Raw genomic sequence first — 56,342 nt, 5'->3', positions numbered from 1 at the left:
ATCGCCGAGCGTGAGATCGGCCGAGGCGACCTGCGTCACCGCGGCGCCGGTCGCGGCGGCGTCGGACTTCTCGTCATAGTCGGTGACCCGGTTCGCCACCGTGGTCGTCCGTGTCTTGCGCAGGCTGGCCGCCTGCGCCTTGCCTCGGCCCTCGGCGACCGACTCGGCCAGCGTGGCGAAGAGCACTGTCAGCCACAGCCAGATGGCGATCGCCCACGTGAAGGCGAGGGTCGTCACCGTCCCTCCGGACTTCTGCTGGCCGAGGAACGGCTCGGCGATCGCCAGGATCGTGGTCAAGGCCGCGCCGATCTCGACGATGAACATCACCGGGTTGTGCCACATGTCGCGCGGGTCGAGCTTGCGGAACGCGCCCGGAAGGCCGGCGATGAGCTGCCGGGCGTTGAACGCGCCTTTCGGTGCTCTGTCGCCGTGATCCTGGGGGTGCTGTCCGCGCGGATCCGCGGTGTTGGTGAGTGTCGACATGATCAGTGCAGCCCTTCCGCCAGGGGACCCAGCGCGAGAACGGGGAAATAGGTGAGTGCGGCGACGATGATGACGACGCCGACGACGAAGGCGACGAACAGCGGCCGGTGCGTGGGCAGCGTGCCCGCGGTGGCCGGAACCTTGTCCTGCGCCGCGAGCGACCCGGCCAGCGCCAGGACGAACACGATCGGCACGAACCGGCCGAGGAACATCGTGGCTCCCAGCGCGGCGTTCAGCCACGGCGTGTTCGCACTGAGGCCTGCGAACGCCGAACCGTTGTTGTTGGCCGCCGAGGTGAAGGCGTACAGCACCTCGGAGAAGCCGTGCTGGCCCGGGTTGAAGATCGAGACCTTCTCGATGTTGTCCTTGATGGCGGGGATCGCGAAGCTCAGGCCGGTGCCGAGCAGCACCAGGGTCGGGGTCATCAGGATGTAGAGGCTGGCGAGCTTGATCTCCCGCGAGCCGATCTTCTTGCCCAGGTACTCTGGCGTGCGGCCGACCATCAGCCCGGCGAGGAACACGGAGATGATCGCGACGACGAGGATGCCGTAGAGGCCGGCGCCGATACCACCGGGAGCGACCTCACCGGTCATCATGTTCAGCATCGTCATCATCCCGCCGAGCGGCGTGAAGCTGTCGTGCATCGAGTTCACCGCACCGGTCGAGGTCAGCGTGCTCGTCGTGCTGAACAACGTGGTTCCGAGGATGCCGAACCGCTGCTCCTTGCCTTCGAGCGCCCCGCCGGCGGCTTGGGTGGCCGTGCCGGCGCCCTGCAGCTCGAAGAGGGTCAGTGCGATCAGCGAGACGATGAAGATCGCTCCCATCGCGCCGAGGATCGCGTAGCCCTGGCGGTTGTCGCCGACCATCTTCCCGAACGTCCGGGGGAGGGAGAACGGGATCAGCAGCATCAGGAAGATCTCGATGAGGTTCGTCCACGCCGTCGGGTTCTCGAACGGGTGAGCGGAGTTCACGTTGAAGAATCCACCGCCGTTGTTGCCCAGGAGCTTGATCGCCTCCTGCGACGCGACCGGCCCTCCCGGAATCGTCGCGGCGCCTCCGGTGAGCGTGCTCACACTGGTGAACCCGTTGAAGTTCTGCACCGCACCGCCGACGACGAGGACGACGGCGAAGACGATCGAGAGCGGAAGCAGGATCCGCAGTGTCGCCCGGGTCATGTCGACCCAGAAGTTGCCGATGGTGCCGGAGCGGTGGGCGGCGAAGCCGCGCACCAGCGTGATGGCGACCGCGATGCCGACAGCGGCGGACAGGAAGTTCTGCACGGCGAGACCGGCGATCTGGACCGTGTAGCCCATGGTCACCTCTGGCGAGTACGACTGCCAGTTGGTGTTCGTCACGAACGAGATCGCCGTGTTGAACGACAGCCCCTCCGGAACAGCGGGGAGGCCGAGCGAGTACGGCAGCACCGCCTGGGCCCGCTGAAGCGCGTACACCAGCAGCACGCCGAGCACGGAGAACGCCAGGACGCTGCGCAGGTAGACCGGCCAGCTCTGGTCGACCCGCGAGTCGACGCCGATGATCCGGTAGAAGCCGCGCTCCACCCGGAGATCCTTCCGCGACGTGAAGGTCGCGGCCATGTAGTCGCCCAGCGGGCGGTACGACAGCCCGAGCATCAGGACGAGCGTGGCGAGCAGCGCCACGAAAAGCCAGAACGTCATTTAGAACTTCTCCGGCTTCAGCAGGGCGTACACCAGGTACGCGATCGAGGCGACGGCCAGTGCCGCCGCGAGCAGGTTGAAGAAGATCACAGCTTCTCCACCCCTCTGCCGACCAGGGCGACGATCGCGCCCAGCGCGATGATCCCCACAACGCAAATCAGGTCCAACACGGGAAGGTCTCCATCCGGGTTTCCGCGTCCCGACCATCGGCGAGACACGGGGATCCGGCGCTCTGCCGGAACCACTGACCTATATAAGTGGAAGCCGACCGCCCGGAACGTCGTCCTAACGGCATCCATACGCCGGCGACCGAAGTCCTAACGCTTTCCCCCCGGAACCGGGTGGTCCGGCCCGGAGCCCAGTGGGCCTGCGGGCTGTGAGCGGACCGCGCAAGGCGGATATTCGCGAACCGTTAGTTTCGGCCTGATGCCCGTCGGGGTTCCGTTAGGAGCGCACCGACGCCCACCCGGGCGGCGTAGAACCGTCGCTTGTGAACCTCCTTCATTCAGCAGGTGTCGCATGACCCTGACGCATCTCATCCCTTCGCTGCGCGCCTCCGTGCCGAACCCGCTCGGCCGCGATCTGTGGCCCGAGTTCACCACCACCTCGGTCTCCGACGTCACGGTCGCCGGAGTGTCGCTGACCCGGCTGGCCGAATGGTGCGGCACACCGTGTGTCCACACGGCCGCCGCTGTGATCCCCGGCACCGGCGGGATGCCCTCGGCCACCGAGGTCGCCTCCGTCATCGTCACGCGGGTGACCAGGGTGGCGACGGCGGCCGACGGCGCGACCGACGTCTGGATCGACGCGCGCCTCACCGACTCGGCGGTCGCGATCGCTGAGCTGCGGATGATCGGGCGCGTCTCCACCGCCTGCGACGCGCAGACGCGCATCCACTCGGCGGGCGAGTCGGCTGCACCTCTGGCCGTGGACGAACTGGTGTCCGATCTGCGCGTCGGCGACCTCCTGGCCGTGCCGTGCCGCGGCGCCGCCCTCTTGCGGCACGTCGACCCGGACCGCCGCCACCTCCACGACGACGACACCGCGTCGGACGCCTGGACACCGGCCGGGTGCGGGCGATGAGCCGGGCGAACCGCCGGGCGCACGTCCACCCCGCGAGGAAGGCGTTAGCTTTCCGGGCGCTGCCGTATGGACATCGCAAGGATCGTGGGGTGCGGCCATGACTGCGGCGCATCCTGGACACGTGAATGAAATCGCGCGACGTCTGTTCGAGGGACGCACCCCCTGGGGCACCCTCGATGTGTCTCCCGCGAGCCGGGGCATCTGGCAGCGGGTCCGGCTGACGGTGTACCCGCCCGGCATCACCCACGGCCAGCGCCGATTGCTCCACCTGACGCACGCCTGGCCGGTCGGCGGAGGAATCCTCTGCCTGTTCGCGCTCGTCCTCCTCAGCGGCGAGGGCCCGGTGCTGAGCCTGGCGACCGTCCTCACCGCCTACGTGGCCGGCTTCCTCGTCACCGCTCGGCTCACCCGCGAGCTGCGGGAACGCTGCCGCGTCGTGACGGTCGCCTCCGAGTACGTCGGCGGCGAAGTCCGGGAGTTCGGCAACGTCCACCTCCTCCGGGTCGCGGTATCCCGCCTCCAGGATCTGGACGCGCGGCGCAGGTCGGGGCTCGTCGACCCGGTGACGTATGAAGCGGAGTGGGCCGAGGTCTACGACGCGTTGCCGAACGAGGGTGCGCCCGCGCTGCAGCGGCACTGACGGCTCTGAGCCCGCCGCCGCCCTGATCGGGACGAGCGGGCCGCGCCCTACAGCTCCCTGCCGGACGACGGCGTCGTCCGGGTGTTGTCCTGCTGCGCCCGTCCGGGGACGCGGGCAGCGGACGCGGTCGCGGCGACCGGTGCGCGTGCGGCGAGGTAGTGCTGGGCATCGAGGGCGGCTGCGCATCCGGTCCCGGCGGCCGTGACCGCCTGCCGGTAGCGCCGGTCGACGAGGTCGCCGCACGCGAACACTCCGGGCAGGTTGGTCGCCGTGGTCGGGTGGGCGACCTTCACATAGCCGTCACGGTCGAGGTCGAGCTGACCGGCGACGAGCGCGCTGCGGGGGTCGTGGCCGATCGCGACAAACAGGCCGGTGGCGTCGAGGGAGCCGGGCTCGCCCGTGACGGTGTCCCGGAGGGTGAGCCCGTTCAGCCTGTCGTCGCCGTGGGCTTCGGCGATCTGTGTGTTCCACCGAACGGTGATCTTCGGGTCGGCGAGGGCGCGGTCCTGCATGATCTGGGAGGCGCGGAGTTCGTCGCGGCGGTGGATGAGGGTGACCGAGTTCGCGAACCGGGTGAGGAACATCGCCTCCTCCAATGCCGAGTCGCCGCCCCCGGCGACGGCGATGTCCTGGTCGCGGAAGAAGGCCCCGTCGCAGGTCGCGCACCAGGAGATGCCGTATCCGGAGAGCCGGTCCTCGCCGTCGACGCCGAGCTTGCGGTGCGCGGATCCCATCGCGAGGACGACGGCACGAGCCCGGTAGCTCTCGCCGCCGGTGGTGGTGACGGTCTTGACGTCGCCGGCGAGGTCGACGGCGGTGGCGTCGTGGTAGACGAGGCGGGCACCGAAGCGTTCGGCTTGCCGGTGCAGGTTCTCCATCAGCTCGGGGCCTTGGATGCCGTCGACGAAGCCGGGGAAGTTCTCGACCTCTGTGGTGGTGACCAGGGCGCCGCCGATCTCGACGGAGCTCGTGAGCACGATCGGGTCGAGGCCGGCGCGGGCCAGGTAGATGGCGGCGGTGTATCCGGCGGGGCCGGAGCCGATGACGACGACGTTCTCGACGCTCATTCCGGCGCCACCTCCAGGCTCTTCAGCAGGTCGCGCACGTGCTGCTCGACCTCGTCGCGGATGCCCCGGACGATCTCGACCGGCTGCCCCTGCGGGTCCTGCAGTTCCCAGTCCTGATAACGCTTGCCGGCGTAGATCGGGCAGGCGTCGCCGCACCCCATCGTGACGACGACGTCTGCGGCCCTGACGACGTCGTCGGTCAGCGGCTTGGGGAACTCGCGGCTCAGGTCGAGGCCGATCTCGGTCATCGCCTCGACCACGGCCGGGTTCAGTTCGTGGGCGGGCATCGACCCGGCGGAGCGGACGTGGACGCGGCCCCCGGAGAGCGCCTCGGTGAGCACGGCGGCCATCTGGGAGCGACCGGAGTTCTGCTCGCACACGAACAGCACCTCCGGCCAGATCACCGGCAGCGCCCCCTCGGCTTGGGCGAGCGCGGTCAGCCGTTCGGTGGCGAAATACATGGTGCGGGTCGCCAGATGTGCTTTCACCGACGCGGTGCGCAGGAGCGCGGCGTAGGACTCCAGCACATACCGTTCGACGGTCTCCCGGTTGAAGACGCCGTCGTACCTCGCCGCCAGTTCATCGGCCAGGCGACGCAGGTGGGACTCCGGGTACGCCAGTTCCGGCTGGGATCGCCGCCCCGTCGCGTCGATGGTCATGAGGGTCACACCCCCGCGGGCAGCAACTCGGCGAGCAGGCTCTGGACCCGCTGCTTGATGTCGTCGCGGATCGGGCGGACCTCGTCGACCGGGCGGCCGGCCGGGTCGGTGAGCTCCCAGTCCTCGTAGCGCTTGCCCGGGAAGATCGGGCAGGTGTCGCCGCAGCCCATCGTGATCACCACGTCGGACTCCTTGACGGCCTCGGTGGTCAGGATCTTCGGCTGCTCGCCCGCGATGTCGATGCCCTCCTCAGCCATGACCTGCACCGCGACCGGGTTGATCTGGTCCTTCGGCTCCGAGCCGGCGGAGAGGACCTCGACGCGGCCTCCGGAGAGCTCGCGCATGAACCCGGCGGCCATCTGGGAGCGGCCGGCGTTGTGGACGCAGACGAACAGGACGGTGGGCGTGGTGTCGGACATGGCAGGACTCGCTCTCTCTGTTACGAAAAAGCATAGATGTATGTCTATGGGTTTTGCTAGCCGGCGTTCGCGGTGTTCACGAGCCGTTCAGCGTCGATCCGGTTCAGGAGGTCGCGGACACGGTCTTCGATGTCGTCGCGGATCTCCCGCACCGTGGCCAGCGGCTGCCCGACAGGGTCGGGGACGTCCCAGTCGAGGTACTCGCGGCCGGGGTAGATCGGGCACGCGTCGCCGCAGCCCATCGTGATCACGTAGTCCGCCGCGCGCACGGCCTCGTCGGTGAGCGGCTTGGGGAACTCGCCGCCGAGCGGGGTGCCGACCTCGTCGAGCACGGTGACGATCGTGGAGCGGACGGCGTCGGCGGGTTCGGAACCGGCGGTCCGCACGACGACCCGGTCGCCCGCGAGCTGGCGCAGGATGGCCGACGCGAGCTGGGACCGGCCGGCATTCTGGACGCACACGAACAGCACCTCCGGCACCGCGGCCCGCTCACCGGTGGCGCGGAGCAGGGCGTCGAGGCGGGAGACGGCGAACGCGCCGGTCAGCGAGGCCCGGTTCTTGCGGCCCTGGAGGCGGTCGTAGCTGTCGCGCACGTACTGTTCGATGCTCTCCCGGGCCAGGGCTCCGCGGTAGCGGGTGGCGAGGTCTTCCACGATCCGGTCGAGGGCGGTCGCGTCGTCGGCGGGCCGGTCGTCGCGGACGAGCTCGGCGACGCGGTCGAGCTGGTCGGTGGTGATCGAGTACCAGGCGGTGCGGCCCTCCTGAGCGCGCTCCACCAACCCCTCGTCGCGCAGCAGCTTGAGGTGATGCGAGACCGTCGGCTGCCGCAGGCCCAGCGTCTCGGCGAGGCGGGTGACCGAGCCGCGGCCGTCGGGGGCGTCGAGCAGGAGCCGGAGGATGCGGGCGCGAGTGGGATCGCTGATGCGCTTCAAGCTCCGCAGTGCGTCTGGTTTCGACGGGGCATCCATAGACGGGAGTCTATGCGGGCGGGCATCGATTCGGCCGACCGGACTTCGGAGGGCTCGGCGCTCGGCCCTTCACCGCGACGCGAGGCCGTCGATCGCGAGCGAGGCGAAGCGGTGGGCGGCCGCCGGCAGGAGGTCGGGTCGTCCGGCGTGGAGTCCGCGGCCGGCGGAGAGTATCAGCAGCAGATCCGAGATGACGAAGTCGCGCCGGAGCGCGCCGGCCTCCTGCGCCCGGCGCATGACGCTCTGGAGCATGCCCAGCAACTCCTGGCGGTGGCGCACCACGGTCGACGAGGGCTCGCCGGTGATGAGGGCGTCGACGAACCCGCGATTCCGCGCGTTCAAGCCGATCAGGCGCTGGATCGCTGAACAGAGTCCGCCCCAGGGATCAGCGTCTGCGACCGCTTCCTCGACGATCCGCCTGCAAGCCGTCAGCTCGGCGGAGAATGCCGCGTCGATCAGAGTCTGCCGCGTGGGGAATCGGCGGTAGAGAGTCGCCGGGCCGACGCCCGCACGTCGGGCGATCTCGCGCATCCCGACGACGAGACCCCGCTGGGCGAACAGTTCGCGTGCGGCTTCGATGATGCGGTCCCGGTTCTCCTCGGCGTCCACGCGCAGGCGAGTCATCTCCGCGGTCATCTGTCTCACTTCCCCTAAACGGACGGGTGCGTCCACTACCGTGCGGAGCGTAACACTCGCGCGAAGACACGGAGGACCAGTGAGGGCAGTAGTCATCGACCGATACGGCGATCCGAGCGGGATGCTCGTCGTCGAGCGAGGAGAACCCGACCTCGAGGCCACTCAGGTGCTGGTTCGAACGGAAGCCATCGGCGTGGGCGGCGTCGACGCGGTCATCCGCCGCGGCACCATCGGTTCCGGCTTCCCCCGCGGGATGGTTCCCGGGAGCGAGGTGGCCGGCACAGTCGTCGCTGTCGGCGCCGACGTGGACGCCGCCCTGGTCGGTCGGCGGGTGTGGGCGTTCACCGGCACGTCCGGCGGTTACGCCGAGTACGCGGCAGCGTATGAGGACGACGTCACGCCGATTCCCGACGGACTATCGGCCGTGGACGCCGTGACGGTCGGCAGCGCCGCCACCGTCGCCCACTTCGCGCTCGCGCACGCACACCTCTCGGCCGGTGACGCACTGCTCGTCCGAGGCGGCGCCGGAAGCATCGGGATCGCCGCGATCGAGCTCGCCGCCAGCGCAGGAGCCACCACCATCGCCGCGACCGCGTCGAGCGCAGAACGGGCGCACCGCCTCCGCGGGTTCGGCGCCACGCACACCCTGGACCGCTCCGGCAGAGGCGACGACACAGCGACTGCGGGATTCGACGTGATCGTCGACATCGTCGGCGGCCCCGACATGCCGTCCTTCATCGATCTGCTCCGACCCAACGGACGCTACCTCCTCGTCGGCGCCGTCGCCGGATACCCACCGCCCGACTTCGGCCAGGTCCTGCTCCGGTCGTTCCAGAAGTCCCGCTCCGTCGCGACCTTCAGTCTGGACAGCATCCCGAAGCCCGAGCGGAACCGGACACGTGAAGAGCTCTTCGGCAGGGCAGCGCGCGGCGAGATCAGCGCGGTCGTGCACAACGTCCTTCGGCTCAGCGAAGCCGCTGAGGCACACCGCTCGATGGATGCGGGCAGCGTGCTCGGGCGGTACGTGCTCGTACCCGACTGAGGCGCAGGAGCTACGACGACGGCGGCGCGCTGAGGAGATCGGCGTGGTGGATGGCCGCCACGTTCGGATGTGCTCGCAGCCGGTACCGGAGCACGTTGTCCCCATACGTCTCGAGGATCGGGTTGTTCGTCGGGTCAGCGGACAGCCCGCGCGCCTCCGCCTTCAATTCAGGCGGCAACTCCAGCCGTGGCACGGTGGACTCCAGCGCGGGGTTGAAGAAGAAGGGGATGGAGATGCGGTCCGTTCCAAGCGCGGGAGACTCGACCCGGTGCAGTGTCGCCTTCAAGTAACCGTCGGTGGCCAGCTCGAGCATCTCGCCGATGTTGACGACGAACGCCCCGGGGATCGACGGTGCGTCGATCCAGGCGCCCTCGTGCTCCACCTGCAGGCCGCCCTTGCCCGGCTCGACGAGGAGCAGCGTCAGAACACCGCCGTCCCGGTGCGCGCCCACTCCCTGCTCGGGGATCTCGGAGCTCCTGCCCGGGTAGCGGACGATCTTGATCAGCGAGAAAGGGTGCTCCGCGAAAGCGTCGTCGAAGACGTCCGCCGGGGCGCCCAATGCCACAGCCCACGTGCGCAGGAGGCGCAGGGAGAGGACGCTGAGCCGCTCGCGCCACTCGGTGATCGCGGTCTCGAGTTGCGGGAGAGCGGCCGGCCACAGGTTCGGGCCCTCCAGTCTGTGGAACGCCGATCCGCCCTCCACCGCCTCGCGCTCCTCACCGATATCGATCTGCTCACGCCAGTCGACCGACCCGTTGGTCAGCTCCTCGCCCGTGCGCGTGTACCCACGGAACTGGGGGCTATGCACGTTCTCGATCGCGAGCTTCTCCGCCTCGGGCAGGTCGAAGAACCGGCGTGAGACCTCCAGCACCTCGTCGATCAGCTCCTGGGGGATGCCGTGGCCGACCAGGTAGAAGAACCCCACATCGTGCGTGACCTGCCGCAGCTTGTCGCGGAAGGCAGCCGCGGACTCCTCGCCGAGGTCGAGTTCCGAGATGTCGAGGATGGGAAGCGCGTCGAGAGGCATGCCTCCATCGTCGCAGGCGATGGGGACGATTCTCGCGGTGTTACCGATTCCGAACCGGTAGTGGACGGTGAGCCACGCCCACGGTGTGACTCAAGCCGAGCTCGACGGGATGAGCGCGGTGAGCTGACCGCGCACCTCCTCCCGGATGGCCTCGTCGTCGCGGCCGGCCGGGCTGGTGGACATCGCGAGGAAGAGGATCGCGGAGACGATGTGCGCCAGGCCCGCGGCCCGCTCGGCGGGTGCGGAGGTCGTGCGCGCGATCGTCTCGGCCATGGCCTCCTCCGTCTCGGCCACGATCTGGAGCGCGTTCGCATGATGGGGCTCCGTCGGGTCACCGAACACCATCTCGCGGAGGTAGGTGCGCCCGTTCTCGACCTGCATGCGGTTGCAGTGGATGACCGGCTCGGCGATGGCGAGGAGGGCCTCGACCGGGTCGTCCACCGTCTCGGCCGCGTCTCGACCCTTCTGGAGCGCGTCGACGTAGAGCGCGTTCTGCACCATCAGGAGCAGTTCGCCCTTGGTGCGCGCGTAGAAGAAGAGCGTGCCCGCCCCGATGTCCGCGGCGTCCGCCACCTCCTGCGTCGTCACGTCGTCGACGCCGCGCTCCGCGAACAGGGTGCTCGCTGCGGCGATGATGCGTTCGAGCTTCTCCTGCTTGTTGCGCTCCCGCCGACCGGGGGCGGCGGGGATGGCGGTCATCTGATCACCATAGCCCGCGACGACCGTGCCGTTCACTCCCGCAGGAACGCAGCGGCGAGCGGCGCGAACTCCTCGTGGTATTGGAAGACGCCACCGTGCCCGGAGTCGGGGTAGATGACGAGCTGGGAGCCGGCGATGCGGCGATGGAGGTCCTCGGACAGCGTCGACGGGACCATGCGGTCGTTGTCTCCTCCTGGAGGCGCGCGAGGAACGACTTCGCCGCGCGCTTGCCCGTTTCGTTGCGGTTGAAGAAGAGGAACTCCTTGACGTCGGCCCGGCGGAAGGCGCTGCGGATCAGCTCCAGGTAGGTCGTCGGGACCACCTTGTCCATGTCCGTGCCGCCGCGGGGTCCGGTTCCGGTGAGGACGAGCCGGCGGACGAGTTCCGGGTGCTTCAGCACGAGGTCTTGCGCGATCATGCCGCCCATGGAGAAGGAGAACACGTCGATGAGCTCGAGCCCGAGGGCTCGGACGAAGGTGTAGGCGTCATCCGCGGCCTCTTCGATGGTTCGCGGCACGCTCCCGGTGGACGCGCCGACACCGGGTCGGTCGAAGGTGATGACCCACGGTGACGGACCGGGTCGGGGCTTCGGCGTACGAGGTGTTCATGATGACTCCGTTCTGTGTCGCCAGGGTGTTGGAGGCGCCCGCGGTCAGGGGCGGGCGGCGTCGGAGGGGATGGCGGCGACGACCTTGCCGCGCACTCCGGTCTTGCCGAGGCCGGCGAGCGCCTCCGGGATCGCGTCGAACGAGACCACGCGGCCCACGATCGGGCGGATCGCACCGGACTCGACGAGGCCTGAGATCTCGCGCAGTTGATCCCCGTTCGCGGACATCCAGAGGAAGGAGTAGTCCACGCCCGCCGTGCGGGCCGCGTGGCGCACACTGCGGCTGATCGCCGCGATCCCGGCCCGAAGCACCGGGTTGAGCCCGAGCTGACGGGCGAAGGCCGGGTCGGGCGGCCCCGCAAGGCCGACCGCCCGGCCGCCGGGGCGCAGGACGCGCAGCGACTTCATCAGGTTCTCGCCGCCGACGCTGTCGAGGACGACGTCGTAACCGGTGAGCTGCTGCTCGAAGTCTTCGGAACGGTAGTCGATGACGACGTCGGCGCCGAGCGACGCCACGAACTCGGCGTTGGCAGCGCTCGCGGTGGTGGCGACTCTGGCCCCGAGGTGCTTGGCGAGCTGGATGGCGATGGAGCCCACCCCTCCGGCTCCGGCGTGGATGAGCACCTTCTGCCCCGGCCGCACCTCCGTCCGCACGACGAGCGCCTGCCACGCGGTCAGCGCCACCAGGGGCAGCGACGCGGCTTCGACCATCGTGAGCGCGGCGGGGACGTGGGCCAGATCGCTCTCGTCAGCAGCGACCCGTTCGGCGAAGGTCCCGATGCGGCCGTCCCGCACCCGCCCGTACACGGGATCCCCCGGCGCGAACGACCGCACCTCCGATCCGACCTCCGCGACGACGCCGGCCACGTCGTGCCCCAGGGTCGCCGGCAGTGCGAGCGGCACGAGCTGGGTGAAGTCGCCCGCTCGCAGCTTCTCGTCGAGCTGATTCAGGCCCGCTGCATGCACGTCGATGAGCACATCGTGCGGACCGACGACCGGCTCGGGACGCTCGCCGACGGTGAGCGGCTTCTTGTAGGACGTGAGGACCAGGGCTTTCATGGAATCCTTCTTTTCGAGTCCACTCTATTTTGAGTGCACTCAATAGAAGGGGCAAGCCCGTGGGTTTATTCCGCCACTCCAGCTAGCTCAGCAACTCCTGGACCGCGCGCCCAGCGAATTCCGGGATGCAGAGCCCGGTGAGCAGCATCGGCTCGCGAACGGCGCTCGGCATCCACTCGGTGCCGAAGATGATCGCGGCCGCGGCGCCGGCCAGGGCGGGCAGGCTGGCCCCGTTGCGTGGCTGGGCGAGGGCACCGAGCAGAAGGTCATCGGGTGTCGAGGCGACGGAGACGTGGGCGAGGAGGAATCCCAGGGTTTCCGGCGCGGCGATCGGGTAGCTGTAGATCCAGTCGCCGACTTCTACACTCAGTCGCCGTGCTCGCTCCAGCGCCCCCTGGGTCCCTCCCGCCACAGCCAGTGACGCCTCAGCGACCCGGCGGCTCCAGGTTCCTTCGGGGAGAGTCTCGGCAGCCAGCAATGCGGCGTCGAGGGGTGCCGCTCCGTCACGAAGCGCTGAGAACAGGCGGGCTGTAGCTCGAGCACACCACAGACCGTCCAGTGAGTGAGTGATCTCCGCGTCGGCGACGGCCGCCTCGATCGCAGCGTCGGCGTCATCGGCGTACTCTCCCACCGCGGCGAGCGACCGGATCATTGCGATGTCGTCGAAGTAGTGAGCGTTGTCGTGACCCGACTGTGGCGGTTCTGCACCGTTGCGCAGATTGGTGAGCGCCAGTCGCGTGCCGATGCGCGAGCGGATGGGCGGATCGAGGTGGGCAAGCGTCTTCCATGCCTCGATCCGCATCCTCGGATCACCGGAGAGGCGGACCCGGCGGTGCTGCACGGCGGAGAACGTGAACCACTCCAGGCCGTCACCGGGGCCCGGATGCAGGGCGGCTGGCGGTGTCGCGTGAGCGAACGGTCGGGGCACGACGGTCGTCCGTGTCTCGTCAGCAAGCCGGGACAGGATGCGCAGCCTGTTGACTCGCTTGGGCGGCAACGCATAAATGCGGAAGTCTGCGTTCAATGCGGAGGCAGATTCGCCGGCTGCGATCCCCTGGCCGAGCAGAACGGTCACGGAGGGAGTGCTGGTGGTCAGGTCTGTGGGTGTCATCGGTCGGTGCTTTCGATCAGGCGGACGAGATCTTCTGCCGCGTCGAGGGGATGGATGCCGGCGACCGAGCGAATGCACGATCCTTCAACGGGCCGCAGACCAGCGAGCCAGTCGGCCGGGAACGATTCTGCGCCCGAGATCGCCCCGGCGACGCAACCCGCGATAGCGGCAGTCGTGTCGGCATCGCGGCCCATGTTGACGGCGAAGAGCATCGACTCGGCGAAACGGCCCTTGCCCTGTAGTACTGCAGCCATCGCCAGTGCCACGGCCTCCGGAGCGAGGTCGGCCCAGAAGTAGTCCACGACGGCGAGTCGGTCGTGAAGGGCGACGGCGAGCTCATCGGGATCGAGGCCGAGAGAGACGAGCGCGCGGGCGTCTCGCAAGTTGCGGGCCGTCCACGAGTCTTCTGGTATGGCGTCCAGGCCTGAAGCGAAGCATTCGTCGGCATCGGCGCCGGTCATCGCCGTCGTCACAGCGACGGCCACGACGATGCCTGCGAGGATCCCCTCACCCGCGTGGCTGACCATTCCGTCCTCCGTCGCCAGGTGACGCGCAAGCGCGACATCCCCGTTCGCCACGATACCCAGGGGTGCGACGCGCATGGCGAGCCCGTCGCTCCAGGCATGCACGTGGTCACCGCTCAGGGGCGGCTGGATGCCGCGGCGAAGGTTGTCGATGGCGGCCATCTCGCTGAAGCCGCCGCCCTTGAAGTCGTCTGCCTGGGGGAGGACGTCGTCGATCCAGGTCTGGGCGAAGTCCGCACGCGTCGCACCGAGGCCGACCCGGTGGACCGTTTTAGCCGTGAGCAGGGCATACTCGGTGTCGTCGCTTCCTGCGGGCTCGGCTTCGAGGTAGCCCTCGACCCGGCCGTAGCGTTCTTGGATCTGGGTGGCAGACAGCCCTTCCACCGGTCGGCCGACGGCATCGCCGATGGCGAGTCCGGCGATGGAGCCACGCGCCCGATCGCGGATCGTGGGCGGAGGTGTGTCAGACATGGCTGGCTGCTTTCTCAGTTCTGTTCGGTCGGTGGAGAGAGGCACCCGGATCACGAGCGAACGCCGTGCGGTACGAGAGCGGAGGTGCGAGCGGCGAGCGCGTCGATGGCGACGCCATTCATTCCGGGCAGACTCGTCGCGATGCGATTACGCAGCGGCGCTGTCCATCGATCCGCGATGCCCGCCCGGCCACGGAGAGCACCGATCACGGAGCCGACGGTTGCGCCGGCTGAGTCGGTGTCCCATCCGGGAAGCACGGCGGCGGGTGCCGCGATGTCGAAGTCTCCGCCGCTCTTGGCGAGCGCGTAAGCGATCACGGCGGCGTTGTTCACCGTGTGCACCCAGTGCAGGCCGCCGAAGTCACGGTGGAGTTGGTCCAGCTCTTCCTCCAGCGGCAGTCCGGCTCGGCCGATGGCGACGCCGCGGACTACCGCCCGCGCGAGGTCGCTGTCGGCGGGGACGACAGACAACGAAGCGTCGAGCACCTCGTCGACGGTCTGAGAGACGAGCGCAGCCGAGGTCAGTGCAGCCGACCAGAGCTCGCCCCACACACCGTTGCCGGTGTGGCTCAGGCGCGCGTCGACCCAGGCCATGCGGGCGGCTTCGCGCACGTCACCCGGGTTGACCCAGCCGAAGACGTCGCCGCGGATCAGTGCCCCGATCCATTCGCGGAACGGGTTCCTGATCTGCGCGCACGCAACGGGATCGTTGCCGTCGAGGAGGTTGCGGTACGCGATACGCTCGGCCGTGAAGACGCGGCCCGCCGGCAGGTTCGTCAGCCAGAGCTGGGCGACGTCGTCCGTGGTGAAGTCGCGGCCTCTCGTCTCCAGAAGCTCCAGGTTGAGGATCGGATAGTTGAGATCGTCGTCCTCCGGCATTCCGTCGATGTTCTCCACGAGCGAGGTCGGCCCTGACGCTTTGTTCCACGGCCAGACTCGGGCCACTTCCGGGTCGAGGCCGTTCGCGGTGAAGTAGTCGGTGAGTGGCCAACGCCCGGTCGAGCGAAGGAGGGCCTCGATCCCTTCCCTCGGGATCTTCTCGACGGGCTTTCCCAGGAGGCACGCGGCCGAACGGCCTAACCAGGCCCCATGGATCCGATCGTCCAGATCCGCGCCCGGGGGCGCCAGCTGGACGGGAGCGGGCAGCAGTTCCAGCACGCCCTCCCAGCTCTGGGGGCTGACCCGCGCGCCAGGGAGCGCGTCGAGGCGGTCGAGCAACACACGGGCGAGGACACGCAGCTGCTCCGGCGCCCGCTCGGGCGAAGCGCCGCCGCGTGGCGGCGTGGTCGCTCCCCCTGCAGCGCTCCACTCGTCCGCTATCGCTTCGACATCGCGACCCTCTGCACGCGACTGCACGAGTTCGTGGGGAACCAGATCCTCGGGCTGCGCCCAGGTGAGCCTCATCGGAGTGCCCCGGTCGCGACCCCGAGTCCCTCGATGACGGCGATATCCGCACGCGCCCGCTCGATGTCCGACTGCTGGATCTCCTCCGCGACGTCGGCCAGGCGGTCCGCGTACTCACCGAAGTCCACCCGGCTGGCCTCGGCGATGACGTCGAGCCAGTCGATTGCGACAGCCTCCCAACCGCCGAGTCCTCCGGCCAGTGAGCCGACCATGCTTGCGATCGAGTCGGAGTCTCGACCATAGTTCACCGCCGCGAGGATCGACCTTCGGAAGTCCCCGTCGTACGCGATCAGCAATCCGAGCGCGATGGGAAGCTCCTCGATGGACTTCGTACGTGACGGAAGCCGCGCGTCCATGTTCGGTTCGCGATAGGCCTCACCCACCGTGTCGTACGGCCTGACGGCATCCCGGAGCGCCGCGATGATCTCGTCATCGGTGGCGGACTCGGGCAACGCCATCGCTGCAGCTGTGACCGCCTCGATGGCCGCCTTGGACCCGTCGTGGGCGTACCGCAATGATGCTTCGATCACGGATGCCACGGTGGCACCCGGTGCGACGGCGGCCGCTACGGCCGCCGCGAAGATCCCGGCTGCCTCCCGACCGTAGCTCGCCTGGTGAGCCCCGGCGATGTCGATCGCCTCCGCGTACGCACGCCGCGGGTTGCCGGCGTTGACGATGCCGACCGGTGCCATGTACATCGCGGCCCCACAGTTGATCGCATTTCCGACGCCGGCTTCTCGTGGATCGATGTGGCCGTATTGGAGGCGCGTCACCAACCACTTCTCCGCCAGGAAGACCCGGTGAAGGAGAATCGTCTCGCGCTCCAGTTCTGGAATCCAGCGGACTTCGGTCTGCAGCAGCGGAACCAGTGTCTCGGCGATCGCGAATGCGTCCAGGTGGTCTCGATGCTTGGCGTAGACCTGGATGAGCGCTTGGACCATCAGGGTGTCGTCCGTGATGTGTCCATCGCCCTTGTGATACGGGCTGACCAGACGCGCCGTCTGCCAATCGGCGTGGTACGGCGGGACGACACCGTTGATCGGGCCCCCGTACCGCTCCTTGATCGCCTCGGCGCTGAAGCCCTCCGCTGCGCCACCGAGGGCGTCGCCGATGGCCGAGCCGGCCAATACCGCTGCTGTGCGTTCCCGCAGCCAGTTCATCTCACTCGCTTTCGTTGTTCCGTCGCCGTCCGCCACTACTGGTTGAGCTGAGTCCAGCCGTCGACGAGCTGCTTGCTGAGCTGGTCGGACGTGATCTGCCCGGCCAGGAACTGCTGGTAGCCCGGGGTGGCGATGGTGGTCTTCCAGTTGCTGTACTTCGTCAGGTTGTTGAAGGCCGGGGTCACGAGGTTCTTTCCGGAGGCGAGAACCTGCGCCCAGCCGTTCTTGCCCGCCGTCAGCTTCGAGAGCGCAGCGAGACCGGACGTGGTGGGCGGCACCTGGCCGTCGGCGAGGTTGATCTTGGCGAGGTTCTCGCCCTTCAGGTAGAAGTTGACGAAGTCGGCGGCGGCCTGGACGTTCTTCGACTTCGCGTTCACCGAGAGGGTGATCGGCGCGGCGAGCTGGGACGCGCTCTTGCTGCCTTCGAGGGCGGGGAGGACCGCCCAGTCGAAGCCGGCCGGGGCCTCGGACTCGATGTTCGCGATCTGGTACGAACCGGCAACGGTCATCGCCGCCTTTCCGCCGTAGAACGTGGCGAGCACATCCGAGCTCGACTGCGTCACCCCTGTCGGGTCGACATATCCGCTCTTGATCATCGACTGAACGCGCTCGGGCACCTGAAGCTCAGCGTTGCCGAACACGGCCTTGGAATCGCTGCCTCCGCCGGTGAAGTATTTGGCACCGAACCCGGTGCCGAGGTAGGCGAACACCGAGGTCGGACTCTTCAGACCCCAGGTCAGGCCGCGCACACCATCCTTGGTGGTCTGCTTGGCGATGTTCTCGAACGTGTCCCAGGTCATCGTGTTGCCCGTCGGGATGGATACACCGCTCTGCTCGAGGAGCTTCTTGTTGGCGAACACGACGTAGGTCTGCACCTCGGTCGGTGCGGCGATCAGCTTGCCGCCTGCGGTCAGCGACTTCTTCGCCGCAGGGTCGATGTCGCTGAGGGTTCCGGAGGGGAGCAGTTTGCTCAAGTCGGCCAGGTAGCCGGCGAAAGGCAGGATGTCGCTGGGAGCATCGTTCTGGATGATGTCGGGGGCGACACCGCCGGAGAACTGGGTGGTGAGTTTGTCCTGAAGGTTGTCGGCCGGCGCCTGGACGAGATTGACGTGCACGTCCGGATTGGCCTTGTTCCAGTCGGCGACGATGGCCTTGGTCGCGGCGATAGCTGCCGGCTGGTTGTTGAAGTACTGATAGGTGAGCGTCGTCTTGCCGCCGGCGGTTGCCGGGCTCGAGGGGCTCGAGCAGGCGCTCAGGGTGATCAGGGTCGCGGCCGCGGCAACGGCGGCGATGGTGTGGCGAAGCTTCATTACTTCGCTCCTTTCAGTTCGGTTCGGTTCGGTTCGTGAAGTGGGGTGTGGGGACATTCGAGAGTGGGCGGGTGGATTGGGGGCCTTCGTCAGCCTTTGACGGCGCCCGCTAGCAGTCCTCCTGTCAGGCGTCGCTGGAGGATGGCGAACACGACCACGCTGGGGATGCTCGCGATGAGCGCTCCAGCCGCGAGCGGTCCGATTCGGGACAGGCCCTCTCCGTTGGAGAAAGTGCTCAGCGCGACGGAGAGCGTGAAGTTCTCCGGCGACTGAAGCAGGACGAGGGCGAAGAAGAACTCGTTGTAGGCGGCCACGAAGGTGAAGATCGCTGTTGCGACAAGCCCGGGCCGGAGCAGAGGGAACACGATGCGGGCGAGCACCTGCAGCTTTGTTGCGCCGTCCGTCGCGCCGGCCTCTTCGACATCGACGGGGATCGCCGCCACAAAGCCTTGGAGCATCCAGAGCGAGAACGGCAGCGTGTAGACGACGTAGACGAGGACCAGCCCGGCGAGCGAATCGATGAGCCCGATCGTGCGCAGAATGAAGAACAGCGGCAGCAGGAACAGCGCCACCGGCACGATCTGGCTGACCAGGATCCAGCCGGACCCCATCGCGCGGATCTTTCCCCGATAGCGGGCGAGAACGTAAGCGCCGGGCACCGAGATCACGACGACGATCACCGTGGTCGCCACCGAGACGATGATGCTGTTGAGTGCGGCGCGGACCAGTCCCTGGGCTTCGAAGGCGTCTGTGAAATTCTCGAGGGTGGGCTGCGACGGGACGAGGTTCACAGCGAGGGAGTTGAGTTCGCTCGACGACTTGAACGCGGTTGAGATCAGCCAGAGGAAGGGGAACCCGAGGAAGAGCAGGAATCCCGCGAGCGCGATGTACTGGAGGGTGCGGATGACGATCCGTCGTGTTCTCACGCGGCGGCCCCCTTTCGGAATTGACGCAGGAGGAAGAGGGAGAGCACCAGCAGCAGGAAGATGACGATCACATCGGTCATCGCCGCCGCCATCCCCGTGTTGCCGTTTCGGAACGCCTCGATGTAGACGAACAGCATCGGCAGGAGCGTCTTGCCGCCGGGGCCGCCCTCGGTCATCACATAGACGATGCCGAAGGAGTTGAAGTTCCAGATGAAGCTCAGCGACACGATCGAGATGATGATGGGTCGGAGCGCCGGCAGAGTCACGTGGATGAAGCGCGACCAAGCCCCGGCACCGTCGACGCGTGCAGCTTCCGTGAGCTCCACAGGTACTTGTTGCAGGCCGGCCAGGTAGCTGATCGTGTTCTGCGGCATCCCGGCCCATACGCCCACGAGGATCACGGCCGGCAGGGCGAGGGAGAAGTTCCCGAGCCAGTTGATATTCGGGCCACCGAGGTTTCGGATCAACCAGTCCAACGGCCCGTTGGTGGGCGAGTAGATCATCTGCCACATGATCGCGACGACGACGGGTGGCATCGCCCACGGGATGATGGCCAGGAACCGTGCGATCCCCCGGAACTTGAGGTCTGTGTTCAGCAGCAGTGCGAGGGCGAGCCCTCCCACGAACTGCAGGGCGGTCACCGAAATGGACCAGACGGCTCCGATGCCGAACGCGTTCCAGAATGCACCGTTTCGGAGCAGACGGACGAAGTTGTCGGCGCCCACGAAGTCCGGCGCTTCGGTGCTGATCAGTTGGGAATTGGTGAACGCGAGTGACACGCCGATGAGGAGCGGGATGACGCTCAAGATGATCACGGGAACGAGCGCAGGGAACGCCAGAGCGACAGCTTCGTTTCGCTGTCGCCGAGCGAGCGCAGACCGGTTGCGGGGACGCGATTTCGGGGTCGGGGTCGGCGTCGGCGTCTGTGCCGGCTCAGTCGGCGGCAGCAGGCGGGTGGCGGTCACGATCGTGTCTCCTTCTTCCCAGCCGGGTGGGTGGACTCGCGAACGATCAGTTCGGGCACGACCTCGATCGAACGCGGCTCGCAGGCCGGATTCTCGAACCGATCCATGAGGAGTCGAGCTGCCAGCCGGCCGCGTTCGGCCGACTGCAGGGACACGCTGGTCAGGGGCGGGTTGTAGACGGACGCGATCTCCGTGTCATCGATGCCCGTGATGGCGACGTCCTCGGGAACGCGAAGCCCCCTCCCGATCGCAGCGCTGATGGTTCCCACGCCGATCAGGTCATTGCCCGCGACGACCGCGTCGATCTGCATTCCAGCGGCAGCCAGGTGGTCGAAGAGCTCGACCGCGGCCGCTCGTCCGGCCGAGACCGTGAAGTCGTCCGCCGCGACCTGCCACTCCGGATGAACCTGGGCGCCGAGCCTGGCCATCGCCTCGTCGAACCCTCGACGCCGGGCGGCCCCGGGGTTCGTGTCGAGCGGACCGTTGATGAAGGCGATGCGACTGCGTCCGATGGCGACCAAGTGTTCCACCGCGTACCCGACAGCCGTCGACGAGTCGATGCGGACGCTGTCGACATCGACTTTGCGATGCAGTGACCCGATGACGACCACCGGCACCACCGACTCCACGATCGCGCGCCGAAGATTCGGAGTCACACGAATCGGCGAGATGATCAGGCCATCACCGACGCCCATGTTGAGGCTGCGGACAAGTTCGGTGGTGTGTTCCGGGTCGCGGCCCGTGGCGACGACGCTCAGCCGAGGCCCGTCACTACCGAACTCATGCTCGATCGAGCGCAGCATCTGCACGTAGTTGGGGTTGCCGATATCGTCGACCGCGAAGACGACCTGGCGCGTGCCTCCGAGACGCAAGGATCGCGCCGTCGCGTCGGGCAAGTAACCGAGGCTCTTCGCCGCTCTCTTGACCTTGCGAACCATCTCGAGGCTCGCCGAATTGCCGGTGAGCGCTCGAGACGCTGAAGCGAGTGAAACGCCCGCCACCTCGGCGACCTGATGAAGCGTCGGTCTGGTTGGAGCGCTGCGTGTCACGGGTCCTTCTCCTCGTCGAAAAGTGATGAGAACGCATCCAATTTTGGAAACGTTTCCAAAAACGGCGGTTCGTGGGCAGAGAGAAGTTAGGTGCTCGTGACTGAGAAGTCAAGCGCGAGTTCGCCGACCCTGGACTGCGCCGACCGTGCATTCATCCAGGGGCCGGGATGAGGAAGGGGGATCTCCCAAACGGTGGGCAGCCGATGAGTTTGGCCAAAAACCATTGACCGGGTAGTCTGGGCGGCAGTCCTGCATCCCAGTGATTTACTGGGATTCCGGGCCGCGCGAGTGTAGTTCAATGGTAGAACTTCAGCTTCCCAAGCTGATAGCGCGGGTTCGATTCCCGTCACTCGCTCCGTTTGCCGCTTCTTGGGCCAATATCGTTTCTCGCGCAACGTGAGACATTTCTCTCCGACGTGAGACCACCTGCTGGTTGTCGTCGACTCGGCGTCCGCACTGCTGGCGCTCGCCAAGTGACGCTAGGAGGCGTCCTGACGCCCGGTTTCCAGGGGCGCGCGGTCCGCCGGGAGAAAGTCTTGTGCCGGAATGACTTTGCGTTGGCCTGCACCGCCAAGTGTGATCCACACGCGGTCGTCTACGTTGCCGAAAATGCCAACGGTGGTTTGGAGGCCGCCGTCGATCGCACTCAGTTCGTCTCTGATCTTTTCAGCCGACTCCGCCGTTCGTGGGAACAGGAATACAGCAGACCCCATCTCCGCGTCGACGCAGATCCACCGGTAGTCACCGTCTGGACTCTGTGCGAAGCCGTCGTCGTCCGCGGTCGAGCGTGCAAGCTGCGGTACCTCGGTGAGCAGTCGACGAACCACGTGGTCGATCTCGAATGGCCCGAAGATGACCCATGAAGTCATGGTGCTGTTCATCCGCTCGGTGAGCATTGCAGAGAGCGAACGCTGATCCAGCGCAATACGGGGGACGGGGCGAAACTGTTCAGGCGGCGTAGCGCTCCCCTCAAACGTGACCTTCTCGCTTGTGGCGCTAGCAGCCGGCGTTGATGCGATTCCGACGGCGGGCGGCCTCATCACGGCCTGTACCGCCCGCACTAGCCGCTCGATCTGACGTAACTTACCGGGGCCGAACAGATCAACTCTTTGAATCGTGGTGTCAAGCCTGCGCCCACCGCCCAGATCGAATGCTGGAATCGCGCAGTTGTCGAACCGGACGGTGAATAGCCAGGAGCTGTTCGGCCGCCGCTGCCGGTATTCCTCGACCGCTACTGTGAGCTCTTCGTACTGGTAAGAGTGGGCGCGCGATTCGGCCACGGAAGAGAAACAGGCTATAAAGGCAAGGCTGTCCGACTTGATTGCGGATCTGATCTTCGCCTCCCAATCGTCGCCCGGCCAAAGGTCTTCAGTATCACGCCAAACCCGAATCCCTGCGCTCTCGAGCGCGTCTTGAAGTTCGTTCACCTCTTCGGTGTTTTCGTGCATGTAGGACAGGAACGCGTGACGCTCGGGAATCGACAGAGGCATGGCGCGAGTATGCCATGACGGATCGGCCCGCTACAGACCTTTCGCATGCATGATTCGACGTCGTGTTGCACAAGATGTTCCGGCAGCTGTCACCGGGTGGACGAGGCGTTCGGCTTGGTCCGGGCATCGGTCACAGCCGCAAGGATCGACTTCGCAACATCCTGCGGACACTCGTGCTCCCAGAATCGGAGAACCGTCCACCCGAGTTCGGTCATCAACTGGTTAGTCTCAGTGTCGCGAGCACGATTCCTCACGACTTTGTCGTCCCAGAAGCTCTGGTTGATGGCCGGTCGCTGATAGTGCTCTGGACAGCCATGTCAATAGCAGCCATCAATGAAATACGGCGATCTTCAAACCGGCGAAGGCGATGTCAATCGTTCGACGGGGCACCCACCATATGTCTTGGAGAATCAATCGCGGATCGATGCGCCCAGGTGGTCGAGCGTCCAACTCGTCGATCGGCGCTAGACTCGCTTCCCGAATTCCCCCACTTCGCGAGGAAGATCAAGGTCGCAGTGAATCGCTGTTCTAGCTCCGTCGCCGTCACGCTTTCGTGTTCAGCAAATGCGATTCGCCTCAGGGGAACCCATCATGGCGCTCGAATACCACCCGTGGCGGAACGGGCCGCTAGAACCGGATGAAGTCTTTCCCAGCGACACCCTCTTCTGGTGGAAGTGTCTGAGAGCCGGACATGAGCTGAGGTAGACCGTCCAACATCGTCGCCAGTCCGCTGGATGCACAGACTGCGGCAGAGTAGACCGAATTCTCATTTACCGAAACTGACGCGACCGCAGCGGCTTGCAAGGGTGTTCGACCGGGGCCGACCACCCCTTCTTTATTGAGCAACTGGATCCCCGACGTGATCGAGACGAAGTATCGCGACGGTGAGGAGAGTCGGGTCTCAAGAAGGTTGAGAGAAACCGATGGTCGCGAGCACCGGCGCTCTCCGACCGAGAATTTGATCTCATGTTGCGTGAGAAACGCCAGCCAGTTGGGGCATCGAGCGGGTCGCGCGACCTTCTACACCTCCACGCCAGACTCCCTCGACTTCCACCTGAGCCAGAAGATGGAGTCCATCCGAGCGTCCCCCGGCTTGGTGTTTCGGTTCTGCGCTCTCGCATTGCGGGCGGATACCTTTGCCGCCGCGATCGCGACCAACACGTTCATGTGTCGCCCTTCAGATCGCGGTGTAGCCGCCGTCGATCACGATCTGCTGCCCCGTGAGATAGCTCGACGCGTTCGATGCCAAGAACGTGACCAGGCCGGTCAGGTCCTGCGGCGTCGCCATGCGCCCCTGAGGAATGCGGGAGACCCAGTCCGCTTCGAGTTCCGGCTCGCGGTCGAGGATCTGCTGCGTCAGGTCGGTCAGAACATAGCCGGGGGCGATCGAGTTGACCCTGATGTCCGACGCTGCCCACTCGACGGCGAGGGACGTTGCGAGATGCGCCACCGCAGCCTTCGACGAGTTGTATGACGCCGCCCATTGCGGGACGTTGACGATTTCACCCGACATCGACGAGATCAGGATCGCGCTGCCGGGGAGATCGGAAGCGAGGAGACCGCGTCCGAACGCCTGCGCCGAGAAGAACGTGCCTGTCAGGTTGACATCGATCACCTTCCGCCAGGCCGCCGCGGGGACGTCGATCGAATCGCCATTGATCTCGATCCCGGCCGCGGTGAGCAGCACCTGCGGGACGCTCAACCGCTCGGCGACCGTGTCGAAGGCCGCGTTCGTCGCGTCCTGGTCGGTGACGTCCAAGCGCTGTCCGTAGGTGCGGACGCCGTAGTCGTCAGAGATCTTCCGTGCCGACTCCTCGACCGTGTCGAGAAGGTCCAGGAGCGCGATGTCGGCACCTTCCGCGGCGAGCGACCGGGCGACGGCGTAGCCGATCCCGCGTGCTCCACCTGTGATGACGGCGGTCTTGCCGGAGAGGTTCGTGTCCATGTGTGATTCCTTCGTTGGTTATCGGTGGTGGTCAGTGTTCTGCGGTCATGCGGGCGTCGTCCCAGCCGGTACGGGCCGCCGCGATGAAGTACCCGGCCGCGACGAGCGGGTCTTGAGCAGTGAGGACACCGCTCGTCGAGCCGGTACCGTCGGCGCCGGCCGCCATGATCCCGCGGGCGATGAGCGGTGAAGAGACGCCTCCGGCGTGCATCGCGAGCACGCGCGCGTCGACGCGGTGCATCTCCTCTGTGAGCGGCCGCACCCAGTCACGCTCGACTCCGCCGATCGTTCCGATGAGATCCGGCGGCTCGATCAGCACGGCGGACGGCGCCAGAGCGGTGAAGGCCAAAGCAGCGCTCGCCGTTCCCGCGCACACGATCGTGTCCAGGCCGACCTCGTGCGCGCGATCGACCGTCGCGGCCACCGTCGCGGAGTCCAATGGGTCGGCGTCGTGATTGAGCATCACACCGGCCGCGCCCGCGTCGAGCAGCCCCTCGGCGGTGACCCGGCCGAATGACGCCCCGAGCCGGTCCGTGTCCATGCTCTGACCGAAGACGAGAACACCGGTGTCGAGTTCGGCGATGGGTGCGACCATCACGTTCGGGACGGTGAGCACGACCGTGACGTCGAACTCCCGGCCGGCCGCGCCGGCTGCCCGGGCCAGGTCTTCCAGGTCTGGGCGACGCAGGAGGTTCTTCGGCCCGATCTCGAAGAAGGGCGCGGTCAACAGGGCGCTCATCGCTCCACGAGCTTCCGCAGCCGGTCGGCGGTGGCCGGGAGACTCACCGCCGGGTCGCCTTCAGTGGAGCACTCGAGGTTCAGGTAGCCGCTGTAGCCGACATCGTGCAGCGCGTCGAACACCGCGGGCCAGTCGAGATGACCATGACCGGGGAGCAGCCGATTGCTGTCGCCCAGGTGCACGTGGACGATGCGGTCCCCCGCTGCCCGCAGCGATCGGGCAGGATCTGCCTCCTCGATCGACATGTGGAAGAGGTCGGGCAGCAGACCTGCATTCGGGTGGGCGACTTCCTCGATGATCCGCAGGTTGTCCTCCACCCGGTTCAGGTAGCGGCTCTCGTACCGGTTGATCGGTTCGAGGAGGACACGCGCTTCGCTACCTTCCACAAGACCGAGCACCTCGCGGTAGAAGGCAACGAAGGCGTCGTGCTGGGCGGGGCTCAGCTGCTGGAAGGGGTCGAAGAGAGGCAATGGATCCTGCGCGCCGTACTCGAACTCGATCTCCGTCACGGCCCCGAGCTCGGCGCAGACCTCGGCGGTCTCGCGGTACATGTCCCGGCACCGAGCCCGGAGCTCCGGGTCGGCGGACATGGCGTTGCCGTACACGTCGTCCACCAGGACGAACTCGACAGGGCGGATACCTGTCCGGGCCTCGAGCGCGAACAGCTCGTCGCGCGCGGCGGCGCCCCACGTCTCGAGCGGCTGGAAGACCGCGATGGCGTCATAGCCCCAGTCCCTGAGCAGGTCGGCCTTGGCCGTCAATGTCTCACCAGGGACCATCGGGGATGAGCAGCACAACTTCATCGTTCGTTCTCCACTTTCTCGTCGTTCGTGATCAGCGCTCGAACAGCCGGCGCAGGTAGTCGCCGAAGCGCGCGTAGCGTTCGTCGCGCTGCGCGTTTCGGGACGGCACATACCGGAGGGGCGGTGGCGCCTCGATTCCAGCGTCCCGGAAGTCACTCACCGCCCCTTCGGCGGCGAGGGCGAGGACCGCCGCACCACGGCAGGTGGCCTCCAGTTCGCCCGGCACCACGACGTCCACACCGCAGACGTCCGCCTTCAGCTGGTTCCAGAACGGGGACGCGGCGCCTCCCCCGGTGGAGACGATCTCCTGCGGTGCGTCACCGTCGAAGTACTCGACATTGCGTCGGAGCAGGTGCGCGATCCCCTCTTCGACGGCGTACGCCAGATCGACGCGGTCGTGACCGAGATCGAGCTCCAGGAAAGCGCCCTTGGCGTGCGGGAAGTAGTCGGGAGGGTTGACGCCGGTCAGGTACGGCAGGAACATCGGCGGGTTCCGGTAGTCCCGCGATGCGAGCAGGCTCTCCAGCTCGGAGTAGGGCATCCCGCCGAGGCCCTGGACGCGGAACCAGTCGAGCGCCGCTCCTCCGCCGTCGACGCCGTTGAAGAGCACCGTGTCGCCCGGCCCGAGGCCCGCGTGGAAGGACACCTTGCGCTCGGGGTCGAAACGCCAGTCGCTCGCGAGGGCGGAGAGCGACAGCACCGTGCCCGCCGACTCGCTGACGCTGCCGTGAACATACGACCCGGTTCCGACCATCGCGCAGAAGTGGTCCAGGCCGCCGATGTTGACCCGGTACCGCACGGCCGGCGGAAGACGCTCGGCGACCTCCTCCAGGACGGCACCCAGGTCGGTCCCGGCGGCGACGACCGGTGGGAGGCTGCCGGCGGGCACCGCGCAGAAGTCGACCATCGCATCCCAGTACGAGCCGTTCCGGACATCCCAGAGGTAGGAGAAGCCGCGGGTGGAGACGTCACCGGCGAACGCACCGGTCAGCCGGTAGGCGACGTAGTCCTTGACCATGAGGACGGACCGGGTGGCAGCCAGGGTCTCCGGCTCGTGCCGGCGCAGCCAGCGGAGTTTCGCCGCCGGCCAGGTCGCGGTGGGGAACGGCTCTCCCGTCACGGCGAAGGCCGCGTCGGCGCCGAAGCGCTCGTCCAGTTCGGAGGCCTCCGCGACCGCCCTGTCGTCCAGCCACGACAGCCCGGGGCGGATCGGTTCGCCGTCGCGATCCAGGAGCACCAGGGACTCGGCCTGTCCGGTCAGGGCGATCACCGCGTCGTCGCGGCCGGCGGCATCGGCCGCCACCGCACATCGGCCGATGAGCTCGATCACCGTGTCGAAGAGCTGCACCGGGTCGAACTCCACGCGCACGCCTTCCCGCGTGTACACGGCGGGCGCGGAGGCTGTGGCCAGCCGCCGGAGTCCTCCGTCATACAGCACGACCTTGAGGTTGGTCGTGCCGATATCGACCGCGTAGACGAGCATCGTCAGACCGCGACGAGCTGGAAGTGGACCGTGCGCGTGCGGGCCCGCACCGAGTCGAGGTCGCCGAAGTACACCCGGCCGAACTCGCCGAGCACGAGGCGGCCGGCGACGATCGGGATGGTCTCCGAGCGCCCGAGGATGGACGAGATGATGTGGCCGTCCGTGTTCAGTCCCCACTCCGGAAGCTCGTCGCGCAGCTCGCCCGCGTTGCGGATGTGGATGGGGCCGGGGTGCAGGTACTGGCCCTCGTGACGCGTCGGCGGTGCGATCTTCGCGAAGACGTTGAGCGTGTCCTGGAGCAGAAGCTGAGTGCCGTAATAGGTCGTGTCCTCGGACTCCTCCTGGAGGATCACACAGCAGCTCGTGTGGGGCGAGTAGACCACGACGATGCCGTCGCCCACACCCTCGGCCGCGACGAAGTCCTCCAGCTGCGCGGTGACGTCGAAGAACTCCTGCCGAGCGGGGGTCTCCACCGTGATCGATCGACTCTGACTGCGCATGCTTCTACCTGCTCCCGTTCGTGCGGCGACTAGAGCCTCAGTCTGCGATCGCACGCCATCCCGGCGGAAACTGCTAGTTACAATGACCACATAACGGGGGCTTATCAATCGAAAGGGTGACGTGAGGTCCTTCCCGGACGTGAATCTGAGATCGCTTCGCTACTTCGAGGCCCTCGGAACCGAGTTGAACTACCGGCGCGCCGCGGAGAAGCTCTTCATCACGCAGCCGGCACTGTCCGCGGCCATCCAGAACCTGGAGCGCGTCATCGGCGACCGCCTGTTCGATCGCGACACCCGCTCCGTCTCGCTCACAGCGACCGGTCGCGAGTGGCTGCCGCACGTGCGATCGGCGCTCGCGGGCGTCGATGCCGCGCTCGAAGCCGTCGCGCTCCTGGTGGACTACGGTCACGTCCGGCTCGGCTACCTCATCGGGACCGGCGCGGACCTGCTGTTCCAGTTGCTGGACGGCGTCGAAACCGTCTTCCCCGACATCACGGTCGAGACCATCGAGTACGACTTCTCGGACCCCACGGCGGGACTGGCGTCGGGCGCCACCGACATCGCCCTGCTCCGCCCGCCGGTCGACGTACCGGACATGCAGCTGGCGATCGTCGCCGAGGAGTCGTGGGTCGCGTGCCTCCCGCGCTCGCACCGTCTGGCCGCCCGGGAGGAGCTCCGGATCGAGGAGCTCCTCGACGAACCGATCGTGGTGGCACCGAAGTCCGCCGGGAGATGGCGCGAGTACTGGTACGCCGCCGACGCCCGCGGAGGGAAGGAACCGCAGATCGCCGCCGAGGCCGCCACCTACGAGGCGGAGGCGACCCTGGTCTCGCGCGGGGTCGGGCTGAGCTTCACGACGTCGTCGATGGTGCGGCTCTACGACCGCCCCGGCATCCAGTTCGTCCCGATCACCGATCGGCCGGTCAGCTACACGGCGATCGCCTGGCGCCCTGAACGCCTGACCACCCCGGCCCGCCGGTTGGTAGAGCACATGGTCAGCACGTCCCGGCCCGAGCCGCGGGACTGATCGGCTCGGCTTATCACTCCATAACGGCTCCAACCTTCCACCGAACGCACATCCTCGCTTCACTTACTGGAACGAACCCGCGGATCGTTTCCCCCTCGGCCAGCAAAGAAGCTAGGAGTAGCTCATGGTCAACTCGACCACCCCCGAAGAAGAAGAATCGCTGACCCCGCCCGCTCGGGTGGTCGGTGAGGACGAGGACGCCCGCCTAGAAGAGTTCGGCTACAAGCAGAAGCTCGACCGGTCGGTCGGCAAGATCGCCTCGTTCGCGATCGGGTTCTCGACGATCAGCGCGACCACCGCGGTATTCACCGGCTTCGCCGGCGGGTACCTCAATGCAGGCTCCCCCTTCATCTGGACCCTGTTCCTCGCGATTCCGGTGTTCCTGCTGTGGACGCTGATCGCCGCCGACGTCGCCGCGAAGATTCCCCTCGCCGGATACGCCTACCAGTGGACGAGCCGTCTCAACGGATCGACCTTCGGCTGGTTCACCGGCTACGCGGCGCTGATCGGCTGGGTGAGCGGGATGACGAGCCTCGGCTACATCTTCGCCGGGTATCTCGGCAGCGTCTTCGGCTGGACCCTCACGCAGCCCCAGCAGATCTTCATCGCCATCGCCGTCGTCGCGGTCTGCGTGCTGATCAACGCCTACCGGGTCAGGTTGGCGACGTTCATCAACAACATCGGCGTCGGCCTCGAGATCGTCGTGACGGTGGGTGTCACGCTCACCATCGCGGTCCTCCTGATCATCGTGCCCGACAATGCGCAGCCGTTCTCGTCGCTCTTCATCGGCAAGAGCCCCGACCAGGCGACTCCGTACATCCTCGCCTGGCTCTCCGCCTCCCTTGGCCCCTTCTTCGGGCTCGTGGGTGTCGAGGCCGTCGCCGACGTGGCGGAGGAGACGAAGAACGCCCGGCGCGTGATCCCCCGCACGATGTTCTACGCCTTTGCCGCCTCGTGCGTCATCGAGTTCCTGATGTATCTGGTCTACGTGCTGGCGATCAAGGACCCGTCGGTTCTGGCCAACTCGCCCGCTCCGATCGAGGAGATCATCCAGCAGCAACTCGGCCCGGTGTTCGCCCGGATCGTCGTCGCCATCGCCCTCACCAACATCCTGGTGTGCCTCCTCTCGAACGTTCTCGTCGGGACCCGGCTGCTCTACTCCCTGTCGCGGGACAACATGATGCCGTTCTCACGGGCACTGCGTCACGTCGCGCCCAAGCGGAAGACGCCCTCCACGGCCGTCATCACCCTCGGCGTGGTGTCGATCCTCCTGCTGCTCTCTGCTCTCATCAGTGTGCAGGCGTTCAACTACTTCCTCGGGATCGCGACCCTGGCCTTCTTCACCACCTACGTGCTGCAGACGATCGGCCTCTTGGTCGCCACCCTCCGCCATCGCATCCCAGCCGCGGAGCCGGGGACGTTCGACCTCGGCCGCGCGCGGCTCCCACTGCTCATCATCAGCCTGGTCGTCTTCCTGGCGGTCGAGTTCGCGCTCATCTTCCTGCCGGCCTTCGCCGGAAACGGATACGTCTTCGGCGGTATCGTGGCCCTGGCGGCCCTGTGGTGGCTGTTCGCGCTTCGCCGCCGGCTGAAGACCGGGCAGGCCGGACCGCACTTCGCCCGCAACCACCCCGACGAGGTCAGCCCGGCGACCTCCGAGATCGGCTAGAGGTATGCCGTGTCGCCGGCGAGAGCTGCGCTCCGTGCCGCTCTCGTCGGCTCTCCCGCTCCGAGGGCTCGAAGGACCGATTGATGACACAGATCACCACCCCGGCAACGCTCGTGCGTGACATTCCCTGGGACCAGGGCACGTGGCGCAATCCGCCCGCGTCCGTCGCGGACACGCCCACCGGAGGCCTTCGTGTCGAAGCCGTCCAAGGCAGCGATGCGTGGCAGAAGACGTCGTACGGGTTCGAGCGAGACTCCGAACACGGCCTGCTCCGACGTTTCGATCTCGACACGGCCGTGGAAGTGGAGTTCGTGGCCGACATGTCGCAGCAGTTCGATCAGGCCGGGGTGATCGTGCGCGTCGACGCAGACCACTGGGTCAAGGCCGGAACGGAATACGCGGACGGTGTCCTTCGCCTGTCGACCGTCGTCACGGATGCGTATTCAGACTGGTCCACGGCACCGGTGCCCGGGTGGCAGGACAAGAAGGTCACGATTCGGGCGAGTTGGGCTTCCGGGGCGCTCTCCGTCCGCGCCAAAGCAGAAGGCGAGGAGTTCGAACTCATCAGACTCGCGCCGTGGTCGCCTCACGGAGACGCCGTAGTCGTGGCAGGGCCCTACCTCTGCGCGCCCGAACGCGCGGGGTTCGTGGCCGAGTTCACCAAATGGAAGGTCGGGCCGCGCGACTCATCTCTGCACTAGCCGCGCCTCGGTGGGAGATGGTGCCAGGATGGTTGCGCGCTGCCGGGAGGGCCGGCGGCCGGCAGGCACCGTCCGGTCGGGCGGGGGACGGCGGGGAACACAGTGGGAGTGCGTGCACGCGGCTCGCGGCCGGGCCGGATCGCCCGGCTGCTCTCGATCGGTCTCGCGGTGGCCCTGTCGACGGTCGTCGCGACCGGCGGCGCGGCGAACGCGGACGTAGCGGACCGCGCACCCGCCGGCGCCCCCACCGGCGTCGACGACTTCACCTTCGCCAGCTTCGACGGGGACTATCGGCTCGGCCGTGACGCGCAGGGTCACTCGACGCTCACCACCGTCGAGACCCTGGTGGCCCGCTTTCCCACGACCGACCAGAACCACGGCATCCGGCGCGCGCTGGTGGAGGACTACGACGGGCATCCGACCGACCTGCAGGTCGTGTCGGTGACCGACCAGAACGGCTCCCCGCGGCCGTACACCAGTGAGTCCTCCAGCGGGATCCGCACCCTGACGATCGCCGCGAAAGACTTCGTGCACGGCGACCAGACCTACGTCATCACCTACCGGCAGACGAACGTCACGCGCTACTTCGCCGACACCGGCAACGACGAGTTCTACTGGGACACCAACGGCACCGAGTGGGCGCAGCCTTTCGACCGCGTCACCGCCGCCGTCTACCTCGGCCCCGGCCTGGCGGCGGCGCTCCGGGGCGACACGTCGGCCTACCGGGGCGCGCAAGGCTCGACCGACCCGGCGAACGTCGAGCGCACCGGTGACGGGTTCCGCTTCAGCGCTGACCGGCTCGGCGCGGGCGAGAACCTCACGTTCGCGATCGGCTTCGCGCCCGGCACCTTCACGCCGCGCTCCGATGGGCTGTTCGACACCGGCTGGGGCTACGCGGCCGTCGCCGGCCTGCTGATCGGCCTCTTGACCCTGATCGGCGCGATCGTCGTGCGAGTCCGCCTGCTGCGCGATGCCCCCGGCCGCGGCACGATCGTCCCCGAGTACGTGCCGCCGAAGGAGGGGCTGCTGCTCGCGGCCGACGTGGCGGGCCTCACCAAGAAGGCGGTGCCGGCGCAGACGCTCGACCTCGCCGTCTCGGGGCGGGTGCGGGTGCTGGAGGCGGCCAAGGGCTTCTTCGGCCACCCGTCGTACACGCTCGAGCTCGTTTCGACGGAGGCGACCGGGCGTCAGGCGCTCCGCGACCCGCACCCGACGGCGGATGAGCTCCGGTTCCTGCAGGCCCTGTTCGGAGAGTCGGTCACCCCCGGCAGCACGCTGGAGCTCGGTTCGTCCAACACCCGCGTCGCGCAAAGCATCACGGCGCTGACGAAGCGCGTGCACAAGGGTGCGACAGGGCTCGGCTACCGCACCAGCGGACCGCGCGGGCCGGTCAGCGCCGTGTTCTTCACCGCGCTGGCGGCGACGGTGCTCGCCGTCGCCGGCTCGGTGCTCTGCATCGTCGGCGTCTACGGAGGGGCGGTGCCGTTCGGCATCGCGGCCGGAGCGGTCGTGCTCTTCATCGTCAGCGCCGTCCTCGTTTCCCGCTCGCCGCTGACGAGCACGGGAACCGCGCTCCGCGAGTACGTGGACGGTCTGCGGATGTACGTGCACCTGGCGGAGGCCGACCGCATCCGCTACCTCCAGTCGCCGCAGGGCGCGGAGCGCGTGCCCGTCGCCGTGGACGATCCACGCGAGATGCTGAAGCTCAACGAACGGCTGCTCCCCTGGGCGGTGCTCTTCGGCGACGAGAAGAAGTGGCTGGCCGAGCTCGGCAGGTTCTACGAGCAGGCCGGCGAGGCACCGACCTGGTACGCAGGGCAGACCGCGTTCAACGTCGCCGTGCTCTCCCAGATGGTCAGCGGGATCTCCTCCAGCACGACCATGGCGAACAGCTCGTCGTCCGGCGGCACCGGAGGCGGCGGGTTCTCCGGCGGCGGAGGTGGAGGCGGCGGGGGCGGGGGCGTCTGAGGCGAGGCGCGGCGCGGCGCACGAGGAGGACGCGGCGCACCAGGAGGACGCGCTCCCGCGCCGGAGCCGGATCAGGCCGCGTCCGATCGCCCGAGCGCACTCGGGTCTCCGGTCGTGACAGGAACGAGGCGGTCTTCGAGGTACGCGCGGGAGAGGCGCGCCCGGAGCCGGTCCCAGGGATGCACCCTTCCACGCTCGTCCGGGTGGACGACGACGGAGGGCACCGTCCGCGGGCCGGCGAGCTGCGCTCTCTCCTCCGCAGGCACCGGCGCATGCACCTCCACATATTCGCCGCCGGGCAGGCGCACGATCCGGCCGGTCTCGTAGCCGTGCAGCAGCAGGCCCCTGTCCTTCTTCTGCAGCGCGAGGCAGACGCGCCGGGTGAGGAAGAACGCCGCGATCGGGCCGAGCACCAAGAGCGCCTGGAAGCCGTGCACAACCGTCTCCAGGCCGATGCTGAAGTGCGTGGCCACCAGGTCCGCGCTCCCAGCACCCCAGAGCGCGCCGTAGAACACGATTCCGGCGACGCCGAGCGCTGTGCGTGTCGGCTCGTTGCGCGGGCGGTCGAGCAGGGCGTCATCTCGTCCCGGGCCGCGCACCCACTGCTCGAAGAACGGGTAGACCGCGACGGCGAGCAGGAACACTCCCACGACCGCGAGCGGCACCAGGATCGCGAGGCTCCAGGTGCGGCCGAGCCACACGACCTCCCACCCGGGCGGCACCAGCCGGAGCGCGCCGTCGAGGAAGCCCGTGTACCAGTCCGGTTGACTGCCGGCCGACGCGTCGCCGGGCGACGACGGCCCGAACAGCCACACCGGAGCGACCGTGACCGTCGCCGCCACGAGCACGAGGAGGCCGGTGACGATCGCGAACAGGCCCCCCGCCCGCGCTGCGGCGTTCGGGTAGGCCGGCACGCCGACCTCGCCGGGGTAGCGCATCGGCGCCTGACGGGAGGCGATCCGGGCGCGCAGCCAGAGCAGCCCGATCAGGAGGGCGGGGACGACCGCGATGTGCACGGGGTAGAGGTTCTCGATGATCCGGCCGGGGAACTCGCCGCCGAAGAACAACCACGAGAGCCAGGTGCCGACGACGGGGATGCCCAGCAGGATGCCCTGGAAGATCCGCAGGCCGGTGCCGGAGAGCATGTCGTCCGGGAGGGCGTAGCCGCTCCAGCCTCCCGCCAGTGCGACGACCAGCAGCCCGAAGAGCACCAGCCACGAGCCGCGGCGGCGGCGGAAGGCGCCGGTGAAGAACGTGACCGCGAGCTGCATCAGGATCGCGGCGGGCAGCAGGAGCGCCGCCCAGTGGTGCGCCTGCCGCACGAGCAGACCGCCGGGGATGTCGAACGAGGTGTGCAGGATCGAGACGTAGGCGGCGGAAGCCTCCTGTCCCACGAGCGGGCTGTACGAGCCGTCGTAGGTGACGCGCCGGCTCGACGGGACGTACCAGAACATCAGCAGCAGCCCGGTGGCGAACAGCACGACGACGCACGCGAGCGCGACGACGCCGAACAGGTTCGACCAGTGCAGCGAGACGCGGCGCCCGGCGAGCTCGGCGCGCGCCGCGGCGAGCCGACGCCCGGCCCCGGAGTCCCGGGCCGCGCTCGAGATTCGATCCGTCAGTGTCTTGCCCACGGTCAGACCTCCTGTCCTCACTGACTAGGACCGGACAGGGGGTCGATCTGTGACATCAGACGGCGACGATGTGCTCCAGCTTGTTCGGGTCGAGGACCCAGAAGAGGCGGCGGACGCCGGCGTGGTCGATCTCGGCCGTGACGCAGGTCGCAGATCTATGACGTGCCGTTCTGGGGGCGCCACGCCGGCCCAGCGGATCATCCGCTCACGCGTACACGGTGTTCCAGTGCCGTCGCCCCGCCGGGTCGAGGCGCACCCAGACCGTCGAGACGAGACGGCCGGTGAAGTCCACGGCGACGGAAGCGATCGGGGCTCCGGCACGGCTGATGATCAGCCCCGCCTGGTTGTTGACCGACCGTTCGTCGACCAGCACTCCATCCATCCGCTTGAAGCCGTGTTCGAGCACCACGGTCGCGTCGGCGACGCCCTGGATCACGCGGACCCCCGAAGCGACACCGGTCCCGGAGTCGACGACCACAGAGACCGTCGGCGCGAGCAGCGCGCTCAAGCGCGCGCGGTCCCCGGTCTCGGCGGCCACGTGCAGCCGGTGCACCGCGCGGTAGTGGAGCGGCATCGCGAGCCACTCCCAGGTGGCCCACCCGAATCGGGCGAGCGCCGGGCGAAGCGTCGGCCGACTCGAGCCTTGTGCGATCGCGGACATCCGATCGCCTCCCTCCGGAGTGTTCGTCCTCCGTCACCAGCTGAGACCGATCAGCGCGACGAATTGTGACCTCCCTGTCACGAATCACGGGCTCGACGACCTGATCGGCTGCCGAAGAACCCGTCGCCGGCGGCCCGCTGAGGTGCCGTCCCGCTAGGGTGAAGAGGCCCCAAGCGAACGGGAGGTCGCGGCGTGAGCGGACTGCGCATCCTGGCGCTCGACATCGACGGCACCCTGATCGGCTCGGACAAGCGCATCGCGAGCTTCACCTCGTCGGAGATCCGCCGGGTCGCCGAGACGGAGGGCGTCCACGTCATCCTCGTCACCGCACGCGGCCCGCAGTCCACCGCGCTGATCGAGGAGCAGCTCGGCGTCCGGTCGTCGTACGCCACCTACGGAGGGGCGCTCGTCTGGGCGCGGGAGGCGGACGGCGGGTTCACGACGCTGTCCGAGACGCCGCTCGACCCGGCGGCGACGGCTCGGTTCCTCGAGCTCGCCGCGGCGACGGACGTCCACATCGGCGTCTACACGCGCGACGACTGGTTCGTGAACCGGCTGGACTACTGGGGCCTCCGGGAGGCCAGGAACACCTCCGTGTGGCCGACCGCCGTCGGCGCCGACCGCGTGCGGGCCGACGCGGTCGCATCGGACACCGTGTTCAAGCTGATGTTCCGCGGCGAGGGCGCGGCGCTGGACGCCCTGGAGGACCCGCTGCGCGACGTGGGAGCGGAGGCGTTCATCCACCGTGTGCCGCACGTCATCGAGATCAGCTCCTCCCACGCGGTCAAGCTCCCGGCGGTCGCCGCGCTGGCGCGGCACCTCGGCCGGGAGCTCGGCGACGTCATCGCCTTCGGGGACAGCCTGTCCGACCTCGAGCTTCTCGAGAACGCCGGCGTCGGAGTCCTCATGGCCAACGCTCCCCGGGGTCTCGCCGCGAGCCCGTCGATCGAGCGGACGCTGTCGAACGACGAGGACGGGATCGGCGTGATGCTGCGCAAGCACTTCCCGACGGCAGCGCCGTTCCGGTCATAGTCGGACACTGCACCCCGTTCCTTCCACACGGATAGTAAAGTTCTTCCGAACTACGACGGAAGGTGTTCTGGTGGCACGACGCGCAGGGGGCACGGCGACGACGAGCACGCTCGCGCGCGTCAACCAGACCGCCATCATCGAAGCCCTGCGGGCGTCGGGGCCGCTGTCACGACAGCAGCTCGGCGCGATGACCGGGCTCGCCCCGGCGACCATCAACCGGCTCACCGCGACGCTCGTCGACGAGGGGCTCGTCGTCGCCGCCGGCCAGGAGCCGTCGCGCGGCGGGCGGCCCTCCGTCCTCCTGCGGTACGCCGGCAGTTCGCGCCTGGTCGCCGCGATCCAGCTGCGGGCCGACGTCGTGACGGGGATCCTCGTGGACTTCGACGGCACCATCGTCTTCCGGCGCACGATCGAGCTCGGCCCCCGCGCGACCAAGGAGGCTCCGGAGGACGAACGGCTCGCCGACCAGCAGGCCCAGCTGGATCGCGTGTTCGGGCTGTTCGACGAGCTCATCTCCACCGCGGAGTCCCTCGGCACGCCCTGCCTGGCCGCCGGCATCGCCGTGCCGGGCGTCGTGGAGCAGCCCGACGGCGTCGTCGGCACGATGCCGGAGTTCGGGTGGACCGGCGTTCCGTTCGGCACGCTCCTGCGCGAACGGACGACGGTTCCGATCGTGGTCGAGAACGACGCCAACGCGCTCGCGTTCGGCGAGCTGCACGCGGGGACGGGCAAAGGCCTCTCGAGTCTGGTCGCCATCTTCCTCGAGAACGGCCTCGGCGCCGGGATCATCACCAACGGCGAGCTGTACCGCGGCGCGCGGGCGGAGGCCGGCGAGATCGGCTACCTGCTGATGGAGCGCTCGTCGCTGGAGCGTTCGTACGACGAGCACGGCGACCTCGAAGACCGCATCGGGTCGCTCGCGCTCACCCGGCGCGCACGCGAACGCGGCATGGCCCTCCCGCCCTCCGGCACCATCACGGCCGAGGACGTGTTCGAGCTCGCACGCACCGGCGATCCCGACGCCCGCGAGATGGCCGACGAGATCCTCGACATGGTCGCGATCGCGGTGGCCGCCCTCGTCATCGTCCTCGATCCCGAGCTGGTCGTCTTCGGCAGCAGCTTCGCCGGAGACGAGGCGACGGTGATCCCCGAGATCGAGCAGCGGCTCCGCGGCAGGATCATCCGGGTGCCGCGGGTCGCCGCGGCGACGCATCGTGACGACGGCGTGCTCCTGGGGATCGCCGAACTCGCTGCCGCCGAGGTGAACGGATTCGCCTACATCGACTTCTGACCGCTGCTCTTGACAGACGGCCGGTGGTGCTTCTAGTGTCATTCCAACTTCTTCTCACTCCGATCGGAAAGAAGTAATCGACCGATCGGGAGAAGTTCCCGGCCTCACGGCCAGGTGCCTGGCAATGACGACAGAGGAGCGGCGTGTGATCGTTGGGATCGACATCGGCGGTACGAAGACGCACGTCCGCGCAGAATCCACCGGCGTGACGCTCCTCGACCGCTCGGTTCCCACGGCCGAATGGCAGGCGGACGGCCGGCTGGACTCCCCGGCCAGCGTCGAGCGCCTGCTGGCGCTCTTCGGCCACCTCCCCGGCGCCGAGGATGCCGCACTGGCCGTCGGCGCGCACGGCCTCGACAGCGACGCGCAGGCCGAAGCCTTTCAGACCGCCCTCGCCGACGCCCGCCCCGGGCTCACCTGGACCGTCAACGACGTCGAACTCCTCGGCCCGGCCGCCGGCTTCGACGAAGCCATCGCCGTCATCGCCGGAACGGGCTCCAAGGTCGTCGGCAGGCGCGCCGACGGCTCCCCGGTCACCGCGGGAGGCTACGGCTACATCCTGAACGACCCCGGGAGCGCGCCCGCGCTCGTCCGCGACGCCGTCCGCTCGCTGTTCGACGCCGTCGACGAGCGGGAGAGCCTCGATCAGCTCGCCGACGCACTGTTCACCCACTTCGATGTCGACGACATCGTCGGACTGTCGAACGCCCTGACCGTCCACCCCCGCATCACCCGGTGGGGCGCGGCCGCACCGCTCGTCTTCGCCGCCGCCGACGCGGGGAGCCCGCGAGCGGCGCAGGTCATCGACCAGGCCGCCGACGAGCTGGCCCGCAGCGTGCAGCTCGTCCACCGCCACGGAGCGGTCGGCGATCACGTCGTCTGCGCCGGCGGGGTCATCACGCACCAGCCACGCCTGCTGCGGGCCTTCCGCGAGCGCCTCCGCGCCCGCGGACTCGGACACGCCGTCCATCTGCTCGCCGCGCCCCCTGTCGAGGGCGCGCTCGCGATGGCCAGGCGACTCACGGAGGCGGCCGACGCTGTCCCCTTCGCACCATCAACACCATCACGGAGGAAGCCATGAGAATCACATCCCCTCGGCGACGTCGAACGCTCGCCGGCGTCGGGCTCGCGGCGGTGGCCGCGCTCGCCCTCAGCGCGTGCAGCGTGACGGGAGCCAGTTCCGGCGGCGGCAGCCAAGGCGACGGCACCGGAACGATCAACGCGCTCTTCATGAAGCAGGCGGGCTATTCAGAGTCCGACGTCAACTCGATGATCAAGGACTTCGAGGCGAAGAACCCGAAGATCACGGTCAAGCCGACGTTCGTCGCTTACGAGGCGCTGCACGACAAGATCGTCACCTCGGCACCGGCCGGCACGTACGACGTCGTGCACCTCGACGTGATCTGGCCGGCGGAGTTCGCCTCCAAGGGCATCATCACCGACGTGACGAAGAACTTCCCGTCGAGCTGGAAGTCCGAGATGCTCGGCGGCGCGCTCAGCAGCGCCGAATACCAGGGCAAGTACTACGGCGTGCCGTGGGGCCCCTCCACGAAGCTGTTCTTCTACAACAAGGACATGCTGGCCAAGGTCGGCGCCGGCCCCGACGACGTCAAGACCTGGGACGGCGTCCTCGCGGTCGCGAAGAAGCTCAAGGACGCCGGGATCGTGCAGTACCCGATCTCGTGGAGCTGGTCGCAGGCCGAGGCCCTCGTCTGCGACTACGCCGAGCTGCTCGGCGCGTTCGGCGGCCAGTTCACCGACTCCAGCGGCAAGCTCGACATCAACAAGGGCGCGGGAGTCCAGGCCCTGGAGTTCATGAAGAAGTCGATCGACGACGGTCTCACCGACCCGGCATCGACGACCTTCCTGGAGGACGACACCGACAAGTCCATGGCGGCCGGCAAGACCGCGATGGAGCTGAACTGGGAGTCCACGTTCCGCGACCAGAACGACCCCTCGATCTCGAAGGTCGTCGGCCAGGTCGCCGTCACGGTGCCGCCGACCGGCCCGAACGGGGACAACCCCGGAGTGAACGGCTCGATGGCTCTCGCGATCGGCGCGAAGTCGAAGCACCAGGCGGCCGCGTGGAAGTTCATCGAGTACATGACGAGCGAGGCCGTGCAGGACAAGTACGTCACCAGCTCCATGACGAACTGGAAGGCCAGCTACACCAAGCCGGAGATCACCAAGACGAACCCCGAGGTGTTCGCCGCGGCGGGCAAAGCCTACGACTCGATGATCCTGCGCCCGCCGGTGCCGAACTACAACACCGTCTCGCAGGCCATCCAGGTCGAGCTGCAGAACGCACTGCTCGGCAAGAAGAGCCCGCAGCAGGCCCTCGACGACGCGGTCGCGGCCGCCAACGCGAGCCAGAAGTGACCGGCGTGTCGGTCGCCGGAGTCGAGACGGAACGGCGCTCCCCCGTACGGGAGCGCCGCACCCGGCGCAGGCGCGACAATCAGGGGAGGCTGGCCTTCTGGCTGCTCCTGCCTGCCGCTATCGCCGTCTTCGGGGTGATCGTCTACCCGATCCTGCGAACCCTGCTGATCTCGTTCTTCGAGGTCAATTCGGCACTGGCGACCGACACCCCGTTCGTCGGGCTGCAGAACTACGTCGGCGTCCTCACCTCGTCGGGGTTCTGGGCGGCGATGGGCCGCACCCTCTACTTCACGATCGTGTCGACGGCGCTCGAGCTCGTCTTCGGGCTCATCGTGGCGGGCCTGCTGAACGCGAAGCTCCGCGCGCGCTGGCTGTTCCGCGCGATCGTCATCATCCCGTGGGCGATCCCGACGATCGTCAACGCCGCGATGTGGAAGGGCATCTTCAACGCGCAGTACGGCGCACTCAACGCGGCCCTGACCCAGCTCGGGATCATCGACCAGTACCAGGCGTGGCTCGGCGACCCGACCACCGCGCTCAACGCGGTGATCGTCGCCGACGTCTGGAAGACCACGCCGCTGGTGGCGTTCTTCCTGCTTGCAGGCCTGACCTCCATCCCGTCCGAGCTCTACGAGGCGGCGAAGGTCGACCGGGCGAGCTGGCCGCGCATCTTCCGGTCGATCGTCCTGCCGATGCTCGTGCCGTCGATCTCCGTTGTGCTCGTGCTGCGCACCGTCGAGGCGTTCAAGGTCTTCGACATCATCTACGCGATGACGCGCGGCGGCCCCGTCAACGGCACCCAGACCGTCGCCTACTACGCGTACACGACGGCCTTCTCCGACCAGAACTTCGGGGTGGGAGCCGCGCTGTCGTACATCATCGTGCTCGTCATCCTGGCCCTGACGTTCTTCTACCTCCGCCTGCTGCGCCGATCCGAGATGAGCCTGCTGTGAGACACGCCAAACGCAACTCGATCCTGATCCACCTCGCGGCGATCGTCGTCTCGCTGGTGATCCTGCTGCCGTTCGGGTGGATGGTGCTCGCCAGCGTGACTCCCCAGCGCGTGCTCATCTCCACCCCGCTGCAATGGATCCCGGACACGCTGGACTGGAGCCGGTACGAGCTGATCTTCCGGGGTGGGGCGGACAGCGTCGGCGCCACCTTCCGCGCGGCGCTCGCCAACACGACGATCGTCGCTGTCGGAACGGTCGGCATCTCGATGATCGTGGGCATCCTCGGCGCCTACGCCTTCGCGAGGCTGCGGTTCCGGTTCCGGCAGGCCGTACTGATCCTGTTCCTCGCGACCTACATGCTCCCGCAGATCGCGCTGCTGATCCCGCTATACCTCATCCTCAACTCGCTCGGGCTGCTGGACACCGTCACCGGGCTGATCATCGTCGACTGCTCGCTGGTCGTGCCGTTCGTGCTCTGGATCCTCAGCAACTACTTCCTGACCATCCCCGAGGAGCTGGAGGAGGCCGCGCGCATCGACGGCACGAGCCGGCTCGGAGCGCTGTTCCGGGTCATCCTCCCCGCCGCGCGGCCCGGTATCTTCGCCGCGCTGATGTTCGCGTTCCTGCTCGCCTGGGACGAGTTCATGTACGCGCTCATCTTCACGTCGTCGAACGCCGCGAAGACGCTGCCGGTCGCGATCAGCGAGTTCGCCGGACGCTACACCACCGACTTCGGGCTGGTGGCCGCCGGCGGCATCCTGGCTGCCCTCCCTCCGATCATCGTGGCGATGGTCTTCCAGCGCTACGTCGTCAGCGGCATGGCCGCCGGCGCCGTCAAGGGCTGACCTCCCGAACCCGACCCTCTCATCGAGAAAGACGACCATGGAACCCACTGCTTCCTTCATCGACGCCATGAACGCCCAGCCCGCCAACCTGCAGCTCGCCCTCGAGACCGTCTCGCGCGATCTCGACGCGGCGGCGCTCCCCGGTTGGGGCGCAGACGAGAGCGTCGCCATCGTGGCGATGGGCGCCTCCCTCAACTCGGCGCACGTGCCGGTGGCCGCGCTCGCGGAGAAGGGGCGGCCCGCCACCGCGGTGATCGCCTCCGACGTGGCGGACGGCCTGGCCGTCGTCCGCGCCGACCACGCGATCGTCGTGTCCGAGTCGGGTCGGAGTCCCGAGCCGCTCGCCGCCGCCGGCGCCCTGCCAGAGGGCTCACGGATCGGCATCACGAACTTCCCCGACCAGCCGATCCGGGAGGCGACCGACGTCGTGCTCGGTCTCGGCGGCTTCCCCGACTCCCCGGTCTACACGAGCGGATACACCGCGACGATCCTCGCCTACGCCCTGCTCCTCGACCGCGTCGGAGCGCTCGACACCGGCGCGGAGGCCGCGCGGCTCCCCGGCCGGGCCGCCGACGCCCTCCGCGACTATGCATCGATCGCCGAGACGGTCGGCGCCGTCCTCGCGCAGGCGACGAGCATCGACGTCGTCGGGAGGGGCGCTTCGCTCGCCGCCGCCGCCGAGCTCTCGCTCATGGTCCGCGAGGGCCTGCGCACCCCGAGCAGCGCGTTCGAGACCTACCAGTACCTGCACGGCCCGATGGAGGTGCTGTCGGCCGACGACGTTCTCGTGCTGTTCGGCGACGGGCGCGAGACGAGCATCCCGTCCTCCGTGCTCGATGCGGGGGTGCGCGTCGTGCTGGTCACGGCGGCCGCCGCCGCGGACGTGCCGTCGTCGGGCCACCCCGGCCTCACCGTCGTCACGGTGCCTGCCGGGCTCGGCCACTTCGAGCGGTCCATCGTCGAGACGGTGATCGGCCAGCTGGCCATCGCGTCCGCGATCGGGCACAGGCCGTACCCGCTCGAGGAGTTCCTGTACCACCAGGACGACACGAAGCTGCCGGTGCGGGCGGCCTAGGACTACCGTGGCGGCGACGCGAACCTCGCGGGAACCTGGTCCCGCCGCCGGATCCACCTGGTGAGCGCCCGACCGGCCTGCACCTCGTCCCTCGGTCGTTTCGGCCGCGGCAGGCGCAGCGCGTCGTACAGCAGGAACCTCTGGGTGTCGAAGATCGCGGTCAGCACGCTCGCGTAGGCGCGCGCCTCGGCAGGGATCCAGAGCCGCCAGATCGCCAGGGCGACCAGTGCGGCGACGAAGACGCCGACGACACCCCACCACAGGCCGACGAGTGCGACCGGCGCCGCGAGGACGGCCCAGATGAGGGCGGCGACACTCGAATCGAGTCGCGATCGGGCATCCTGGACATCCGCGCGAGGCTGTTCCGGGAGCGCGAGCCACAACTGCGGCCACACGATGATCGGGTCGAGACCGTATGACGGCAGCGGCCTCCGCTCGCCGGCGCGGATGATGTTCCCGATCCGGGTCGGAAGCACCGAGTCCCTGTCGGGGAAGTCTTGGAGCTTGGCGTCCCACTTCATCGCCTCGGCAGCGATCGACGCCGGCGAGTCCTCGGTCAGCCCGCCGACCGGGGTCGCGTCCACCTCCTTCTGCAGGTATTCGTCGCGCTTGGCCCGCCACGCCTCCCGGCGCTTCTCGCGCCAGGAGGCTCCCGGCCAGTACCCCTCGAGCAGCCGCAGGACCGGGGTGGCGGCCCGCTGGACGATCAGGCCGGAGACCACCGCCACGATGACCGCACCCGCCGCGACCGCGAGAAGCGCTGCACCGTTGGTGAACAGCGGGGCCACCGCCGCGGCGTAACCGGCCCAGCCTCCGTGGCCGACCGCCCACCAGAACGCGAACCACACCCAGAACACGAGGGCGAACTCGCTCGCCGTGAGCAGCCGCGTCGCCAGCGAGGTTCCCACCTGCTCCCAGAGCTTCAGCACGTCAGGGCACTTCTCTGACGAGGCGATCTCCGTGGGTGGGGCATGCGCCCATGTCCTGGTCGGGGTACTGCTGGAGGCGGCGGACGTCTTTGGCGACCGGGCAGGTCCAGATGGTGCTGCCGATCGGCGACGGCCTCCCGGGCGGCGACGTGTCCGCGCTCTCGAGACTGTACTGCGCACGGCGGAGCTGCTCCTCCAGCATCGGGTTGTCCGCGGCGAGCTGCCAGATGGCCCGGGACTTCTCCTGCGTGCGGTCCCGGGACGTCAATATCCGGGCGAGCTGCCCGTCGATGTCCGCCCAGTCCTCCTCGCGGAACTCGCCGACCTCGGTGAGAACCAGCCTCCCGCGAACGAAGGTGGCCAGGACGATGAGATCGGCCGCTTCGGGTTCGCCGTCGTCGTCGTCCGTCATGCGCACATGGTGACAGCTACCGCGGCGAGTGGCTAGCCATGCCCGAACGCAGCCGCTCCCAGAGCGCGGCGACCCTGCCCCGCCGGGTCGACCAGGTCCTCGCGAGCGCGTCGCCCACCTCGGCGGCCGGGGGCGTGCGGACGCGCACGGCGGCAAGATCGTGGAGGTTGTTGCGCTGGGTGCCGTCCCAGTTGGCGTAGAGGTACGCGCCTCCCGTCGCGGAGATCGACCGCACGGGCACCCTCGAGTACGAGTCGGGCCCGGTGACGTAGCTGGCCTCGCCGCGGGCGATCTGGGACGACGCCGACTGGGCGTCGACCACGCCGTGCGGTGTCACGAGCGCGACGATCGCTCCCAGTTCGTTGCGGGCGACGACTTCGATCCTCAAGTCGAGCATGGTTCCTCGAGAGTGGTGCGGCGACCGGGAGGCCGCGGACGCGGGTACGGGTTCGGGTGAGAGGACCCGCACCGGCGCCGTCGCGCCGGGACATCGTCGCGAGGGCAGCAGCGACGACGTCCTGTCTCGATGCTAGGTTCGCGAGGATTGACCGGTCAAACAGGCAGCACTTCTGGGATTCATCGGAGTCGCGGATGAATTCCGGGGCTGCGCGGACCATCACCGCGGGCACCGCGATCTTCCCGCCCGCACAAGAACCCCGATTCTTTCCGCCCCGATTCCACGAATCTTGCACCCATCAGCAAATAGGCTCCTCTCGCGGCCATCCCCGCACCGCACCCCGCCGACGCGTCCACCGACGCAGAAGGATCCCGAGTACCGAGCGTGACCGCCTTCAACACCGACCACCCGCACGCCTTCGAGTCCCACCGCGCGGCGTGGGTCGCCCGGGAGGAGCGCGCCGAGCAGCTGATCCCGCTCATCGGCCGGCTCTACCGCGACCACGGAGTCGTCACCTCCATCCACGGCCACCGGCTCATCAACCTGTCGGCCACGGGCGTCATCTCGGTTCACGACCGCGCGCGCGAGCTCGGGCACGACGAGCTCACGCTGGAGGAGACCGCGACCGTGCTGGCGGCGCTGCTCGCGATCGCCCCCGAGCCGGCCTCCATCGACGTCGCCCGGCTCGCCATGTCGGTGCGCGGTCTCGACGGCGACGACGTCACCGAGCGGCTGCGGGCGGAGATCGACGCCGCACACCCGGCGTACGCCGCCGGCCCCACCGACGTCGTGCTCTACGGCTTCGGCCGCATCGGCCGGCTCCTGGCACGCATCCTGATCAACCACGCGGGCAACGGCAACGGCCTCCGCCTGCGGGCGATCGTCGTGCGGCGCGGGTCGGACAACGACCTCCACAAGCGCGCGAGCCTCCTGGCGCGCGACTCGGTGCACGGACCGTTCCCCGGCGCAGTCACGGTCGACGCCGAGAACGACGTGCTCATCGCCAACGGCACCCGCATCCAGGTGATCTACTCCGACGACCCGGCGGGAGTCGACTACGTCGCCTACGGGATCCGCGACGCGATCATCGTCGACAACACCGGAAGGTGGCGCGACGAGGCCGGACTGGCCCAGCACCTGACCAGCCCCGGCGTGGCGCGCGTGCTGCTGACCGCCCCCGGCAAGACGCCGCTGAAGAACATCGTCCACGGCATCAACGACGACACCATCGCCGACGGCGACCGCATCCTGTCCGCCGCCTCCTGCACCACCAACGCGATCACCCCGGTGCTGAAGGCGGTCGACGAGGCCTACGGGATCGTCCGCGGCCATGTCGAGACGGTCCACTCGTTCACGAACGACCAGAACCTCACCGACAACTTCCACAGGGGCGACCGCCGGGGCCGCTCCGCCGTGCTCAACATGGTCATCACCGAGACCGGCGCTGCCAAGGCCGTCGCGAAGGCGCTGCCGCAGCTCGCCGGGAAGCTCACCGGATCCAGCATCCGCGTCCCCACCCCGGACGTCTCGCTCGCGATCCTCAACCTCACCCTCGAGCGGCCGGCGACCAAGGACCAGATCAACGACTATCTGCGCCGCGTCTCGCTGCACTCGCGTCTGCGCCAGCAGATCGACTACATCGAGTCGCCGGAGGTGGTCTCCAGCGATTTCGTCGGCTCCCACCGCGCGGGCATCGTCGACGGCCTCGCGACCATCGCCGACGAGACCAACCTCGTGCTCTACGTCTGGTACGACAACGAGTACGGCTACTCGTGCCAGGTCGTGCGCGTGCTGGAGGCGATGGCGGGCACCCACCCGGCCGTGGTGCCGCCGCGCGCGGAGGTGCGTCTGGAGCCGGCGCACTAGCCGGTCGCCGTTCGCGGAACCGCCGCCCGGCTACCCGTAGAGCGTCTCGCCGATCCTGCCGAACGCGTTCCAATACCGCCGCAGCCCCTCCTCGCTCCCCCACCAGCGCGTCTGCGTCGACTTCTCGGCGCGCTCGGAGGCCACGATCCCGAGCGAGCCGAAGTTGAACAGGAAGTGGGTGTCGCTCATCCCGCCCCCGCCCGATGCGCTCGACGTCCCGATCTCCGGGATCACCTTGTCGTAGCCGTCCGGGAACTGGACCGTCGCGCCGACGAGGTCACATGCCGCCGGAGTGGCTGTCGGCAGGTCTTGGACGAGCAGTGGTGCGGGCGACGGCGCACACGGTCGCAGCGTGCTCGAATCGGGCGGGATATCGACGTGCGGCCCCATACAACCGGTGAGACCGAGTCCCAGCAGCGCACCGACAGCACACAGCCACCGGCGTCCCTTCATGATCCCCTCCCCCCAACACGCTATGGGAGTTCGGCCGTGTTCTCACTCCCCCCTTCGCGGGCAGGTGCCCCGCCGCAAACGGGGCGTGACCCGCCGCGACGGGAGGTCTAGCATGAGCGCCGGGCACGAAGCAGCCCGGCGAAAGGAGACCCCATGCCTGCGCTGACCGACACCTTCACCCTCTCGAACGGCGTGCGGATCCCACGGATCGGATTCGGGACCTGGCAGATCCCCGACGGACCGGCGACCTACGACTCCGTGCGGACGGCGCTCGACGCGGGATACCGGCACATCGACACCGCGCGGGCCTACGGCAACGAGGAGAGCGTCGGCCGGGCGGTGCGCGACAGCGGTGTGCCGCGCGAGGAGATCTTCATCACCACCAAGTGCCCGGCAGAAGTGAAGGACGCCGCTGGTGCGCGGCACGCGTTCGAGCGCTCGTCCGCCCTGCTCGACCTCGGGCCCGTCGACCTCTACCTGATCCATGCGCCCTGGCCGTGGACCGCGATCGGCAGCGACCATCGCGCGGGCAACATCGAGGTCTGGAAGGTCTTCGAGGAGCTCTACGACGCCGACAAGACGCGCTCGATCGGCGTGAGCAACTTCGTGGTCGACGACCTGGAGGATCTCATCGCCGCGACCGACGTGGTGCCGCACGCCAACCAGATCCGCTGGTTCGTGGGGCACACCCAGCCGCAGACGACGGCCTTCTGCCAGCAGCACGACATCCGGGTGGAGGGCTACTCGCCGCTCGCGACCGGCTCGCTGATCGGCAACAGCGACATCGCGGCGATCGCCGAGAAGTACGGCAGGACCGTCGCCCAGGTGAGCATCCGGTACCTGCTGTCGCGCGACATCCTGCCGCTGCCCAAGTCGACGACGCCGAGCCGGATCGTCGAGAACGCCGACGTCGACTTCGAGCTGAGCGCGGAGGACCTGGCGACTCTCGACGCGCTCGACACCGGACACGGCGAGGGCCGCTGAGGCATCGAGGGGCACGTAGGCGCCCCTAAAACGTGGTTTTCGGGGCGTTTGCGTGCCCCTCGGCGGAGGGCACAGCACGCATTTGTTGGACATTTGGCACTTTTCAGAGATAGGGTGCAGTGTGACCCGAATCTCCCCCAACGTGACCCTCTCCGAACAGGTCGCCGATCAGCTCCGCCGCCGGATCGCCGACGGCGAGTTCCCGGTCGGCTCGCTCATCCCGACGGAGGCCGAGCTCACGCACGAACTCGGCGTGAGCCGCAACAGCGTGCGGGAGGCGCTGCGATCGCTCGTGCACGTCGGCCTCCTCGGCGCCCGCGCGGGCTATGGCACCTTCGTGCTCGCGACCAGCGAGGTGGCACCGACGCTGGCCCGGCGCCTCGATCACGAGCGCGCGGTCGACGTCGCCGAGGTCCGACTCCTGCTGGAGCGTGAAGCGGCGAGACTCGCGGCCATCCGGCGGACGCCGGAGCAGCTCCAACGGCTGCAGGGCGCGGCCGCCGAACGCATCGCGCAGCTCGGGGGTCCCGGCTACGAGGACGCCGACATCGAGTTCCACCACCTGCTGCTGGAGGCGTCCGGCAATGCGCTGCTCGCCGAGCTGTACCGCGGAGTCGGCGGCAACGAGCAGGCCCTGCTCGCCACCCGCTCGGCCGCCGATGCTGCCGTCGCGGACGGCCCGAGCGCGATCGACGACGCGCACGACGCCATCGTCGAGGCCGTCGCGGCAGGAGACCCCGTCGCCGCGGAGGCCGCCGCGACGCACGCCGTGCGGCTCGTCAACGAGAAGCAGGGCATCCTGCTGCCGGCCACGCCTGCCTCCGACCGCACGGGCAGCGACCGATGACCGTCGACGACCGCACCCGCGCCGCCTCGCGCGGCGCCACCGCCGCCCGCAGGCTGAGCCCGGCACTCGTGCTGATCGGGCTGCTGCTGGTGGCCGGCAACCTGCGCGCCGGCATCACGACGGTCGGGCCGCTGCTCGCCGACATCGAGCGCGACCTCGGGCTCGACTCGGTGTCGGCCTCCGTGCTCGTGAGCCTCCCCCTGCTGGCGTTCGCGCTGATCTCCCCGCTCGCCCCGCGGCTCGCCCGCCGTGTCGGGCTCGAGTGGGCGCTCGGGCTCGGGCTCATCGTGCTCGCCGTCGGGCTGGTGCTGCGGTCACTCCCGGGCCTCGCGTGCCTCTGGAGCGGCACGGCCCTCCTCGGGGCGGCGATCGCGGTGCTCAACGTGATCCTCCCCGCCCTGGTGAAGCGCGACTTCCCGACCCGCATCGGCCAGATCACCGGGTCGTACTCGGCCGTCCAGTCGATCTTCGCCGCCGTCGCGGCGGGGATCGCCGTGCCCGTCGCCGGGATGTCGGCGCTCGGCTGGAGACTGCCCCTTGGGATGTGGGCCGTGCTCGCGGTGATCGCCCTGGCGGTGCTCGCCCCGCAGTTGCGCAGGCGCACCGTGGTCGCGCCCGGGCAGGACGACGTGAGCGTGACCGCGCGCGACCTCGACGACACCCGCTGGCGGTCGCCCTGGCGGTCGGCGCTCGGCTGGCAGGTCACCGCGTTCATGGGGATGCAGTCCGTCGGGTTCTACGTCTTCATCACCTGGCTGCCGTCGATCGAGACCACCGCAGGGATCAGTCCCGGCGAGGCGGGCCTCCACCAGCTGTTCCTCAACGGGTTCGGCATCGTCGGGAGCATCGGCTGCTCGTTCCTCATCGCCCGCTTCCGCGACCAGCGGCTGCTGGCGACGGTCGCGCCCGCGATCATCGTGGTGTCCGCGACCGGGATCCTGGTCGCGCCGCAGCTGTCGGGCATCTGGACGAGCCTGACCGGTGTCGCGGGCGGCGCCAGCATCGTGCTCGCCCTCTCGTTCTTCGGGTTGCGCACCAGCCACCACTCGCAGGCGGCCGCACTCTCGGGGATGGCGCAGACGGTCGGCTACCTGTTCGCGGCGGCCGGGCCGATCGCGGTCGGCGCGCTGCACGACGTGACCGGGTCGTGGACTCCCGCCCTCGTCGTCGTCATCACACTGCAGCTGCTGCTGGTGGTCGTCGGCGCCCTCGCCGGTCGCGCCCGCGTCATCGGCTGACGCGCGCCTCCCGCGTCGCACCTCCCGCGTCGCGCGGACCTCAACCGAGGGGCACGTTGTTGTCGCTTTCGACCGCCGAAAGCGACAACGACGTGCCCTTCGACGGCTCCGGATGCGCGATGGAGGTGGGAGCGGGGGTGGGGTCGGCGCGCACGAGGGCTATGCCGGCCAGGATGAGCACGCCGCCGACGAGCTGGAGGGCCCCGAGCGACTCGCCCAGCAACAGCCAGGCGTAGAGGGTCGCGGCCACGACCTCCAGCAGTCCGGCGAACGAGCTCAGCCGCGAGCCGAGCAGGCCGGCGGCGGTGATCCCCGCCGCGTACGCGAGCGCGGTCGCGAGCACGCCGACGACCGCGAGGGGCACCCACCACGGCGCAGGGCCGCCGAACAGCTCGACGTCGCGGAAGCTGACGACGAACGGCAGCAGCCCGGTCGCGCTGACCGCGAGCAGCGCGACGCCGCCGAGCAGCAGCCCGACTGCGGCGAGCGCGACCGGCGGGAGCCCGTCCGCCGGCCGGGCGGCGATCACGTAGTAGCCGGCGCAGCCGAGCATCGCCGTGACCGCGAGCGTCACGCCGACCAGGTCGAGGCCGCGGCCGCCGCCGGGAGCGACCACGAGCAGCAGGCCTGCGATCGCGACACCGGACCCGGCGAGGACCATCCAGCGGGGCGCGCGGCGGGTGCGCGCCCAGACGAGCAGCACGAGCACGACGGGCGCGAGGTACTCGATGAGGATCGCGGTGCTCACCGGGATGCGCTCGATCGCCGCGAAGTACAGCACCTGGGTGCTCGCGACGCCGATCAGCGCCATTCCGAGCGCGCGCCAGCGCCCGCGCCACAGCGCGCTCCACCGGCCGCGCAGCGCGACGGCGGCGAACGGCGCCAGCACCGCGCCACCGATCAGCACCCGCGCGCTGACCGCCGCGGCAGGCGACCAGCCGCTCTCGAGCAGCGGCTTGATGAACGCCCCGGACAGGCCGAAGGAGGCCGCGGCGATCACCGCGACGACGAGACCGCGGGTGGTGTGGTTGGTGGAGGTGCCGGCCATGGGATGCTGCCTGTCGAGCTCGGGATGTCAGGAGTGTCGTGCGTTATGATCCTGACGCTAGTACTCGGCTAAGTAAGGATTCAACTTGCGTTTTGCCCCTGACGCAGAGGAAGCGCTGCGGTTCGCGGTCGAGCTCTGCAACACCGTGCCGAGCGCCTCCCGGAGCGGCGAGGACGAGCTCGGCACGCCGGAACTCCTGGTCGCCCTCCTGCACGCGAACCAGTACTCGGGGCGGATCGACGGAGACGAGGAGGAGCTGCGCCAGGTGCACGAGACCCGCGATCTCCTGCGCCGGGCCTGGACGCTGCCGCGCGACGAGGCCGTCGGCGAAGTCAACGCGATGCTCGCGGACGCGCACGCCTCCCCGTACCTGATGCGTCACGACGGTTTCGACTGGCACCTGCACGCGACCTCGCTGGACGCGCCGCTGGCCGAGCGCATCCGGGTCGAGATCGCGCTCGCGCTCGTCGACGTGATCCGGTCGAACGAGACCGACCGGCTGCGCAGCTGTGCGGCCGACGACTGCGACGGCCTCCTGCTCGACCTCTCGCGCAACGGCTCGAAACGCTTCTGCAGCGTGCGCTGCGGCAACCGCATGAACATGATCGCGTTCCGCGCCCGCCACGACGGCTGACTCGCGCCGCCTCGCGGTCGGACGGACGCGTTGTGCGCCGCCGACGGGCTGCGCTAGCCTCTGCGCGAGTGCGGGGATCGAGAGAGATGCTGCAGGATGACGATCGGACCGCGGTCGCGCCCGCGACGTTCGCCGGGGGTGCGCTCGACCGCTACCGTCACGTCTGCGCCTTCGTGAACGGGCAGGCGGTCGACGAGCGTGTGCTCGACGCGTTCGTGCGCCAGGGTGTGGATCAGGGCGGCGGAGGGTTCGACCAGACTGCGATGCTCGACCTGCTCGACCGGATGCTCGTCGCGCGACCGGCCCCGCGCATCCGAATGGTCGCCGACATGGGCTGGGCGATCGGGCGAGAGGACGACGCCGACCGCCTCATCGAGTTCGAGGCGCGCGCCAACTTCATCCACGGGCGCCACGAGCACGTCGTGATCTGCTCGTACGACACCGCGCGGTTCGACGGCACGTTCATCCTGGACATCCTGCGCACCCATCCGCTGGTCTACCTCGGGGGAATGCTGCAGCAGAACCCGTTCTTCCTGGCACCCCCGCAGTTCCTCGCCGAGCGCGCGGGACGCACCACCAGGTGGCCATGACGGGCCGAGCGGTTCCGGGAAGGGCGGAGCCCGGTGCCGAGCGGCCGGACCTCGCGGCGGCCGCTGCCGAGGGTCCGCTCGGGGACGGCCCGCCCGACCTCGCTCCCGTCGACACGCGTCGCTGGCTGCGCGACCTCAGCGCACTCCTCGCTCTGCCGGCGCTCTGGGTCGACCACGAGCCGCGGGAGATCGCGACCGGCCTGCTCAGCGTGCTGTTCGGGGTGCTTCAGCTCGACGCCGCCTACGCGCGCTTCGACGACGGCGACGACGGTGACGCACTGGAGGTCTGGCGTCCGTCCGGCCCCCGGCCTCCCGCCGGGCTGCTGGACCGTGCCGCTCGAACCGGAGACGATGGCACTCCCGAAGACAGACCGGCCGGTGCCGCGGACGGGGCGCGCACGGCGACCCTCCCCCTCGCCCTGCCGTGGGGATCCGGAACCGTGGTGGTGTCCGCCCCACGCGCCGACTTCCCCACCACCACAGAGATCCAGCTGCTGCGTGTCGCGGTCGGTCAGGCCGCCATCGCGATCCATACCGCCAGGCGGCTCGCTCGCGAGACCGGCGCCCGGCGAGCGGCCGAGCACGCCCTGCACCGTCAGCAGCGCGTACTCCGCTCGCTCGTCGACGAGCTGACGCCCGAGCTGTCCGCGCTCGCCCGACGCCTCCACGATGTGGCACGCGAGGCCGCGCCGGCCGGACCCTCGCGCCCCGGGGCGCAGGATGCGATGCCGAGCCTCGAGAGCACGGGCGACCTCCCGCCCGCACCCGCCGACCTCACCCGGCGGGAGGTCGAGGTGCTCGGGCTGCTCGCCCAGGGCCTCAGCAACAAGGAGATCGCCGGTGTCCTCTGGCTGAGCGACCGCACAGTGGAGCGCCACCTCACGTCGCTCTACCGCAAGATCGGAGTGGCCAGGCGCAGCGAGGCGACGGCGTTCGCGTTGCGTCACAGGGTGGTGTGACGGCACGGCGCCCGGTCACCCGAACGTGAAGCAATACGCCTCCGCTCCCTGCGCCTGGAACTCGATCTCGAACAGCCGCGGCCCGACGCGGTCGTGCTGACGGATCAGCTGGTAGGTGTCCTGGGCGTCGAGCAGGCCGCGGCCCTCCGCGTCGACGTCGGTTCCGTGCGCGTCGCCCGGGGGTCTCCCGTCGAGGAGCACCTGGAACGGCACCGCGGCGGCGCCCGGCGCCGGACCCATCACGAGGTTGACGTCCCGCGCCTGGAACGAGAACGCGATGCGCCCTCGCGGCCTGTCCAGGTGGGCGGCATCGCGGGCCCGGGTCCACCGGCCGGCGAGGTCCCACTCGTTGAGGCTCGGCTCGCCTCCTCCGGGATAGTCGTGCGACTGGTCGTACAGCCCGTCGATCTCCGAGACGAACCCGCTGCTCTGCGCGTACCCCAGGTACGTCTCCGGCGAGCGCAGCGTCGCCCAGTCCGCCGCGACCTCCAGTCCCCGCGGCTGCGGCGACACGAGCTCGCCGTCCACCCCCGTCGCTCCGGCATCGTGGAGCAGTTGCTGGACGACCATCTCGGTCATCGCGTACTCGCCCTCTCCGAAGTGGTGGTAGCGCAGCCTCCCGCTCGCGTCGGCGAGGTAGACCGCCGGCCAGTACTGGTTGGCGAAGTCGCCCCAGACGCCGTAGTCGCTGTCCACGGCGACCGCGTACTCGATCCCGAGCCGTCGGACGCGATCGGTGACCGTCGGGAGCTCGTGCTCGAACCCGAACTCGGGCGTGTGGACGCCGACGATCGTCAGCCCGGCGCCCGCGTACTTCGCGTGCCATGCCCGCAGGTACGGCGCGGTGCGGAGCCAGTTGACGCAGGTGAACGTCCAGAAGTCGACCAGCACGACCCGGCCGCGCAGCCCGTCCGGTGTCAGCGGCGGCGAGTTGAGCCACGCGGTGGCACGGGAGAACGGTGCGAGCGCGCCCTCGTCGGGCAGACGGTCCTCCGACCGGTGGTGCAGGATCGACCGCAGGGGTCGACGTGTCAGCTCCTCATCGGCCACCGTGCGCCTCCATCCCGGCCCTGTCCCCATCCTGACGCGCCATCGCGTCCACGTCGGCGATCGCGTCGGCGAACGCCCGTGGCGCCTCCTGCGGGAGGTCGTGCCCGATGCCCCCGGCGATCTCACGGTGCTCGTACGGCCCGGTGAACCGGTCGCGGTACGTCTCGGCCAGTGGATGCGGTGCGCCGTTCGCGTCGCCCTCCAGCGTGATGGTCGGCACCGCGATGGTCGGGCGACCGGCCAGCCGCTGCTCCAGCCCGGTCAATGAGTCCTGGCCGTCGGCCGCACCGAGCCGCCACCGGTAGTTGTGGATGACGATGTCGACGTGATCGGGGCTGGCGAACGCCGCCGCCGACCTCTGGAACGTCGCCTCGTCGAACTCCCACCGCGGGGAGGCGGTGTGCCAGATCAACCGGGCGAACTCGCTGCGGTTGCGGTCGTAGCCGAGTCTGCCACGCTCGGTGGCGAAGTAGAACTGGTACCACCAGGAGAGCTCGGCGGCGGGAGGCAGCGGCTGGGCGCCCACCTCCTGGCTGCCGATCAGATAGCCGCTCACGGACACGTGGCCGCGACAGCGGTCGGGCCAGAGGGCCGCCAGGATGTTGGCCGTCCGTGCTCCCCAATCGAATCCCGCCACCACGGCATCGCCGATGCCGAGCGCGTCGAGGAACGCCACGGCATCCGTCGCGAACACGGCCTGCTCTCCGTTGCGCGCACTTCCCTCGGAGCGGAACCGCGTGCCGCCGAACCCGCGCAGGTTCGGTGCGAGCACACGGTAGCCCCGTTCTGCGAGCAGCGCGGCTGCAGCGTCGAAACTGTGGAGGTCGTACGGCCAGCCGTGCAGCAGCAGCACGGCCGGCCCGTCGCGCGGCCCGACGTCGGCGTATTCGACGTCGAGCTCGCCGGCCTCCACGTGCGCCAGGCGGTCCCTCGCGTCGCTCATCGCAGCGACCGGAACGTCGCGCGGACCTCCTGCGAGAACAGCTCCGGCTGCTCCCAGGCCGCGAAGTGCCCGCCCTTCTCGAGCCGGTTGAAGTGGATGAGCTGCGGATACGCTCGTGTCGCCCAGCTGCGCGGCGCCGCGTAGATCTCGTCGGGGAAGACGCTCACCCCGGTCGGCAACTCCACCCCCTTCGGCGCGAAGAAGGCCAGCTTGCTCTCCCAGTAGAGCCGCGCGGACGAGACAGCCGTGTTGGTCAGCCAGTACAGCGTCACATTGTCGAGCACGTCGTCGCGGCTCAGCCCCTCGGTCTCCCCGGCGAAGACGCGCGCGATCAGCTCGTAGCTGCGCGCGTCGTGGTCGAGCATCCACGCGGCGAGCCCGACCGGTGAATCGGCGAGCGCGTAGAGCGTCTGCGGACGGTTGCCCATCTCCTGGGCGTAGGCCAGGCCGTGGGCGTCGAAGAAGGCCAGCTGATCCCAGGCGTAGCGCTCCTCGGCGTCGAGGTCGGCCGGCGGCTCCTCGTGCGCATCCAGAGCGGCCTGGATCTCGTCGGGGACCGTGGCCGGCATGTTGGTGTGGATGCCGGCGAGTCCCTCCGGCTTCAGCAGGGCGAGCTGCTCGGTGACGGCGTTGCCCCAGTCCCCGCCCTGCGCGACGTAACGGTCGTAGCCGAGGCGCCGCATCAGCTCCGCCCACGCCCGGGCGATCCGGATCGGGTCCCATCCCGGCTCGTCCGGCTTCGCGGAGTAGCCGTGGCCGGGCAGCGACGGGATGACGAGGTCGAAGGCGTCCTCGGCGCTCGCACCGTACATC

58 protein-coding genes and 1 tRNA gene (2 of these 59 running past the window's edge) are annotated in these 56,342 nt (G+C 68.8%); 22 read left to right on the top strand and 37 right to left on the bottom strand.

Annotated features, from left to right (window positions below):
- The 3 genes in view from kdpB to kdpF are tightly spaced (at most 2 nt apart) and all read right to left on the bottom strand, a layout consistent with a single transcriptional unit that may run on beyond the window.
- Positions 1-483, bottom strand: partial view of a potassium-transporting ATPase subunit KdpB gene (kdpB, locus tag KNO15_RS10430; RefSeq protein WP_241703655.1) — the start only. The gene continues 1,677 nt to the left of window position 1, outside the view; the window shows 483 of its 2,160 coding nt (coding positions 1-483); its start codon is at positions 481-483; the stop codon falls past the left edge of the window.
- A 2-nt stretch (positions 484-485) separates the two neighbouring features.
- The gene (gene kdpA / locus KNO15_RS10425; protein ID WP_241703654.1) at positions 486-2,159 is read right to left on the bottom strand and encodes a potassium-transporting ATPase subunit KdpA; all 1,674 of its coding nucleotides are present in this window, start codon (positions 2,157-2,159) and stop codon (positions 486-488) included.
- Complete coding sequence (gene kdpF, locus KNO15_RS10420) at positions 2,160-2,249, bottom strand: K(+)-transporting ATPase subunit F (protein ID WP_081815236.1); 90 nt, start codon at positions 2,247-2,249, stop codon at positions 2,160-2,162.
- A gap of 429 nt (positions 2,250-2,678) precedes the next feature.
- Between kdpF and KNO15_RS10415 the strand changes: the two genes are divergently transcribed.
- On the top strand, positions 2,679-3,242 hold the full coding sequence (locus tag KNO15_RS10415; RefSeq protein WP_241703653.1) for a hypothetical protein: 564 nt from the start codon (positions 2,679-2,681) through the stop codon (positions 3,240-3,242).
- 121 nt (positions 3,243-3,363) lie between these two features.
- Positions 3,364-3,882, top strand: a complete 519-nt coding sequence (locus KNO15_RS10410; RefSeq protein ID WP_241703652.1) for a DUF6611 family protein — start codon at positions 3,364-3,366, stop codon at positions 3,880-3,882.
- Positions 3,883-3,929: 47 nt separating this feature from the next.
- Here KNO15_RS10410 and trxB read toward each other — a convergent pair whose 3' ends face one another.
- From trxB to KNO15_RS10385, 5 genes are all read right to left on the bottom strand, one after another.
- On the bottom strand, positions 3,930-4,949 hold the full coding sequence (gene trxB, locus KNO15_RS10405) for a thioredoxin-disulfide reductase (RefSeq protein WP_241703651.1): 1,020 nt from the start codon (positions 4,947-4,949) through the stop codon (positions 3,930-3,932).
- Positions 4,946-5,608 (bottom strand): arsenate reductase/protein-tyrosine-phosphatase family protein, encoded by a 663-nt coding sequence (locus KNO15_RS10400; RefSeq protein WP_241703650.1) that lies wholly within the window; start codon positions 5,606-5,608, stop codon positions 4,946-4,948. The genes trxB and KNO15_RS10400 overlap by 4 nt, the downstream gene beginning before the upstream one ends.
- A 5-nt stretch (positions 5,609-5,613) precedes the next feature.
- Positions 5,614-6,027 (bottom strand): arsenate reductase ArsC, encoded by a 414-nt coding sequence (locus tag KNO15_RS10395; RefSeq protein WP_241703649.1) that lies wholly within the window; start codon positions 6,025-6,027, stop codon positions 5,614-5,616.
- A gap of 56 nt (positions 6,028-6,083) precedes the next feature.
- Positions 6,084-6,995 (bottom strand): metalloregulator ArsR/SmtB family transcription factor, encoded by a 912-nt coding sequence (locus KNO15_RS10390; RefSeq protein ID WP_241703648.1) that lies wholly within the window; start codon positions 6,993-6,995, stop codon positions 6,084-6,086.
- Positions 6,996-7,064: 69 nt separating this feature from the next.
- Positions 7,065-7,631 (bottom strand): TetR/AcrR family transcriptional regulator, encoded by a 567-nt coding sequence (locus tag KNO15_RS10385; RefSeq protein WP_241703647.1) that lies wholly within the window; start codon positions 7,629-7,631, stop codon positions 7,065-7,067.
- A 79-nt stretch (positions 7,632-7,710) separates the two neighbouring features.
- Between KNO15_RS10385 and KNO15_RS10380 the strand changes: the two genes are divergently transcribed.
- Positions 7,711-8,673, top strand: coding sequence for a zinc-binding dehydrogenase (locus KNO15_RS10380; RefSeq protein ID WP_241703646.1), 963 nt, complete (start codon positions 7,711-7,713; stop codon positions 8,671-8,673).
- A 10-nt stretch (positions 8,674-8,683) separates the two neighbouring features.
- Here the strand turns inward: KNO15_RS10380 and KNO15_RS10375 are convergent, their stop codons facing one another.
- The 12 genes from KNO15_RS10375 to KNO15_RS10320 form a co-directional block, all read right to left on the bottom strand.
- Positions 8,684-9,700 carry an isopenicillin N synthase family dioxygenase gene (locus KNO15_RS10375; RefSeq protein ID WP_241703645.1) on the bottom strand — a complete coding sequence of 339 codons (1,017 nt, stop codon included), beginning with the start codon at positions 9,698-9,700 and terminating at the stop codon, positions 8,684-8,686.
- Between the two features lie 90 nt (positions 9,701-9,790).
- Complete coding sequence (locus KNO15_RS10370) at positions 9,791-10,399, bottom strand: TetR/AcrR family transcriptional regulator (protein WP_241703644.1); 609 nt, start codon at positions 10,397-10,399, stop codon at positions 9,791-9,793.
- 4 nt (positions 10,400-10,403) lie between these two features.
- Positions 10,404-10,916 carry an alpha/beta fold hydrolase gene (locus tag KNO15_RS10365; protein WP_241703643.1) on the bottom strand — a complete coding sequence of 171 codons (513 nt, stop codon included), beginning with the start codon at positions 10,914-10,916 and terminating at the stop codon, positions 10,404-10,406.
- A 135-nt stretch (positions 10,917-11,051) separates the two neighbouring features.
- Positions 11,052-12,065: an NADP-dependent oxidoreductase gene (locus tag KNO15_RS10360; protein ID WP_241703642.1), complete on the bottom strand. Its 1,014-nt coding sequence runs from the start codon at positions 12,063-12,065 to the stop codon at positions 11,052-11,054.
- 82 nt (positions 12,066-12,147) lie between these two features.
- Positions 12,148-13,140 carry an ADP-ribosylglycohydrolase family protein gene (locus KNO15_RS10355; RefSeq protein ID WP_241703641.1) on the bottom strand — a complete coding sequence of 331 codons (993 nt, stop codon included), beginning with the start codon at positions 13,138-13,140 and terminating at the stop codon, positions 12,148-12,150.
- A 32-nt stretch (positions 13,141-13,172) separates the two neighbouring features.
- The gene (locus KNO15_RS10350) at positions 13,173-14,171 is read right to left on the bottom strand and encodes an ADP-ribosylglycohydrolase family protein (RefSeq protein WP_241703640.1); all 999 of its coding nucleotides are present in this window, start codon (positions 14,169-14,171) and stop codon (positions 13,173-13,175) included.
- Positions 14,172-14,221: 50 nt separating this feature from the next.
- Entirely contained in the window at positions 14,222-15,574 is a 1,353-nt protein-coding gene (locus KNO15_RS10345; protein ID WP_241703639.1) for an ADP-ribosylglycohydrolase family protein, read from the bottom strand.
- The gene (locus KNO15_RS10340; protein ID WP_241703638.1) at positions 15,571-16,734 is read right to left on the bottom strand and encodes an ADP-ribosylglycohydrolase family protein; all 1,164 of its coding nucleotides are present in this window, start codon (positions 16,732-16,734) and stop codon (positions 15,571-15,573) included. Before KNO15_RS10340 ends, KNO15_RS10345 begins: the two co-directional genes overlap by 4 nt.
- 35 nt (positions 16,735-16,769) lie before the next feature.
- A complete protein-coding gene (locus KNO15_RS10335) occupies positions 16,770-18,044 on the bottom strand; it encodes an ABC transporter substrate-binding protein (RefSeq protein WP_241703637.1) in 1,275 nt (424 codons plus the stop codon).
- An 89-nt stretch (positions 18,045-18,133) separates the two neighbouring features.
- Positions 18,134-18,970, bottom strand: coding sequence for a carbohydrate ABC transporter permease (locus KNO15_RS10330; RefSeq protein WP_241703636.1), 837 nt, complete (start codon positions 18,968-18,970; stop codon positions 18,134-18,136).
- A complete protein-coding gene (locus KNO15_RS10325) occupies positions 18,967-19,935 on the bottom strand; it encodes a carbohydrate ABC transporter permease (protein WP_241703635.1) in 969 nt (322 codons plus the stop codon). The genes KNO15_RS10330 and KNO15_RS10325 overlap by 4 nt, the downstream gene beginning before the upstream one ends.
- Positions 19,932-20,984: a LacI family DNA-binding transcriptional regulator gene (locus KNO15_RS10320; protein WP_308220434.1), complete on the bottom strand. Its 1,053-nt coding sequence runs from the start codon at positions 20,982-20,984 to the stop codon at positions 19,932-19,934. Before KNO15_RS10320 ends, KNO15_RS10325 begins: the two co-directional genes overlap by 4 nt.
- A gap of 284 nt (positions 20,985-21,268) precedes the next feature.
- Between KNO15_RS10320 and KNO15_RS10315 the strand changes: the two genes are divergently transcribed.
- Positions 21,269-21,339, top strand: a tRNA-Gly gene (locus tag KNO15_RS10315).
- A gap of 124 nt (positions 21,340-21,463) precedes the next feature.
- Here KNO15_RS10315 and KNO15_RS10310 read toward each other — a convergent pair.
- The 7 genes from KNO15_RS10310 to KNO15_RS10285 all read right to left on the bottom strand — a co-directional run bounded on the left by KNO15_RS10310 (position 21,464) and on the right by KNO15_RS10285 (position 27,944).
- Complete coding sequence (locus tag KNO15_RS10310) at positions 21,464-22,474, bottom strand: toll/interleukin-1 receptor domain-containing protein (protein ID WP_241703634.1); 1,011 nt, start codon at positions 22,472-22,474, stop codon at positions 21,464-21,466.
- An 89-nt stretch (positions 22,475-22,563) separates the two neighbouring features.
- On the bottom strand, positions 22,564-22,728 hold the full coding sequence (locus tag KNO15_RS23495; RefSeq protein WP_374113161.1) for a DUF559 domain-containing protein: 165 nt from the start codon (positions 22,726-22,728) through the stop codon (positions 22,564-22,566).
- A 923-nt stretch (positions 22,729-23,651) separates the two neighbouring features.
- Positions 23,652-24,419, bottom strand: coding sequence for an SDR family oxidoreductase (locus KNO15_RS10305; protein ID WP_241703633.1), 768 nt, complete (start codon positions 24,417-24,419; stop codon positions 23,652-23,654).
- Between the two features lie 31 nt (positions 24,420-24,450).
- Positions 24,451-25,158: a triose-phosphate isomerase gene (locus tag KNO15_RS10300; protein WP_241703632.1), complete on the bottom strand. Its 708-nt coding sequence runs from the start codon at positions 25,156-25,158 to the stop codon at positions 24,451-24,453.
- Entirely contained in the window at positions 25,155-25,937 is a 783-nt protein-coding gene (locus tag KNO15_RS10295) for a sugar phosphate isomerase/epimerase family protein (protein WP_241703631.1), read from the bottom strand. The genes KNO15_RS10300 and KNO15_RS10295 overlap by 4 nt, the downstream gene beginning before the upstream one ends.
- Positions 25,938-25,992: 55 nt before the next feature.
- Positions 25,993-27,444, bottom strand: coding sequence for an FGGY-family carbohydrate kinase (locus KNO15_RS10290; RefSeq protein WP_241703630.1), 1,452 nt, complete (start codon positions 27,442-27,444; stop codon positions 25,993-25,995).
- A 2-nt stretch (positions 27,445-27,446) separates the two neighbouring features.
- Complete coding sequence (locus KNO15_RS10285) at positions 27,447-27,944, bottom strand: YjbQ family protein (RefSeq protein WP_241703629.1); 498 nt, start codon at positions 27,942-27,944, stop codon at positions 27,447-27,449.
- A gap of 139 nt (positions 27,945-28,083) precedes the next feature.
- On the opposite strand from KNO15_RS10285, the gene KNO15_RS10280 reads away from it, so the two are divergent.
- The 4 genes from KNO15_RS10280 to KNO15_RS10265 all read left to right on the top strand — a co-directional run bounded on the left by KNO15_RS10280 (position 28,084) and on the right by KNO15_RS10265 (position 33,309).
- Positions 28,084-28,971, top strand: coding sequence for a LysR family transcriptional regulator (locus tag KNO15_RS10280; protein WP_241703628.1), 888 nt, complete (start codon positions 28,084-28,086; stop codon positions 28,969-28,971).
- A gap of 124 nt (positions 28,972-29,095) precedes the next feature.
- On the top strand, positions 29,096-30,640 hold the full coding sequence (locus KNO15_RS10275) for an APC family permease (protein WP_241703627.1): 1,545 nt from the start codon (positions 29,096-29,098) through the stop codon (positions 30,638-30,640).
- Positions 30,641-30,723: 83 nt separating this feature from the next.
- The gene (locus tag KNO15_RS10270; protein ID WP_241703626.1) at positions 30,724-31,341 is read left to right on the top strand and encodes a DUF1349 domain-containing protein; all 618 of its coding nucleotides are present in this window, start codon (positions 30,724-30,726) and stop codon (positions 31,339-31,341) included.
- Positions 31,342-31,449: 108 nt separating this feature from the next.
- A complete protein-coding gene (locus KNO15_RS10265) occupies positions 31,450-33,309 on the top strand; it encodes a DUF2207 domain-containing protein (RefSeq protein WP_241703625.1) in 1,860 nt (619 codons plus the stop codon).
- Positions 33,310-33,380: 71 nt separating this feature from the next.
- On the opposite strand, the gene KNO15_RS10260 is transcribed toward KNO15_RS10265, so the two are convergent.
- Both KNO15_RS10260 and KNO15_RS10255 read right to left on the bottom strand, forming a co-directional pair.
- Positions 33,381-34,943 carry a cytochrome b gene (locus tag KNO15_RS10260; RefSeq protein ID WP_241703624.1) on the bottom strand — a complete coding sequence of 521 codons (1,563 nt, stop codon included), beginning with the start codon at positions 34,941-34,943 and terminating at the stop codon, positions 33,381-33,383.
- A 205-nt stretch (positions 34,944-35,148) separates the two neighbouring features.
- Positions 35,149-35,604: a hypothetical protein gene (locus KNO15_RS10255; RefSeq protein WP_241703623.1), complete on the bottom strand. Its 456-nt coding sequence runs from the start codon at positions 35,602-35,604 to the stop codon at positions 35,149-35,151.
- Positions 35,605-35,796: 192 nt separating this feature from the next.
- Between KNO15_RS10255 and KNO15_RS10250 the strand changes: the two genes are divergently transcribed.
- From KNO15_RS10250 to KNO15_RS10220, 7 genes are all read left to right on the top strand, one after another.
- Entirely contained in the window at positions 35,797-36,636 is an 840-nt protein-coding gene (locus KNO15_RS10250; RefSeq protein WP_241703622.1) for an HAD-IIB family hydrolase, read from the top strand.
- Positions 36,637-36,706: 70 nt separating this feature from the next.
- Positions 36,707-37,927, top strand: coding sequence for an ROK family transcriptional regulator (locus tag KNO15_RS10245; protein WP_241703621.1), 1,221 nt, complete (start codon positions 36,707-36,709; stop codon positions 37,925-37,927).
- A gap of 145 nt (positions 37,928-38,072) precedes the next feature.
- The gene (locus KNO15_RS10240; protein WP_241703620.1) at positions 38,073-39,008 is read left to right on the top strand and encodes a BadF/BadG/BcrA/BcrD ATPase family protein; all 936 of its coding nucleotides are present in this window, start codon (positions 38,073-38,075) and stop codon (positions 39,006-39,008) included.
- Positions 39,005-40,306, top strand: coding sequence for an extracellular solute-binding protein (locus tag KNO15_RS10235; RefSeq protein WP_241703619.1), 1,302 nt, complete (start codon positions 39,005-39,007; stop codon positions 40,304-40,306). The genes KNO15_RS10240 and KNO15_RS10235 overlap by 4 nt, the downstream gene beginning before the upstream one ends.
- Positions 40,303-41,259 (top strand): carbohydrate ABC transporter permease, encoded by a 957-nt coding sequence (locus KNO15_RS10230; protein WP_241703618.1) that lies wholly within the window; start codon positions 40,303-40,305, stop codon positions 41,257-41,259. The genes KNO15_RS10235 and KNO15_RS10230 overlap by 4 nt, the downstream gene beginning before the upstream one ends.
- Positions 41,256-42,104: a carbohydrate ABC transporter permease gene (locus KNO15_RS10225; RefSeq protein WP_241703617.1), complete on the top strand. Its 849-nt coding sequence runs from the start codon at positions 41,256-41,258 to the stop codon at positions 42,102-42,104. Before KNO15_RS10230 ends, KNO15_RS10225 begins: the two co-directional genes overlap by 4 nt.
- Before the next feature lie 37 nt (positions 42,105-42,141).
- Positions 42,142-43,179, top strand: coding sequence for an SIS domain-containing protein (locus KNO15_RS10220; RefSeq protein ID WP_241703616.1), 1,038 nt, complete (start codon positions 42,142-42,144; stop codon positions 43,177-43,179).
- 2 nt (positions 43,180-43,181) lie between these two features.
- Here KNO15_RS10220 and KNO15_RS10215 read toward each other — a convergent pair whose 3' ends face one another.
- From KNO15_RS10215 to KNO15_RS10205, 3 genes are read right to left on the bottom strand one after another with little or no spacing between them, the layout of a single operon-like run.
- On the bottom strand, positions 43,182-44,108 hold the full coding sequence (locus tag KNO15_RS10215; protein WP_241703615.1) for a hypothetical protein: 927 nt from the start codon (positions 44,106-44,108) through the stop codon (positions 43,182-43,184).
- 1 nt (position 44,109) lies between these two features.
- Positions 44,110-44,520, bottom strand: a complete 411-nt coding sequence (locus KNO15_RS10210; RefSeq protein WP_241703614.1) for a hypothetical protein — start codon at positions 44,518-44,520, stop codon at positions 44,110-44,112.
- A 16-nt stretch (positions 44,521-44,536) separates the two neighbouring features.
- Positions 44,537-44,917, bottom strand: coding sequence for a hypothetical protein (locus KNO15_RS10205; RefSeq protein WP_241703613.1), 381 nt, complete (start codon positions 44,915-44,917; stop codon positions 44,537-44,539).
- A gap of 384 nt (positions 44,918-45,301) precedes the next feature.
- On the opposite strand from KNO15_RS10205, the gene KNO15_RS10200 reads away from it, so the two are divergent.
- Positions 45,302-46,783 carry a glyceraldehyde-3-phosphate dehydrogenase gene (locus KNO15_RS10200; protein ID WP_241703612.1) on the top strand — a complete coding sequence of 494 codons (1,482 nt, stop codon included), beginning with the start codon at positions 45,302-45,304 and terminating at the stop codon, positions 46,781-46,783.
- 30 nt (positions 46,784-46,813) lie between these two features.
- Here KNO15_RS10200 and KNO15_RS10195 read toward each other — a convergent pair whose 3' ends face one another.
- The gene (locus KNO15_RS10195) at positions 46,814-47,236 is read right to left on the bottom strand and encodes a hypothetical protein (protein ID WP_241703611.1); all 423 of its coding nucleotides are present in this window, start codon (positions 47,234-47,236) and stop codon (positions 46,814-46,816) included.
- A gap of 153 nt (positions 47,237-47,389) precedes the next feature.
- Here KNO15_RS10195 and KNO15_RS10190 point away from each other — a divergent pair, with 153 nt between their 5' ends.
- The 3 genes from KNO15_RS10190 to KNO15_RS10180 all read left to right on the top strand — a co-directional run bounded on the left by KNO15_RS10190 (position 47,390) and on the right by KNO15_RS10180 (position 50,305).
- A complete protein-coding gene (locus KNO15_RS10190) occupies positions 47,390-48,220 on the top strand; it encodes an aldo/keto reductase (protein WP_241703610.1) in 831 nt (276 codons plus the stop codon).
- Positions 48,221-48,341: 121 nt separating this feature from the next.
- Positions 48,342-49,067, top strand: coding sequence for a FadR/GntR family transcriptional regulator (locus tag KNO15_RS10185; protein WP_241703609.1), 726 nt, complete (start codon positions 48,342-48,344; stop codon positions 49,065-49,067).
- A complete protein-coding gene (locus KNO15_RS10180) occupies positions 49,064-50,305 on the top strand; it encodes an MFS transporter (RefSeq protein WP_241703608.1) in 1,242 nt (413 codons plus the stop codon). Before KNO15_RS10185 ends, KNO15_RS10180 begins: the two co-directional genes overlap by 4 nt.
- Positions 50,306-50,345: 40 nt before the next feature.
- Here KNO15_RS10180 and KNO15_RS10175 read toward each other — a convergent pair whose 3' ends face one another.
- A complete protein-coding gene (locus KNO15_RS10175; protein WP_241703607.1) occupies positions 50,346-51,353 on the bottom strand; it encodes an EamA family transporter in 1,008 nt (335 codons plus the stop codon).
- Positions 51,354-51,438: 85 nt separating this feature from the next.
- Between KNO15_RS10175 and KNO15_RS10170 the strand changes: the two genes are divergently transcribed.
- The 3 genes from KNO15_RS10170 to KNO15_RS10160 all read left to right on the top strand — a co-directional run bounded on the left by KNO15_RS10170 (position 51,439) and on the right by KNO15_RS10160 (position 53,536).
- Entirely contained in the window at positions 51,439-51,987 is a 549-nt protein-coding gene (locus KNO15_RS10170) for a CGNR zinc finger domain-containing protein (RefSeq protein WP_241703606.1), read from the top strand.
- 86 nt (positions 51,988-52,073) lie between these two features.
- Entirely contained in the window at positions 52,074-52,577 is a 504-nt protein-coding gene (locus KNO15_RS10165) for an MEDS domain-containing protein (RefSeq protein ID WP_241703605.1), read from the top strand.
- Positions 52,574-53,536: a helix-turn-helix transcriptional regulator gene (locus tag KNO15_RS10160; protein ID WP_241703604.1), complete on the top strand. Its 963-nt coding sequence runs from the start codon at positions 52,574-52,576 to the stop codon at positions 53,534-53,536. Before KNO15_RS10165 ends, KNO15_RS10160 begins: the two co-directional genes overlap by 4 nt.
- Positions 53,537-53,551: 15 nt before the next feature.
- On the opposite strand, the gene KNO15_RS10155 is transcribed toward KNO15_RS10160, so the two are convergent.
- The 3 genes in view from KNO15_RS10155 to KNO15_RS10145 are tightly spaced (each overlapping or abutting the next) and all read right to left on the bottom strand, a layout consistent with a single transcriptional unit that may run on beyond the window.
- Positions 53,552-54,586, bottom strand: coding sequence for a thioredoxin (locus KNO15_RS10155; protein WP_241703603.1), 1,035 nt, complete (start codon positions 54,584-54,586; stop codon positions 53,552-53,554).
- Positions 54,576-55,529, bottom strand: coding sequence for an alpha/beta fold hydrolase (locus KNO15_RS10150; protein ID WP_241703602.1), 954 nt, complete (start codon positions 55,527-55,529; stop codon positions 54,576-54,578). Before KNO15_RS10150 ends, KNO15_RS10155 begins: the two co-directional genes overlap by 11 nt.
- Positions 55,526-56,342: the 3' portion of an epoxide hydrolase family protein gene (locus tag KNO15_RS10145; protein ID WP_241703601.1), read on the bottom strand. The gene runs 404 nt beyond the window's last position; 817 of the gene's 1,221 nt are visible here — the last part of the coding sequence; the start codon falls outside the window, past its right edge; the stop codon is at positions 55,526-55,528. The genes KNO15_RS10150 and KNO15_RS10145 overlap by 4 nt, the downstream gene beginning before the upstream one ends.

The organism is Leifsonia shinshuensis (genome assembly GCF_022606355.1).
Lineage (GTDB): Bacteria > Actinomycetota > Actinomycetes > Actinomycetales > Microbacteriaceae > Leifsonia > Leifsonia shinshuensis_B.
The sequence above is the reverse complement of the archived record's forward strand: the minus strand, read 5'-3'. Positions and strand labels throughout refer to the sequence as shown.

Bases quoted from the DNA above. Each gene is read 5' to 3' on its own strand.
- KNO15_RS10255 (WP_241703623.1), bottom strand. From the start codon at position 35,604: ATGTCCGCGATCGCACAAGGCTCGAGTCGGCCGACGCTTCGCCCGGCG.
- KNO15_RS10295 (WP_241703631.1), bottom strand. From the start codon at position 25,937: ATGGTCCCTGGTGAGACATTGACGGCCAAGGCCGACCTGCTCAGGGAC.
- KNO15_RS10345 (WP_241703639.1), bottom strand. From the start codon at position 15,574: ATGAGGCTCACCTGGGCGCAGCCCGAGGATCTGGTTCCCCACGAACTC.
- KNO15_RS10395 (WP_241703649.1), bottom strand. From the start codon at position 6,027: ATGTCCGACACCACGCCCACCGTCCTGTTCGTCTGCGTCCACAACGCC.
- KNO15_RS10160 (WP_241703604.1), top strand. From the start codon at position 52,574: ATGACGGGCCGAGCGGTTCCGGGAAGGGCGGAGCCCGGTGCCGAGCGG.
- KNO15_RS10340 (WP_241703638.1), bottom strand. From the start codon at position 16,734: ATGAACTGGCTGCGGGAACGCACAGCAGCGGTATTGGCCGGCTCGGCC.
- KNO15_RS10195 (WP_241703611.1), bottom strand. From the start codon at position 47,236: ATGAAGGGACGCCGGTGGCTGTGTGCTGTCGGTGCGCTGCTGGGACTC.
- KNO15_RS10190 (WP_241703610.1), top strand. From the start codon at position 47,390: ATGCCTGCGCTGACCGACACCTTCACCCTCTCGAACGGCGTGCGGATC.
- KNO15_RS10275 (WP_241703627.1), top strand. From the start codon at position 29,096: ATGGTCAACTCGACCACCCCCGAAGAAGAAGAATCGCTGACCCCGCCC.
- KNO15_RS10350 (WP_241703640.1), bottom strand. From the start codon at position 14,171: ATGTCTGACACACCTCCGCCCACGATCCGCGATCGGGCGCGTGGCTCC.
- KNO15_RS10375 (WP_241703645.1), bottom strand. From the start codon at position 9,700: ATGCCTCTCGACGCGCTTCCCATCCTCGACATCTCGGAACTCGACCTC.
- KNO15_RS10210 (WP_241703614.1), bottom strand. From the start codon at position 44,520: ATGACGGACGACGACGACGGCGAACCCGAAGCGGCCGATCTCATCGTC.
- KNO15_RS10305 (WP_241703633.1), bottom strand. From the start codon at position 24,419: ATGGACACGAACCTCTCCGGCAAGACCGCCGTCATCACAGGTGGAGCA.
- KNO15_RS10285 (WP_241703629.1), bottom strand. From the start codon at position 27,944: ATGCGCAGTCAGAGTCGATCGATCACGGTGGAGACCCCCGCTCGGCAG.
- KNO15_RS10205 (WP_241703613.1), bottom strand. From the start codon at position 44,917: ATGCTCGACTTGAGGATCGAAGTCGTCGCCCGCAACGAACTGGGAGCG.
- KNO15_RS10165 (WP_241703605.1), top strand. From the start codon at position 52,074: ATGCTGCAGGATGACGATCGGACCGCGGTCGCGCCCGCGACGTTCGCC.
- KNO15_RS10290 (WP_241703630.1), bottom strand. From the start codon at position 27,444: ATGCTCGTCTACGCGGTCGATATCGGCACGACCAACCTCAAGGTCGTG.
- KNO15_RS10150 (WP_241703602.1), bottom strand. From the start codon at position 55,529: ATGAGCGACGCGAGGGACCGCCTGGCGCACGTGGAGGCCGGCGAGCTC.
- KNO15_RS10175 (WP_241703607.1), bottom strand. From the start codon at position 51,353: ATGGCCGGCACCTCCACCAACCACACCACCCGCGGTCTCGTCGTCGCG.
- KNO15_RS10300 (WP_241703632.1), bottom strand. From the start codon at position 25,158: ATGAGCGCCCTGTTGACCGCGCCCTTCTTCGAGATCGGGCCGAAGAAC.
- KNO15_RS10385 (WP_241703647.1), bottom strand. From the start codon at position 7,631: ATGACCGCGGAGATGACTCGCCTGCGCGTGGACGCCGAGGAGAACCGG.
- KNO15_RS10270 (WP_241703626.1), top strand. From the start codon at position 30,724: ATGACACAGATCACCACCCCGGCAACGCTCGTGCGTGACATTCCCTGG.
- KNO15_RS10415 (WP_241703653.1), top strand. From the start codon at position 2,679: ATGACCCTGACGCATCTCATCCCTTCGCTGCGCGCCTCCGTGCCGAAC.
- KNO15_RS10400 (WP_241703650.1), bottom strand. From the start codon at position 5,608: ATGACCATCGACGCGACGGGGCGGCGATCCCAGCCGGAACTGGCGTAC.
- KNO15_RS10220 (WP_241703616.1), top strand. From the start codon at position 42,142: ATGGAACCCACTGCTTCCTTCATCGACGCCATGAACGCCCAGCCCGCC.
- trxB (WP_241703651.1), bottom strand. From the start codon at position 4,949: ATGAGCGTCGAGAACGTCGTCGTCATCGGCTCCGGCCCCGCCGGATAC.
- KNO15_RS10180 (WP_241703608.1), top strand. From the start codon at position 49,064: ATGACCGTCGACGACCGCACCCGCGCCGCCTCGCGCGGCGCCACCGCC.
- KNO15_RS10310 (WP_241703634.1), bottom strand. From the start codon at position 22,474: ATGCCTCTGTCGATTCCCGAGCGTCACGCGTTCCTGTCCTACATGCAC.
- KNO15_RS10360 (WP_241703642.1), bottom strand. From the start codon at position 12,065: ATGAAAGCCCTGGTCCTCACGTCCTACAAGAAGCCGCTCACCGTCGGC.
- KNO15_RS10235 (WP_241703619.1), top strand. From the start codon at position 39,005: ATGAGAATCACATCCCCTCGGCGACGTCGAACGCTCGCCGGCGTCGGG.
- KNO15_RS10335 (WP_241703637.1), bottom strand. From the start codon at position 18,044: ATGAAGCTTCGCCACACCATCGCCGCCGTTGCCGCGGCCGCGACCCTG.
- KNO15_RS10390 (WP_241703648.1), bottom strand. From the start codon at position 6,995: ATGGATGCCCCGTCGAAACCAGACGCACTGCGGAGCTTGAAGCGCATC.
- kdpA (WP_241703654.1), bottom strand. From the start codon at position 2,159: ATGACGTTCTGGCTTTTCGTGGCGCTGCTCGCCACGCTCGTCCTGATG.
- KNO15_RS10370 (WP_241703644.1), bottom strand. From the start codon at position 10,399: ATGACCGCCATCCCCGCCGCCCCCGGTCGGCGGGAGCGCAACAAGCAG.